The 56,571-nt window shown below is 70.3% G+C and carries 51 protein-coding genes (2 of these 51 cut by a window edge); 19 read left to right on the forward strand and 32 right to left on the reverse strand.

The features are described from left to right. The 5 genes from ACTWQF_RS05180 to ACTWQF_RS05200 form a co-directional block, all read right to left on the reverse strand. Window positions 1–616, reverse strand: the 5' end (the start) of a protein-coding gene (locus tag ACTWQF_RS05180; protein WP_443277586.1) for a geranylgeranyl reductase family protein. 680 nt of this gene lie to the left of the window's left edge; 616 of the gene's 1,296 nt are visible here — the first part of the coding sequence; it begins with the start codon at window positions 614–616; the stop codon falls past the left edge of the window. A 148-nt stretch (window positions 617–764) separates the two neighbouring features. Continuing rightward, on the reverse strand, window positions 765–3,278 hold the full coding sequence (locus tag ACTWQF_RS05185; RefSeq protein ID WP_443277393.1) for a hypothetical protein: 2,514 nt from the start codon (window positions 3,276–3,278) through the stop codon (window positions 765–767). A 260-nt stretch (window positions 3,279–3,538) separates the two neighbouring features. Then, complete coding sequence (locus ACTWQF_RS05190) at window positions 3,539–4,255, reverse strand: demethylmenaquinone methyltransferase (RefSeq protein ID WP_443277395.1); 717 nt, start codon at window positions 4,253–4,255, stop codon at window positions 3,539–3,541. A 23-nt stretch (window positions 4,256–4,278) separates the two neighbouring features. Beyond that, complete coding sequence (mqnC, locus tag ACTWQF_RS05195; RefSeq protein WP_443277397.1) at window positions 4,279–5,484, reverse strand: cyclic dehypoxanthinyl futalosine synthase; 1,206 nt, start codon at window positions 5,482–5,484, stop codon at window positions 4,279–4,281. A 166-nt stretch (window positions 5,485–5,650) separates the two neighbouring features. After that, a complete protein-coding gene (locus ACTWQF_RS05200) occupies window positions 5,651–6,502 on the reverse strand; it encodes a menaquinone biosynthetic enzyme MqnA/MqnD family protein (protein ID WP_443277587.1) in 852 nt (283 codons plus the stop codon). A gap of 261 nt (window positions 6,503–6,763) precedes the next feature. Between ACTWQF_RS05200 and ACTWQF_RS05205 the strand changes: the two genes are divergently transcribed. Then, window positions 6,764–6,967, forward strand: a complete 204-nt coding sequence (locus tag ACTWQF_RS05205; protein WP_019354156.1) for a cold-shock protein — start codon at window positions 6,764–6,766, stop codon at window positions 6,965–6,967. Window positions 6,968–7,154: 187 nt separating this feature from the next. Here ACTWQF_RS05205 and ACTWQF_RS05210 read toward each other — a convergent pair whose 3' ends face one another. From ACTWQF_RS05210 to ACTWQF_RS05230, 5 genes are all read right to left on the reverse strand, one after another. After that, on the reverse strand, window positions 7,155–7,649 hold the full coding sequence (locus ACTWQF_RS05210; protein WP_443277400.1) for a ribose-5-phosphate isomerase: 495 nt from the start codon (window positions 7,647–7,649) through the stop codon (window positions 7,155–7,157). Window positions 7,650–7,685: 36 nt separating this feature from the next. Continuing rightward, window positions 7,686–9,428 carry a dihydroxyacetone kinase family protein gene (locus ACTWQF_RS05215; RefSeq protein ID WP_443277402.1) on the reverse strand — a complete coding sequence of 581 codons (1,743 nt, stop codon included), beginning with the start codon at window positions 9,426–9,428 and terminating at the stop codon, window positions 7,686–7,688. A 64-nt stretch (window positions 9,429–9,492) separates the two neighbouring features. After that, window positions 9,493–10,956 (reverse strand): FGGY family carbohydrate kinase, encoded by a 1,464-nt coding sequence (locus tag ACTWQF_RS05220; RefSeq protein WP_443277403.1) that lies wholly within the window; start codon window positions 10,954–10,956, stop codon window positions 9,493–9,495. After that, entirely contained in the window at window positions 10,953–12,032 is a 1,080-nt protein-coding gene (locus tag ACTWQF_RS05225) for a 2-hydroxyacid dehydrogenase (protein ID WP_443277405.1), read from the reverse strand. Before ACTWQF_RS05225 ends, ACTWQF_RS05220 begins: the two co-directional genes overlap by 4 nt. Further along, window positions 12,032–12,736 (reverse strand): HAD family hydrolase, encoded by a 705-nt coding sequence (locus ACTWQF_RS05230; protein WP_443277406.1) that lies wholly within the window; start codon window positions 12,734–12,736, stop codon window positions 12,032–12,034. The genes ACTWQF_RS05225 and ACTWQF_RS05230 overlap by 1 nt, the downstream gene beginning before the upstream one ends. A 148-nt stretch (window positions 12,737–12,884) precedes the next feature. Here ACTWQF_RS05230 and ACTWQF_RS05235 point away from each other — a divergent pair, with 148 nt between their 5' ends. Together ACTWQF_RS05235 and ACTWQF_RS05240 are read left to right on the forward strand one after the other, a co-directional pair. Then, the gene (locus ACTWQF_RS05235; protein ID WP_443277408.1) at window positions 12,885–13,670 is read left to right on the forward strand and encodes a DeoR/GlpR family DNA-binding transcription regulator; all 786 of its coding nucleotides are present in this window, start codon (window positions 12,885–12,887) and stop codon (window positions 13,668–13,670) included. Window positions 13,671–13,926: 256 nt separating this feature from the next. Beyond that, window positions 13,927–15,249, forward strand: coding sequence for an MFS transporter (locus ACTWQF_RS05240; protein ID WP_443277409.1), 1,323 nt, complete (start codon window positions 13,927–13,929; stop codon window positions 15,247–15,249). 103 nt (window positions 15,250–15,352) lie between these two features. On the opposite strand, the gene ACTWQF_RS05245 is transcribed toward ACTWQF_RS05240, so the two are convergent. Next, the gene (locus tag ACTWQF_RS05245; RefSeq protein WP_443277410.1) at window positions 15,353–15,766 is read right to left on the reverse strand and encodes a DUF3224 domain-containing protein; all 414 of its coding nucleotides are present in this window, start codon (window positions 15,764–15,766) and stop codon (window positions 15,353–15,355) included. Window positions 15,767–15,909: 143 nt separating this feature from the next. Between ACTWQF_RS05245 and ACTWQF_RS05250 the strand changes: the two genes are divergently transcribed. The 7 genes from ACTWQF_RS05250 to ACTWQF_RS05280 all read left to right on the forward strand — a co-directional run bounded on the left by ACTWQF_RS05250 (window position 15,910) and on the right by ACTWQF_RS05280 (window position 23,062). Further along, the gene (locus tag ACTWQF_RS05250) at window positions 15,910–17,007 is read left to right on the forward strand and encodes a helix-turn-helix transcriptional regulator (RefSeq protein ID WP_443277412.1); all 1,098 of its coding nucleotides are present in this window, start codon (window positions 15,910–15,912) and stop codon (window positions 17,005–17,007) included. 154 nt (window positions 17,008–17,161) lie between these two features. Beyond that, complete coding sequence (locus ACTWQF_RS05255; protein ID WP_443277414.1) at window positions 17,162–18,394, forward strand: MFS transporter; 1,233 nt, start codon at window positions 17,162–17,164, stop codon at window positions 18,392–18,394. A 127-nt stretch (window positions 18,395–18,521) separates the two neighbouring features. After that, a complete protein-coding gene (locus ACTWQF_RS05260; protein ID WP_443277415.1) occupies window positions 18,522–19,457 on the forward strand; it encodes a TetR family transcriptional regulator C-terminal domain-containing protein in 936 nt (311 codons plus the stop codon). A 61-nt stretch (window positions 19,458–19,518) separates the two neighbouring features. Next, on the forward strand, window positions 19,519–20,412 hold the full coding sequence (locus tag ACTWQF_RS05265; RefSeq protein WP_443277417.1) for a 3-keto-5-aminohexanoate cleavage protein: 894 nt from the start codon (window positions 19,519–19,521) through the stop codon (window positions 20,410–20,412). 43 nt (window positions 20,413–20,455) lie between these two features. Then, complete coding sequence (locus ACTWQF_RS05270; RefSeq protein ID WP_443277418.1) at window positions 20,456–21,442, forward strand: 3-hydroxyacyl-CoA dehydrogenase NAD-binding domain-containing protein; 987 nt, start codon at window positions 20,456–20,458, stop codon at window positions 21,440–21,442. After that, window positions 21,439–21,882, forward strand: coding sequence for a thioesterase family protein (locus tag ACTWQF_RS05275; RefSeq protein WP_443277420.1), 444 nt, complete (start codon window positions 21,439–21,441; stop codon window positions 21,880–21,882). Before ACTWQF_RS05270 ends, ACTWQF_RS05275 begins: the two co-directional genes overlap by 4 nt. 223 nt (window positions 21,883–22,105) lie before the next feature. Then, the gene (locus tag ACTWQF_RS05280) at window positions 22,106–23,062 is read left to right on the forward strand and encodes a TauD/TfdA dioxygenase family protein (protein ID WP_443277422.1); all 957 of its coding nucleotides are present in this window, start codon (window positions 22,106–22,108) and stop codon (window positions 23,060–23,062) included. 78 nt (window positions 23,063–23,140) lie between these two features. Here the strand turns inward: ACTWQF_RS05280 and ACTWQF_RS05285 are convergent, their stop codons facing one another. The 4 genes from ACTWQF_RS05285 to ACTWQF_RS05300 form a co-directional block, all read right to left on the reverse strand. Further along, window positions 23,141–24,130, reverse strand: coding sequence for a zinc-binding dehydrogenase (locus ACTWQF_RS05285; RefSeq protein ID WP_443277423.1), 990 nt, complete (start codon window positions 24,128–24,130; stop codon window positions 23,141–23,143). Between the two features lie 154 nt (window positions 24,131–24,284). Next, entirely contained in the window at window positions 24,285–25,175 is an 891-nt protein-coding gene (locus tag ACTWQF_RS05290) for a hypothetical protein (protein WP_443277425.1), read from the reverse strand. Window positions 25,176–25,285: 110 nt separating this feature from the next. Next, a complete protein-coding gene (locus tag ACTWQF_RS05295) occupies window positions 25,286–27,133 on the reverse strand; it encodes an AMP-dependent synthetase/ligase (protein WP_443277588.1) in 1,848 nt (615 codons plus the stop codon). A gap of 162 nt (window positions 27,134–27,295) precedes the next feature. Further along, complete coding sequence (locus ACTWQF_RS05300) at window positions 27,296–27,943, reverse strand: TetR/AcrR family transcriptional regulator (protein WP_443277589.1); 648 nt, start codon at window positions 27,941–27,943, stop codon at window positions 27,296–27,298. 353 nt (window positions 27,944–28,296) lie between these two features. Here ACTWQF_RS05300 and ACTWQF_RS05305 point away from each other — a divergent pair, with 353 nt between their 5' ends. After that, on the forward strand, window positions 28,297–29,535 hold the full coding sequence (locus ACTWQF_RS05305) for an RNA-guided endonuclease InsQ/TnpB family protein (RefSeq protein ID WP_443277427.1): 1,239 nt from the start codon (window positions 28,297–28,299) through the stop codon (window positions 29,533–29,535). A 16-nt stretch (window positions 29,536–29,551) separates the two neighbouring features. Here the strand turns inward: ACTWQF_RS05305 and ACTWQF_RS05310 are convergent, their stop codons facing one another. The 6 genes from ACTWQF_RS05310 to ACTWQF_RS05335 form a co-directional block, all read right to left on the reverse strand. Beyond that, window positions 29,552–30,919, reverse strand: coding sequence for a dicarboxylate/amino acid:cation symporter (locus ACTWQF_RS05310; protein ID WP_443277429.1), 1,368 nt, complete (start codon window positions 30,917–30,919; stop codon window positions 29,552–29,554). Window positions 30,920–31,293: 374 nt separating this feature from the next. Continuing rightward, complete coding sequence (locus tag ACTWQF_RS05315) at window positions 31,294–31,605, reverse strand: DUF4229 domain-containing protein (RefSeq protein WP_443277431.1); 312 nt, start codon at window positions 31,603–31,605, stop codon at window positions 31,294–31,296. Between the two features lie 206 nt (window positions 31,606–31,811). Further along, complete coding sequence (locus ACTWQF_RS05320) at window positions 31,812–32,507, reverse strand: UdgX family uracil-DNA binding protein (protein WP_443277433.1); 696 nt, start codon at window positions 32,505–32,507, stop codon at window positions 31,812–31,814. A 50-nt stretch (window positions 32,508–32,557) separates the two neighbouring features. Then, entirely contained in the window at window positions 32,558–33,556 is a 999-nt protein-coding gene (locus ACTWQF_RS05325; RefSeq protein ID WP_443277435.1) for a radical SAM protein, read from the reverse strand. Window positions 33,557–33,610: 54 nt separating this feature from the next. Continuing rightward, a complete protein-coding gene (locus tag ACTWQF_RS05330) occupies window positions 33,611–34,063 on the reverse strand; it encodes an Lrp/AsnC family transcriptional regulator (protein ID WP_243084147.1) in 453 nt (150 codons plus the stop codon). Window positions 34,064–34,105: 42 nt separating this feature from the next. Continuing rightward, on the reverse strand, window positions 34,106–34,792 hold the full coding sequence (locus tag ACTWQF_RS05335) for a UbiX family flavin prenyltransferase (protein WP_443277591.1): 687 nt from the start codon (window positions 34,790–34,792) through the stop codon (window positions 34,106–34,108). A 136-nt stretch (window positions 34,793–34,928) separates the two neighbouring features. On the opposite strand from ACTWQF_RS05335, the gene ACTWQF_RS05340 reads away from it, so the two are divergent. Both ACTWQF_RS05340 and ACTWQF_RS05345 read left to right on the forward strand, forming a co-directional pair. Next, the gene (locus tag ACTWQF_RS05340; RefSeq protein WP_443277437.1) at window positions 34,929–36,143 is read left to right on the forward strand and encodes a hypothetical protein; all 1,215 of its coding nucleotides are present in this window, start codon (window positions 34,929–34,931) and stop codon (window positions 36,141–36,143) included. Window positions 36,144–36,351: 208 nt separating this feature from the next. Continuing rightward, complete coding sequence (locus tag ACTWQF_RS05345; RefSeq protein ID WP_443277439.1) at window positions 36,352–36,957, forward strand: rhomboid family intramembrane serine protease; 606 nt, start codon at window positions 36,352–36,354, stop codon at window positions 36,955–36,957. A gap of 36 nt (window positions 36,958–36,993) precedes the next feature. Here the strand turns inward: ACTWQF_RS05345 and mqnP are convergent, their stop codons facing one another. Then, on the reverse strand, window positions 36,994–37,917 hold the full coding sequence (mqnP, locus tag ACTWQF_RS05350) for a menaquinone biosynthesis prenyltransferase MqnP (protein ID WP_443277441.1): 924 nt from the start codon (window positions 37,915–37,917) through the stop codon (window positions 36,994–36,996). A 112-nt stretch (window positions 37,918–38,029) separates the two neighbouring features. Continuing rightward, window positions 38,030–39,481, reverse strand: a complete 1,452-nt coding sequence (locus ACTWQF_RS05355) for a menaquinone biosynthesis decarboxylase (protein WP_443277443.1) — start codon at window positions 39,479–39,481, stop codon at window positions 38,030–38,032. 143 nt (window positions 39,482–39,624) lie between these two features. Between ACTWQF_RS05355 and ACTWQF_RS05360 the strand changes: the two genes are divergently transcribed. Then, on the forward strand, window positions 39,625–40,104 hold the full coding sequence (locus ACTWQF_RS05360) for a PLDc N-terminal domain-containing protein (protein WP_443277445.1): 480 nt from the start codon (window positions 39,625–39,627) through the stop codon (window positions 40,102–40,104). A 192-nt stretch (window positions 40,105–40,296) separates the two neighbouring features. Here ACTWQF_RS05360 and ACTWQF_RS05365 read toward each other — a convergent pair whose 3' ends face one another. The 7 genes from ACTWQF_RS05365 to hemL all read right to left on the reverse strand — a co-directional run bounded on the left by ACTWQF_RS05365 (window position 40,297) and on the right by hemL (window position 47,414). Then, window positions 40,297–40,887: a hypothetical protein gene (locus ACTWQF_RS05365; RefSeq protein WP_443277447.1), complete on the reverse strand. Its 591-nt coding sequence runs from the start codon at window positions 40,885–40,887 to the stop codon at window positions 40,297–40,299. A gap of 60 nt (window positions 40,888–40,947) precedes the next feature. After that, entirely contained in the window at window positions 40,948–42,066 is a 1,119-nt protein-coding gene (gene ccsB, locus ACTWQF_RS05370; protein WP_443277449.1) for a c-type cytochrome biogenesis protein CcsB, read from the reverse strand. After that, window positions 42,063–43,826: a cytochrome c biogenesis protein ResB gene (gene resB / locus ACTWQF_RS05375; RefSeq protein ID WP_443277450.1), complete on the reverse strand. Its 1,764-nt coding sequence runs from the start codon at window positions 43,824–43,826 to the stop codon at window positions 42,063–42,065. The genes ccsB and resB overlap by 4 nt, the downstream gene beginning before the upstream one ends. 3 nt (window positions 43,827–43,829) lie before the next feature. Then, the gene (locus ACTWQF_RS05380) at window positions 43,830–44,642 is read right to left on the reverse strand and encodes a cytochrome c biogenesis CcdA family protein (protein ID WP_443277452.1); all 813 of its coding nucleotides are present in this window, start codon (window positions 44,640–44,642) and stop codon (window positions 43,830–43,832) included. 7 nt (window positions 44,643–44,649) lie between these two features. Continuing rightward, a complete protein-coding gene (locus tag ACTWQF_RS05385; RefSeq protein WP_443277453.1) occupies window positions 44,650–45,252 on the reverse strand; it encodes a TlpA family protein disulfide reductase in 603 nt (200 codons plus the stop codon). 90 nt (window positions 45,253–45,342) lie between these two features. Then, complete coding sequence (locus ACTWQF_RS05390) at window positions 45,343–45,999, reverse strand: histidine phosphatase family protein (RefSeq protein WP_443277592.1); 657 nt, start codon at window positions 45,997–45,999, stop codon at window positions 45,343–45,345. 86 nt (window positions 46,000–46,085) lie between these two features. Beyond that, window positions 46,086–47,414, reverse strand: coding sequence for a glutamate-1-semialdehyde 2,1-aminomutase (gene hemL, locus ACTWQF_RS05395; RefSeq protein WP_443277455.1), 1,329 nt, complete (start codon window positions 47,412–47,414; stop codon window positions 46,086–46,088). A 136-nt stretch (window positions 47,415–47,550) separates the two neighbouring features. Here hemL and ACTWQF_RS05400 point away from each other — a divergent pair, with 136 nt between their 5' ends. Further along, the gene (locus tag ACTWQF_RS05400; protein ID WP_443277457.1) at window positions 47,551–48,294 is read left to right on the forward strand and encodes a hypothetical protein; all 744 of its coding nucleotides are present in this window, start codon (window positions 47,551–47,553) and stop codon (window positions 48,292–48,294) included. Window positions 48,295–48,330: 36 nt separating this feature from the next. Beyond that, a complete protein-coding gene (locus tag ACTWQF_RS05405) occupies window positions 48,331–49,266 on the forward strand; it encodes a DUF389 domain-containing protein (RefSeq protein WP_443277459.1) in 936 nt (311 codons plus the stop codon). A gap of 131 nt (window positions 49,267–49,397) precedes the next feature. On the opposite strand, the gene ACTWQF_RS05410 is transcribed toward ACTWQF_RS05405, so the two are convergent. Next, window positions 49,398–51,176, reverse strand: a complete 1,779-nt coding sequence (locus tag ACTWQF_RS05410) for a BCCT family transporter (RefSeq protein ID WP_443277460.1) — start codon at window positions 51,174–51,176, stop codon at window positions 49,398–49,400. A gap of 502 nt (window positions 51,177–51,678) precedes the next feature. On the opposite strand from ACTWQF_RS05410, the gene ACTWQF_RS05415 reads away from it, so the two are divergent. The 3 genes from ACTWQF_RS05415 to ACTWQF_RS05425 all read left to right on the forward strand — a co-directional run bounded on the left by ACTWQF_RS05415 (window position 51,679) and on the right by ACTWQF_RS05425 (window position 55,098). Continuing rightward, the gene (locus tag ACTWQF_RS05415) at window positions 51,679–52,593 is read left to right on the forward strand and encodes a hypothetical protein (protein ID WP_443277462.1); all 915 of its coding nucleotides are present in this window, start codon (window positions 51,679–51,681) and stop codon (window positions 52,591–52,593) included. A 193-nt stretch (window positions 52,594–52,786) separates the two neighbouring features. After that, complete coding sequence (locus ACTWQF_RS05420) at window positions 52,787–53,503, forward strand: DUF3558 domain-containing protein (RefSeq protein ID WP_443277464.1); 717 nt, start codon at window positions 52,787–52,789, stop codon at window positions 53,501–53,503. Window positions 53,504–53,655: 152 nt separating this feature from the next. Then, window positions 53,656–55,098, forward strand: a complete 1,443-nt coding sequence (locus ACTWQF_RS05425; protein ID WP_443277466.1) for a DUF2637 domain-containing protein — start codon at window positions 53,656–53,658, stop codon at window positions 55,096–55,098. Window positions 55,099–55,110: 12 nt separating this feature from the next. Here the strand turns inward: ACTWQF_RS05425 and lysS are convergent, their stop codons facing one another. Continuing rightward, window positions 55,111–56,571: the 3' portion of a lysine--tRNA ligase gene (gene lysS / locus ACTWQF_RS05430; RefSeq protein ID WP_443277467.1), read on the reverse strand. Its footprint extends 279 nt past the window's final position; only the last 1,461 of its 1,740 coding nucleotides appear in the window; its start codon lies beyond the right edge, outside the window — the gene reads right to left on this strand; its stop codon occupies window positions 55,111–55,113.

A 56,571-nucleotide genomic window follows, 5' to 3' on the forward strand; every position in this document is an offset into this window, starting at 1 on the left:
GCCGGGGCGAGGTGAAGTACGTACGGACCGCGACGCCCATCGGGCGGTCCTCACGGCGGTGCAGGCCCATCTTCAGGGAGAGCCGGGTGGAGTTGCCGTCCGCGGCCACCACGATCGGCGCGTGGAAGGTGACCGGGGTCTTCTCCTCGCCCAGCTTGGCGTGCACGCCGGTGAGCCGGCCGGTCCTGTCGTCCAGGATCGGGTCCGTCACGTTGCAGCGCTCGTGCAGCCGGGCGCCGGCCTTCTGCGCCTGGCGGGCGAGCTGTTCGTCGAAGTCGTCGCGCTTGCGGACGAGCCCGTAGTCCGGGTAGCTGGCCAGCTCCGGCCACGGCAGCTGGAGACGGTGGCCGCCGCCGATGATGCGCAGCCCCTTGTTACGCAGCCAGCCCGCCTCTTCGGAGATGTCGATGCCCATGGCCACCAGTTGCTTGGTGGCGCGCGGAGTGAGGCCGTCGCCGCACACCTTCTCGCGCGGGAACGCCGTCTTCTCCAGCAGCAGCACGTCGAGGCCGCTGCGGGCCAGATGGTACGCAGTCGTGGAGCCCGCGGGCCCGGCGCCGACGACGATCACATCGGCGACCCGCTCAGAAGCGGCTGCCTCCGGCTGGGGCTGCACCTCGGACTCGGAGTGCGCCTTCGGTTGGGGGTCGGCCACGAGGACTCCCGCATGCTGGCTGGTTCGGCTGACCTCGCCAGTCTATGCGGGAGCCGGGACCGCGCCGCGTTCCGGCCCCTCCCCCGCCGTCCGTCAGCCCTGCGGTCCGTCAGGTGCCGTTCTCGTCCCAGGTGCGCAGCGCGGTGCTGAAGACCTGTTCCCGGTCCGGATCCCACTCGTCGTAGCGGCTCTCGGCGTAGAGGCTGTACTCCGTACCGTCCTCGCCGACGTACGCCTGGTCGATGGCGTGGATGGTGCGGCCCGATTCGTCCGAGGTGTAGACGAACTCCCAGCGGGCGCCCGGCCGTCCCCGGAAGGTGTTCTCCGTCAGTTCGAGGCGCCGGTAGCCGTCCCGCTTGCGGGCGCCCTCCTCCAGGTTTCGGAAGTTGTCGTACGACGACTGGCCCGCGTTCTCGATGATGCCGACACGCAGATAGTCGCCCCCGGTGGGAGCCTCGTAGTCGACCTGGGTGCCCTTCGCCCGGCGCTGCCAGCCCTCCATCACCCCGACGGAGAAGCCCTTGGGGTCGTCCACCGTGGTGAAGCCGTCGGGCAGCTCGGTGGTCTCCGGGGTGCCGGGGGAGCCGCCCGACTGCGCGTCCGGATCGGAGTCGTCGGAGCTGTCGGAGCTGTCGGACGGTGCGGGTCTCGGCCCTTCGGGGCTCTCGTCGGCGGGCTCCTTCTCCTTCTCCTTTGTGGACGCCTTGGCGGGCTCTTTGGCTGCGGGCTTGCTGTCGTCCTTGCCGTCGTCGCCCGCAAGATAGAAGGCACCCCCGGCCCCTGCGCCGCCCACCAGGAACGCGGCGAGGATGAGGCCCGCCCACATGAGGCCACGCCTGCGCTGCGGAGGCGCCACCGGGCCGCCGCCCCCGCCCGGGCCCTGGATGTCGGGGCCGGGTGCGGGGTCGGTTGCGGGGTACGCGGCGCCGGGACGGTCGGCCTGCGCGGGTGGCGCGGCGGGAGGGGGCGACACCGGCGGAGCGGCCGGTATGCCGTGGGCGCCCGCACCGTGCGGGCCGGTGCCGTGCGGGCCGGTGCCGTAAGCGCCCGCACCCAGGCCCGTACCGCCGAGGCCGGTCCCGCCGGGGCCGCCCTTGCCGAACTGGGCACGCAGGAAGGGGACCAGCAGCGTGCCGCCGTAGGACCACAGCAGCGCGAACAGCAGCAGCTCCGCGATACCGGCCCCGATCTCACCGTGGGCGTAGAAGCGGTCGCCGGACCCGAGTTCGCTGCCGTAATCGCTTCCGTAGTCGTCTTCGTAGTTGCCGCCGTAGTCGTCTCCGAGGCCGCCCCCGCTGCCGTCACCGATGTCGGCGGTCGGGTCGCGGAACCCGGCGTCGAAGCTCGCCCCGGCCAGCGCGGCGACCAGCAGCAGCGCGAGGACGAAGAACCCGGCGGCGAGCAGTTGTTCGCGGCGGTCGACGCTGCGCCGCGCCACCAGCGTGCCCAGCAGCAGCGCGCACGCCAGCCCGCCGGCCAGCGCGCCGACGACCGCCCAGCCGCCATTGACGAGGTCGCTCAACTCCCCGTAGCCGAACGACTCGCGCCCCGCGTCCCACTGGCTGATGTCCCACTTCACGTCGATGGGCGCGCCCCAGGACAGCGCGAGGCCGAACGTGCCGACGTTGGGCAGCAGCGCCACCAGCCCCCATACGTCACCGGCGTTGACGTCGTCCTCGGTCGCCAGCAGGACGACGAACATCACCACGGAGGCCAGCGCGATCACAGCCGCCAGTGCGAGCCCCGCCGTCCGCAGCGCGCCCATCACAGCGCGCGGGCCGGGGCGCGCGGCCAGCCAGGCGTCGGTCCCGCCCCGGGTCAGCACGAGCGCCGCGACGAAGGTGGAGAGCAGGAACGCCCACAGCAGGGTGAGGCCGGGCGAGGACTCCAACTCCAGTCCCTCGTACGAGGGAGAGGCGTACAGCCCCAGCGCGAGCCCCCCGAGTCCGCACACTGCGCCGATCCGCAGCGCGGCCTCGAATCCGGCAGAGGGTGTCGCCGGTGCCAGTCTGCGCCGCTCGAAACGGGCCGCGACGACGAGTGCGCCGATCCACAAGGCAGTCGCGAGCAGCGGCAGTCCGGAGACCTCCGCGTCGCCCGCCACGCGCGCACCCTGGGTCTGGAAATCGGGATCGGCCGAGACGCCGAATCCGCCGCCGATGCCCTGGAGCAGTGCGGCAAGTGCGACCCGCATCCGGGTGCCCCAGCCGATGTCCAGGTCGTCGATGTCCTCGTTGGACCAGATGCCGAGCAGGCAGGCCGCCAGGAACAGCAACCCCAACGGCCAGCCGGCGACGCGCAGTGCGCCGAGCCAGTCGCCCTTGAGGGTCCGCGCCAGGAACATCCCGACCGGGCTGGGCCGGGCGGGCTGGGGAGGGGCGGGCGGAGGCGGCGCGTAGCCGGGCTGCGCAGGCTGCGCGGTCTGGGTCGGTACGTACGCGGGCGGGGCCGCGGGCTCGGGCGGGGCGGCGGGCGGGGGCGGACCCGCCGGTGCGGGCGGGGCCGCAAGCTCGGGCGAGTCCGCAGGCTCGGGCGGGGCCGCCGGTGCGGGCGGGGCCGCGGGCTCGGGCGGGGCCGCGGGCTCGGGCGGGGCCGCAGGTGCCGTGGGGGCGCCGCAGGACATGCAGAAGCGGGCCTCGGCGGGGGAATCGGCACCACATTGCGGGCACGGCGACGATGACGGCGGCGGCGGGGACGACATGGCGCTCCGATGCGGTTGCGTTCGGCGTTCGGGGAGGGGAGAAGCGGCACACAGGGGAACCGCGTGTGTGCGTACGGTACGTGGGGGACGGGTTACATCGTTCCGCCGAACGCCCCTTGGGGGAAGGAGATTTATCCAAGCGCAACCGGACTTGGCCAACTACTCCTCGAATTGACGCTGCGTCAGTCAGTCGGACCCGTCGGACCCGTCGGACGGAAGCCGCGGTGCAGGGCGACGATGCCGCCCGTCAGATTGCGCCAGGCCACCCGGGTCCAGCCCGCGTCCTGGAGACGGGCCGCCAATTGCGGCTGGTTCGGCCACTCGCGGATGGACTCCGCGAGATAGACGTAGGCATCCGGGCTGCTGCTGACCCGCCGGGCGAGTGGCGGCAGCGCGCGCATCAGGTACTCCGTGTAGACGGTGCGGAACGGCGCCCACGTCGGATGGCTGAACTCGCAGATCAGCACGCGCCCACCGGGCTTGGTGACCCGCCGCATCTCGGCGAGCGCCGTATCCACCGCGCTGACGTTGCGCAGCCCGAAAGAGATGGTCACCGCGTCGAACGTGCCGTCGGCGAAGGGGAGTCGGGTCGCGTCACCCGCGGTGAGCGGCATCCAGGGGTGGCGCTGCTTGCCCTCACGCAGCATGCCGAGCGAGAAGTCGCACGGCACCGTGAAGGCCCCGGCCTCCACGAAGGGCAGCGACGAAGTGGCGGTACCCGCCGCGAGGTCGAGCACCCGCTCGCCCGGGCGCGCGTCCACGGCGTCGGCGACCGCCCGCCGCCACAGCCGGGCCTGGCCGAGCGAGAGCACATCGTTGGTGAGGTCGTACTTGGCCGCCACGTCGTCGAACATGGCCGCGACCTCGTGCGGCTTCTTGTCCAGGGATGCCCGCGTCACGTCTTGTGTTGTCCGTCCGGTCGTCAGTTCGCGTCGATGAGGGCGAGTTCGGGGTGGGCACTTCCACCCTCGATGGCAGTGGAGGAGAGGTGCGAGACGACCTTGTCGTCCACGGGGTCGTTCGCCGGGTCGTCGTGCACCACCAAGTGCTCGTACGTCGTGGCACGCTGCGCCGGAACACGGCCCGCCTTGCGGATGAGGTCGATCAGCTCCATCCGGTTGGAGCGGTGCTTGGCGCCCGCCGAGGAGACGACGTTCTCCTCCAGCATCACCGAGCCGAGGTCGTCGGCGCCGTAGTGCAGCGAGAGCTGTCCGACGTCCTTGCCGGTGGTCAGCCAGGAGCCCTGGATGTGGGCGACGTTGTCGAGGAAGATCCGCGCGATGGCGATCATCCGCAGGTACTCGAAGACGGTCGCCTGCGTCTGCCCCTTCAGGTGGTTGTTCTCCGGCTGGTAGGTGTACGGGATGAAGGCGCGGAAGCCGCCGGTGCGGTCCTGCACATCACGGATCATCCGCAGGTGCTCGATGCGCTCGGCGTTGGTCTCGCCCGTGCCCATCAGCATGGTGGAGGTGGACTCCACACCGAGGTTGTGGGCGATCTCCATGATCTCCAGCCACCGCTCGCCCGACTCCTTGAGCGGGGCGATGGCCTTACGGGGCCGCTCGGGCAGCAGCTCGGCGCCGGCGCCCGCGAAGGAGTCGAGACCTGCCGCGTGAATGCGCTCGATCGCCTCCTTCGGCGACACTCCGGAGATCCGCGCCATGTGCTCGACCTCGCTGGCGCCCAGCGAGTGGATGACCAGCTGCGGGAACGCCTTCTTGATGGCGGCGAAGTGCTCCTCGTAGTACTCCACCCCGAAGTCCGGGTGGTGGCCGCCCTGGAACATGATCTGGGTGCCGCCCAGCTCCACCGTCTCCGCGCAGCGGCGCAGGATGTCGTCCAGGTCCCGGATCCACACCTTGTCGCTCTTGGGCGAGGCGTAGAAGGCGCAGAACTTGCAGGCCGTCACGCACGAGTTGGTGTAGTTGATGTTGCGCTCGATGATGTACGTGGCGATGTGCTCGGTCCCGGCGTACCGGCGGCGGCGCGCCTTGTCGGCAGCGGCGCCCAGCGCGTGCAGGGGCGCGTAGCGGTAGAGGTCGAGCGCCTCTTCGGGAGTGACGCGCCCTCCGGTGGCGGCGCGGTCGAGGGCGGAGAGCAGGTCGGCTTCCGACACGTGCGCTGTCACCGTGGCGTCCCTCCAAAGGTCGCACTTCGCACATTCACTGCATTTCAAACGTTCGCTGAATCTCGCCGCTTACCACAGCACAACGGCGCCGGACCAGCCTACGCCAGGGGCATTCGGCCGATCTTCTGGAGTGTCCCCGAGGGTCGCCCGAGTGCCCCCGGGGGGCTCAGGTGCGGGGCTCTGGGCTGAGCATCTCCACCCGGACGTCGGGCGGGAAACCGGTTGTCGCGCCGGTACGGCGGGCGAACTCGGCGACGCCCTCCAGTTGCCGTTCGCCGAACCGGAAGTCCAGGGTGGTGAAGTACCGCTCCAGCACCTTCGGCTCGAAGATCTCGTAGCGCGCGGCGTGCTCGGCCACCTGGTCGACCTGCTCCATGGCCAGGTCGCGGGAGGCCAGGAACGCCCGGTGCGTCTCGTGCACGGTCTCGGGAGCCTGCCGCAGGAAGTCGCGGCGTACGGCCCAGACGGCGAAGACGAACGGCAGCCCCGTCCACTCCTTCCACAGCCGCCCCAGATCGTGCACCTGGAGGTCCTCCTCGGGCAGCTGCCGCAGATAGGCGCGCAGCCCCACGTCACCGATGACGACGGCGGCGTCCGCCTCCTTCATCATCCGCTCCAGATCGGGCGGGCAGCTGTAGTAGTCCGGCTGGACGCCGTAGCGCTCCGTGAGCAGCAGCTCGGCGAGGCGTACGGAGGTTCGCGAGGTCGAGCCGAGGGCCACCCGGGCGCCATCCAGCTGATCGAGGGGGACGCGGGAGACGATCTCGCACGACATGACGTCGCCGTCGCAGCCCACCGCGATGTCCGGGAGGGCCACCAGGTCGTCCGCGTTGCGCAGGAACTCCACCAGGGTGACGGGCCCCATGTCGAGCCGCCCGTCGATGATCATCTCGCTGAGCTTCTCGGGGGTGTCCCTGGTCAGGTCCAGGTCCAGCAGGGTGTGGGTGTGGACCAGGCCCCAGTACAGCGGCAGACAGTTGAGGAACTGGATGTGCGCGACGCGGGGGCGGGTGCGCACATGCCTCGGTTTCGCAGTCACTCTCCGGAGATTACGCCCCGGTCTGTGCCCCGCCACGCGGGGTCCTCCGGGAGGGCTGTGGGACATGATCCGCAGCTCTTCCACCCCCGGCCCCACCATGCTAGGCTCAGAGCCAAGTTGCAGTTTGGTTTCCCTTGCAGTACAGAGCCTGCGGAGCATGTGACCGCGGGCTCTCGTCGTTTTCAGGCTTCTTTGTGGGTTCTGGGAGCAGGGACACCCTTATAGGCCCAAGGAGGGCTTATGGCTACCGGAACCGTTAAGTGGTTCAACGCCGAAAAGGGCTTCGGTTTCATCGCCCAGGACGGCGGCGGTCCCGATGTCTTCGTCCACTACTCCGCGATCAACGCATCCGGTTTCCGCTCTCTCGAGGAGAACCAGATGGTGTCGTTCGATGTCACGCAGGGCCCCAAGGGTCCGCAGGCGGAGAATGTCACCGCGCAGTAGTCCCTGACTCTGCAGTATCCAAGGAGCCCCCGCTTCGGCGGGGGCTCCTGCCTTTTCCGGGGGCGCCGTTCGGCGCGCCTTTTCCCCGGTGCTGTTTCCCGGCGCCTTTCACGTTGCAGTTTCCCGGCCCGTTCCGCGCTGCCGTTTCCCGGCCCGTTCCCCGGTGCCGCTTCCGGCCCGGCGGGGGTCAGCAGTTGTGCTCGTAGCCCGTTATCGCGGCGACCTTGGCCGCCGAGGCGGAGCCCTCGTCAAAATGCTGGTCCAGCCACTCGTCCAGCAGGGTGCGGGCCAACTCCAGGCCGATGACGCGCTGGCCGAAGCAGAGGACCTGAGCGTTGTTGCTGAGTACTGAGCGCTGCACGGAGTAGCTGTCGTGTGCGGTGACGGCGCGGATGCCGGGGACCTTGTTCGCGCTGATGGCGACGCCCAGACCGGTGCCGCAGATCAGCAGCGCGCGGTCGGCCTCGCCGTCGGCGACGCGGCGGGCGGCCTCGACGGCTACGTGCGGATAGGCCCGGTCCTTGTCGGCCCCTCCGCTGTCGACGCCGACATCGGTGACCTCCGCGACCCGGGCGTCGCGGACCAGGTCCTTCTTGAGGGCTTCCTTGTAGTCGAGACCCGCGTCGTCGCAGCCCACGACGATACGGAAGGGCTGCCGGGGCCCTGCGGGGGTGCTGCTCATGGTGCGTTCCTCCTGGTGGCGGGGGGGGAGAAGAGGTCAGGCCACGGCGCTTACGGTGTCCGCCACCGTGCCCAGGACCAGCGCCAGCGAGGTGGCGCCCGGGTCCGGGGTGCCGATGCTGCGTTCGGCGAGCGGCCGGGCGCGGCCCAGCTTGGGGCGCAGCTCCGCGGTGGCCTCTGCGGCGGTACGGGCCACATCGGCCGCGTCGGCCAGCGCCCGCGCCGGTGCGCTGCCCGCCGCCAGCCGTTCTCCGAAAGCGGTCACGAACGGGGCGAGTGCGTCGACCAGGGTCTTGTCGCCGGGCTCCGCCTTGCCGAGCGCGGTGACGGCCTCCAGCGCGGCCCGTGCGCCGGCCGCCAGTTCCGCGGGCACAGGGGCGCGGTCGGCGGGGAGCGCGGAGCCGAACGCGCGCAGTGCTGCGCCCCACAGCGCTCCGGAGGTGCCCCCTGCCTCTGCCGCCCAGGCGTCTCCGGCAGCACCGAGCAGCGCGGCCGGCGCAGCGCCCCTGACCTGCGCCTTCTCGGCGGCGGCCAGCGCCGCGTCCACGCCTTTGCACATGCCGCGCCCGTGGTCCCCGTCCCCGGCGACGGCGTCGAGCCGGCCGAGTGTCTCTTCCTGCTCGTGGAGGAGGGTGTGGGCGGCCTGGAAGGCGCGTACGACGGTGGCCCCGGTGGCGACCGCCTCGCCAGTGGCGGGAACGTCACTGGTCTGAGCGGTGACGGCGGTGACCGTACGGGGCGCGGCCACCGTCCCGCTCGCGGACGGATCTTGCGGGGCGACCTCGCCCCGGCGGAAGGCCGGGGTGTCGGCGGGGGCGAGCCAGAGCCGTTCCAGCTCGTCGTCCAGCCAGGTGACGGTCAGCGAGCAGCCCGCCATGTCCAGCGAGGTGACCAGCTCGCCCACCTCGGGGCGTACCAGCTCCAGTCCCGCCTCGTCGAGCAGCCGTGCCACGGATGCCCACAGAACGTACAACTCCTCGTACTTGGTGGCGCCCAGGCCGTTGAGGAGGACCGCCACCCGGCGGCTGTCCGCGGCCTCCTCGGGCCGCTCGGCCAGCAGCCCCTCCACCAGGGTGCGGGCCAGGTCCTCGGCGGTCGTCAGCTCGGTCTCGCTCACGCCCGGCTCGCCGTGGATGCCCAGGCCGAGGCCCAGCTTGCCCTCCGGCACGGTGAACAGCGGCTCCCGCTGACCGGGCAGTGTGCACCCAGCGAAGGCCACGCCGAGCGAGCGGGTCCGGGCGTTGGTGTGCTCCGCGATCCGGATCACCGCGTCCAGGTCGGCACCCTCCTCGGCGGCGGCGGAGGCCGTCTTGTAGACGGTGAAGCCGCCCGCGATACCGCGCCGCCGGGCCGCCTCCGCGGTGGGGGCGCTGGCGATGTCGTCGGTGACGGCGAAGCAGCGGGCCGGTATGCCGTCGGCGGTCAGCCGCTGGGCTGCCTGGCCGAAGTTCATGACGTCGCCCGCGTAGTTGCCGAACATGAACAGCACGCCTGCCCCCGTTTCGGCTTCCGCCGCCACGGAGTACGCCTGCGCGGCGGACGGGGAGGTGAAGACGTTGCCGATGACCGAGCCGTCGGCGAACCCCTTGCCGACCACGCCGCAGAACGCGGGGTAGTGGCCGGAACCGCCGCCGGTCAGCACCGCGACCTTCGCGATGCCGGGGCGGTGGGCTCTGACAACGCCGCCGGGGACTGCGCGGACGTGTTCGGGGTGGGCCGCGGTGAAGCCTTGGACCATGTCCTCGGCGAAGCGGGCAGGGTCGTTGAATACGCGGGTCATATGGGACTCCAGCAGTGGGTTTTGCCGGGACCGGACGGAGTCCGGGGAAGGGACCGGGACGGGGTCACCAGGTCTGGCGGGCTCTTTCCAAGGTGTCGAGGTAGCGGTGGTAGCCGTCTTCGTAGAAGGCGACCGCCGCATCGTCGGCGCGGGCGACACGGCCCCCTTCCAAGGAGCCCCCGACAGCTGAGTCGGCAGAGTCAGCGCCCAGCGCGCGCCAGGCGACCCGTGCGGCGCCGCGGATGCCCACGGCGTCCTCCCGCACATGGACATCCCGGCCGAGTACGCCGGCGAAGATGCGCCCCCATTCGCCGGAGCGCGCTCCCCCGCCGCAGGCGGTGATAGCCCCGGCGACGCCGAGGGTCTCCAGGCAGTGCCGTGCCGAGTAGGCGACGGCTTCGCACAGGGCACGCACCAGGTCGGCGCGGCCGGTCAGGGGCGAGAGCCCGTCGAGCCGGCCGCGGGCGCGGGCGTCCACGAAGGGGGCCCGCTCGCCGCTGGTGGACAGGAACGGCAGGGCCGTCACCCCGGCGGCGCCGTATGGGGACTGCGCCAGCAGCGCGTCCAGTTCCTCGATGCGTACGCCGAGCATGCCCAGCAGCCAGTCCAGCCCGGCCGTGCCGATCATGGCGGGCATGACCCGCAGATACCGGTCCTCGTACGGGGTGGCCAGGATCATGCCGGCCGCCTCGTCCCCCGCACCCGGCGCGGGGTCGTCGCTCAGCACCTGGCAGGCCAGCGTCGTACCGATGATGAGGTTGCCCTCGCCGACCTGCTCCAGGCCCGAGCCGAAGCCGCACGCCGGGATGTCGAAGGGACCGGCGCTGACGGGCAGGCCGACGGGCAGCCCAAGCTCCGCGGCGACCTTGGGCAGCAGTCCGAACAAGGCACCGGGCGGTGCGGGTTCGGCCAGCAGTCCGCGCCACCGGCCCAGCCCGCACAGCTGAAGTGCCTCGTCGTCGTACGTACGCCGGGCCACGTCCAGGAACGGCACCGATGCGTCTGAGGCGTCCACCGTGCGCTCTCCGGTGAAGCGCTGGGCGATGGCGTCGACGCAGTACCCGGCCACATCGGCCGCGGCCAGCCGCTCGGGCTCGTGTTCGGCCAGGTGGGCGAGGAGGGGTCCGGCGGCGCCCGGGAACATACCGGCTCCGGTGCGCCGGTAGACCTGACGGGCCGTGCCGTCGGCGGCCCACTTGTCCAGGACGGGGGCCGCGCGGCCGTCCATCCAGGACAGCGCCCGGCCCACCGGACGGCCGTCGGCGTCCCGCAGCCACAGGCCGTCGCCCTGGCCGGTCAGTGCGAGGGCCTCGATGGGCTCGTTCGGGTCGAGTTGTGCGGCATCGGCGACGGCGGCCCGTACGACGGTGACGACGGTGCCGATGACCTCGTCCATGTCCTGCTCGACGCGGTTGCCCGGCAACGTGTACAGCGTGCTGCGGGCCTCGTGCGCCGGGCTGGTGCGCCCGTCGCGCGCGATGAGCTGGGCCTTGGTGACCGAGGTGCCGACATCGACCCCGACGATCATGACTGCTGCCCTCCCCCGGCGGTCCCCGTGGTCCCGAACACCTCCGGGTTGACCACGAACTCGGGGCGCTCACCGCGCAGATGGGCGGCTGCCTGGGCCGCCGTGATGGCCGCGGCGCGGTCGGCGGTCTGCCGGGTTGCGCCCGCCAGGTGCGGGGTGGTGATGACGTGGGGAGCGCGGTGCAGCGGCCAGTCCGCGGGCGGCGGCTCGACGTCGTACACATCCAGCGCCAGCGCGCCCAGATGGCCGGACTCCAGCATCGCCGGCAGCGGGCCGTAGTCCATCAGTTCGCCGCGCGCCGAGTTGACGAGCACCGCGCCCTTGGGGAGCAGCTTGAGGTTGTCGGCGTTCAGCATGTGCCGGGTCTCGGGCGTGACGCGGGCGTGCAGGCTGACGACCGCGCTGCGGCGCAGCAGCTCCTCCAGCGCCACCAGCTCCACGCCGTCCGCCGCGGCCTTGACCGGGTCGGCGTACGGGTCGGCGACCAGCACCCTGGAGCCGAAGGCACGCAGCACCCGCGCGACGATCGCGCCGATGGCGCCGTATCCGACGAGTCCGACGGTGGTGCCGTCCAGCTCGATGCCCGCGTTCTCGATGGCGTAGTAATCGCCCCGCCAGGTGCCCTTCTTCAGTTCCGCGTCGGAGGCCGGGATACGGCGCAGCGCGGCGAGCATCAGCCCGAGGGCGAACTCGGCGGCGGCAGCCGCGTTGCGGCCGGGGGTGAAGGTGACGGGGATGCCGGCGCGGGTGGCGGCCGGCACGTCGACGTTGACCGGGCCGCCGCGGGCCACCGCGATCAGCTTCAGGTTCGGGGCCTCGCGGATGACGCGGTCGGTGAACGGCGCCATCTGGATCAGCGCCACCTCCGCGTCGCCGAGCGCTTCGAGCAGCTCGTCCTCGGTGCCGCTGGCCTCCTTGACGTTGCCGACGGGGCCGAAGGGGGTGTGCGGCCAGGGGGTGGTCTGGGTACGGAAGTCCAGCGCGATGCCGGGGGCCGCTTCCTTGAGCGCGTCGACGAAGAGCTGGGGGGCGATGAAGTGGTCGCCCGAGGCCAGCACCTTGATCGGGTCCGGCATTACCGGTCACCTTCCTTGAGCTGGGAGCTTTCCGCGAGCTGCGGGCTTTCCGCGAGCCGGGAGAGCAGGTAGCGGCGTACGTCGTCGTGGTCCGCCGCGCGGTGTGCGGCGCCCGCCAGCGCGTCGGCGGCCGGCGGGTAGCCGGGGTTGGGGATGGCGACGACCGTCATCCCGGCCGCCGCGGCGGCGCGCAGCCCGTTGCTGGAATCCTCCACCGCCAGGCAGTCGGCCGCGGGGACGCCGAGCTTGTCGGCGGCCGCGAGGTAGACGTCCGGGCTGGGCTTGCCACGCGGGACCTCGGCGCTGGAGACGGTGGCCTTGAAGTGGTGGTCGACTCCATGGTGCGCGAGGACGGCGTCGATCACGCGGCGCGGCGCGGACGAGGCGAGCGCGATGGGCCCGCGTGCGGCGGCGTCGGTGATCATCTCCAGGGCGCCCGGCAGCAGTTCGATCTCACCGTCCTCCAGCGCCTTGATCATGCCGTCCACGACGGTGCGCTCCGTATCGGCGGCGCTGTCGCCGGCCCCGGCGAACTCGGTGAGGAAGGCGGCCCACTCCGGGGCGCTCATGCCCTGGCAGCTCTTGGTCTGCTCGGGTCCCCACTGCTTGCCGCGCTCGGCGGCGAACGCGGTCCACAGCCGCTCCCAGAGATGCTCGCTCTCGACGAGCACTCCGTCCATGTCAAACACCACTGCATCGGCCACGGCCGGAACTCCTCACCTTCGGCTCCCTGCAAATTAACACCGCATCTGTTATCTGTCACTTGTGGGTTGATACGCACACCAGGAACAATGTGAGACTTCCAGTGATCCGGGGACCGGAAGAGACCGTCCGGGGTGCAGGATGGTCCGTATGACCGCCCATTCAGCAGCGCGCGCCTCGCGCCAGAAGCGTCAGCAGCAGATCGTCGACCATGTGCTGGCCAAGGGCGACGCCTCGGTGGCGGAGCTGACGGAACTGACCGGCGTCAGCGTGATGACGGTGCACCGGGACATCGCCGAGCTCGCCGACCGCGGCATCCTGCGCAAGTACCACGGCGGTGTCTCGGCCCAGCCCTCCACCGTCTTCGAGTCCAGCTCCGACTTCCGGCTGCACGCGCACACCGGCGAGAAGGACGCACTGGCCGGCGCCGCGCTGGAGTTCGTGACGCCGGGAATGTCGCTGATGCTGGACGACTCGACCACGGCGCTGGCCTTCGCGAAGCTGCTGCCGCAGGTGGGGCCGCTGACCGTGGTGACCAACTACCGGCTGATCACCGAGGAGCTGCGGCCCGTGGAAGACGTACGGCTCATCGGGATCGGCGGCGAGTACTCGCGCACCCACGACTCATGGATCGGGCTCTCCGCACTGGAGATGATCAAGAGTTTCTCGGTGGACCTGACCGTCGTCTCCACCTCCGCCATCACCGGCACCATGACCTATCACCAGGAACAGGAGATCGTCGCCCTCAAGCGCGCGATGCGGGAGGCGGGCTCGGTGAGCGTGCTGCTGATGGACCACAGCAAGGTCGGCCGCAGCGCGCTGCACCGGCTGGATCCGGTACGCGCCTTCGACCATGTGGTGCTCAGCGGGCCGGTGGACGAAGGGCTGGTGGCGGAGATGCGGAAGCTGACGGATGTGCGGGTGGTCTCCGCGTAAGGGTTGTCCGGCGGGTCTTGGCTCGCCCTCTCGGCTGTGCTGGGCAGGGGGCTGCCCCTTCCTGGCGCTTGCAGGCTGCGGGTTCGTTGTGGTCGCTCGCGCAGTTCCCCGCGCCCCTTCGGGGCGCGCCCCCTTTCACGTGCTGTTAGGCCGCAACAGGCTTGACCGTTATTTTTAACAGAGCTCTTGATATTTCTCGCAGGCGGGCTGAGTATCTGCGGTGCACCAACTGGTTACCTCAGAGCGGAGGCCCCCGATGACGGATTCAGCGACCCGACCTGCCGAGAGAGGGCTACTCGATCGCATAGGGCTGCCGAAACCCCTGGTCCTCGGGTATATCGGCGTACTGCTGTTCATGATCGGCGACGGTGTCGAGAGCGGTTTCATCTCGCCGTACATGGCCGACCACGGAGCAGGCACCGATGTGAAGGCCGGCTACGTCATCACCGCGTACGGCGTCACCGTGATGCTGGCCTCCTGGTTCTCCGGCGCGCTCTCCGAGGTGTGGGGCCCGCGCAAGGTGATGTGGGTGGGCCTGGCGATCTGGGCGGTCTTCGACGCGCTCTACCTGGTCTTCGCGCTCGGCACCGAGAACTACCCGATGATGCTGATCCTCTACGGCATCCGCGGCTTCGGCTATCCGCTCTTCGCCTTCGGCTTCCTCGTCTGGATCACCGGCACAGCTCCGAAAGCCCGGCTGGGCACCGCCGTGGGCTGGTTCTACTTCGCCTTCACCGGCGGCCTGCCCACCCTCGGTTCCCTGTGGTCCAGCTTCACCATCCCCGCCATCGGTGAACTGGGCACCCTGTGGAGCGCGCTCGCCCTCATCCTGGCCGGTGGCGCCATCGCACTGGTCGGCGCCAAGCGGCGGGAGGGCGGCGACCGGCTGGCTGAGCCCGGCGTCACCACGGGCGAGTCCCTCTTCAACAGCGTCTCGATCATCTGGACGCACCCCAGGGTGCTGGTCGGCTGCCTGGTACGGATCATCAACACGGCGCCCGAGTTCGGCATGCTCGTCTACCTGCCGCGGATCTTCTCCGACGATGTCGGCTTCGGCACCGACAAGTGGCTCCAGCTGCTGGCGATCATCTACGGCACCAACATCTTCTTCAACCTGATCTTCGGGGCCGTCTCCGACAAGATCGGCTGGCGGACCACCATCGCCACCTTCGGCGCCCTCGGCTGTGCGATCAGCGTGACGGTGCTGTACTTCGTGCCGACCTGGCTCGGCCCCGACTACTACTGGGTCGCCGTGCTCGCCGGCATGCTGTACGGCGCCACGCTGGCCGGCTTCGTCCCCATCTCGGCGCTGATCCCGAGCATGGCCCCGGACAACAAGGGCGGCGCGATGGCTCTCCTCAACCTCGGTGCGGGCGGCGCCGCCTTCGTGGGGCCTGCCATCGCGTCCATCTTCCTCCCGCTCGTGGGCGCGGGTGGCGTGACCATCGTCTTCCTGGCTCTGTACCTGGTCGCCATGGTGCTGACCTTCTTCCTCAAGATGCCGGAGGAGCAGGGCGGTTCCGGTTCCCCTGGCGTCACGTCGCCTTCCGGCAAGAGCTCCGCCCCTTCGCCCGCCTAGCTCTCTCACGGCAGCGCCTCTTCTCGCGGAACACCCCCTTCTCGCCGTCGCAGCGAGAAGGGGGTTTCCGTGTGAGGGGTTCGGCGGGGAGGGCAGCGGGGCCTCAGCCCTGGAGCTCGTAGGAGAAGGTCACCTTCACCTCCTGCTCCCCCTGGCGGACCTCGTACCCTCCCGTTCCGGTCAGACCGGCGAGCTCCCCCGTACCCGAGCCCGGTACCACCTCGAACGAGCAGCGGATGACGCCCTCCTCGTCGAAGGTGCCGTTCTGTTGGATGACGAACGTGCCCTCCCGGCCCTCGACGGAGCCGGTCAGCAGCTCCATCCCGCAGAAGGACCCGCGGGTCTCGGCGACGTACGCCAGTACGTACTGGCATGCGGTGCCCTCCGCCTCGATGCCCCCGCTGTAGTTGTTGACGACGGCGGCGTGCGCGAGGCGGGGGCTGCGGTCGGCATCGGTGACGTTCTTCTCGTCCCAGGAGGAGAAGGTGAAGACGGCGGTGGTGGACTGCTGGGCCATGTCGGTGCCTTTCGCTCTGCTTGCTGCTCGACTTGCTGCTCGACTTGCTGCTCGACTTGCTGCTCGACGGCGTACGGGCATCCTTCCGGCCGTACCTGACACCTTCTGTCAGGTACGGCGGACCAGGGCGCGACAATGACGGCATGCGCGCCGACCGGCTCCTCTCGCTGCTCCTCCTGCTGCAGAACCGCGGCCGGATGACGGCGCCCGAACTCGCCGCCGAGCTGGGCATCTCCGTCCGCACCGTCTACCGCGACATCGAGGCGCTCAGCGGCTCCGGCGTCCCCGTCTACGCCGACCGCGGCCCGGCGGGCGGCTACCGCCTCATGGCCGGGTACCGCACCCGGCTGACCGGTCTGACCGACTCCGAGGCAGGCTCCCTCTTCCTGTCCGGGCTCCCGGGCCCGGCCCAGGAACTGGGGCTCGGTGCCGTGCTGACCACCGCACAGCTGAAGGTGCGCGCCGCGCTCCCGGCCCCGCTCGCCGAGCACAGCCGGCGCATCCAGGACCGGTTCCACCTGGACGCGCCGGGCTGGTTCCGCGACGCCGACCCGGTGCCGTACCTGCCGCGGGTCGCCCACGCGGTGTGGGAGCAGCGTGTGCTGCAGGTGCGCTACCGGCGCTGGCGCGGCGAGGTGCGGCGCGAACTGCGCCCGCTGGGCATCGTCCTCAAGGGCGGCATCTGGTATGCGGTGGCGGTGTCCGCCGCCCCGGACAGCGACGCCGCAGGCAGGGAGGACGCCGTACACGGGGAGGCGGGCGTACGCGGGGACTCAGGTGTACGCGGGGACGCGGGCGTGCGCGGGGATGCGGATGTCGCACGTCCGGGCGAGGGCGCCGTCCGTACCTTCCGGATCTCGCGGCTGGTGGAGGTCAGCACCGGTGAGGGGACCTTCGAGCGGCCCGCGGGTTTCGATCTGGCGGCGTACTGGGAGGCTTCGGCGCGGCGTCTGGAGGCAATGTTGCGCCAGGACGTGGCTCGGATCCGGCTCTCGCCGAGCGGCCGGCGGCTGCTCCCGGCGAAGTTCGGCACGTCGGGCGAGCGGGCGCTGGAGAGTGCGGGGCCGGCGGACGCGGCCGGGTGGGTCGAGGTGGAGCTGGCCGTCGAGTCGCAGCCGGTCGCCGTCTCCGACCTGCTCAGCCTGGGCGCGGAGGCCGAGGTCGTGGGGCCGCCCGCACTACGGGAGGCCATGATCGACGCCGTCCATGCACTTTCGGCCCGCTACCCGGCAGCGCACTGACCCCGTCCCTCCCGAGTTCTGGCAGGGGCACCGTGGGACACAACGAGGGGTTGTGGCTTCCTGGCTGGTCGGTTGTTTGATCTCGCCATCCGCTACTCGCTTTGATGCCGGTGGTCACCAGTGGTTGTTCAGTTCGGCGAGAGATGCGTTGGGGATGCCAGGCAGACGGGCGCTGGGCAGGCGGTTCGGGTGGTTGTGGGCGTCGTATGCCGTCAGCGCGTACGGCACATCGCTCGGGTTCGGTGCGTTTTCCTTGATCGCGGTCCTCGCGCTGCACTCCGGGCCGGCCCAGGTGGCGGCGCTGGCTGCCACGGGGCGGGCGGTGGGAGCAGTGGTGGCGGTACCGCTCGGTCCATGGGTGGAGTTCCGCCGCAAGCGGCCTGTCATGGTGGCTATGGACCTGACCCGGTTCGCGGCGTTGATGAGCGTCCCCGCCGCGTTCGCGCTCGGCCGGCTCAGCTTCGCCCAACTCCTCGTCGTCTCCGTCGTCGTCGCGGCGGCCAACATCGCCTTCAACGCGGCCGGAGGCGTGTATCTGAAGGCGCTCGTGCCGCCGCAGGACCTGCTCGTCGCGAACGGCCGGTTCGAGTCCACGACATGGAGCGCGACGATGGTCGGACCACCGCTCGGGGGAGTCGCGATCGGGATGTTCGGCCCGGTGACGACCATGATGGCCGATGCGGTCAGCTACCTGCTCTCAGCCCTGGGCATCCGGGCCATCGGCGGGGGCGAACCGCGCCCCGCGCGGACCGGTGCACCGCGGCTTCGCGCAGGTGATCTGCTCGAAGGCTGGCGCTACATCCTCAGCCGGCCCGCACTGCGCCCGCTGCTCTTCAACTCGATCGTGGTGAACGGCCTGATCATGGCCTCCGAGCCGCTGCTCGCCGTACTCCTGCTGGGCCGCCTCGGGTTCACACCCTGGCAGTACGGTCTGATGTTCGCGGCCCCCTGCATCGGTGGCCTCGTAGGCTCACGCATCGCGCGCCGGCTCGTGACACGGTTCGGGCAGCGCAAGGTGATGCTCACCGCCGGGGCACTGCGGGCATACTGGCCAGTCGGTTTGGCGTTCGTGCAACCCGGCGTCTCCGGGATCGTGCTCGTCATCGCCGTCCAGCTCGGTCTGGTGACCTGCTGTGGCGTGTTCAACCCGGTACTGGCCACCTACCGGCTCGAGCACACCGACCCCGACCGGGTCGCCCGCACCCTGACCGCCTGGTCGGTCAGCAGCAGCATTGCCATCGCGGCCCTGACCGCAGCGTGGGGCTTGCTCGCCGCCATCACCGGCCCCCGCACCGCGATCGCGATCGCCGGAGTCCTCCTGCTGGTCACCCCGCTGCTGCTCCCGCGCCGAGCGGCACTGAGATGCGCCGAGGTGTTGCGCCCCTGACTGATGCATCAGTCAGGGGCGCAATGACGCCCCAAGCACCCACTTGTATCTGAGCAAATGCGGACCAATCAGCTACCGTCATCACCTACTCATTGCGTTTATCTCAACGCCCTCGTACGGTGGCCCCATGCCGAACACAGCGGGCGACAGGATTCAGGACGGCGTGGGCGAGATCGCCGAGCGCGTCCGTAAGGTCGTCGAGGCCGCCGGATGCAGCCAGCGGGAGTTCGCCCGGCGCATCGTGATGGACCCCTCGAAGCTCTCCCGCTCGCTCAGCGGCACCCGCCGCTTCACGGTCGCCGAACTGGCCCGGATCGCCGACGCGGGACAGGTCGACGCGGGGTGGCTGCTCGGTTCCGGCAGCACGGTGCCCGCCGGGCCGGGCCCGGAGGACGCCGAGCACCCGGATGCCGCACCGTCGTCGGTGGCGGAGTCCCGGGCGGCCGTACTCCCCGCCGCGGGGCGTCCGTTGCAGATCGTGCAGGAGACGGTGCGGCTGATCGCCGAGCACGGATTCCACTCCGTACGGGTGGCCGACATCGCCGCCGCGTGCGACACCAGTACCGCCGCCATCCACTACCACTTCCCCGGCCGCGCCGAGCTGCTGGAGGCTGCCGTGCGCTGGTGCATGGACGAGGACACCGCCACCCGCGCGGCGCGGATCGCCGCGGCCGGTGCAGCCGAGGACGCCGTGGCCGAGCTGGGTGAGCTCCTCGCACTGCAGACACCGCGGACCGAGCAGCAGCGACGGCAGTGGCTGGTGTGGCTCGATCTGTGGGCCGAAGCCGCGCGCTCGACCGCCATCGGGCAACTGCACGTCGAGTACTACCGGCAATGGCGCACCACCGTCGCCGACGTCATCCGGCGCGGTATCGCACAGGGCGTCTTCCGCGAGGTCGACCCCGAGTTCAGCGCACTGCGGCTGACCGCGCTCGTCGACGGACTGGCCTCCCAAGTGCTGGCCAGCGCCGCCGGAGCGGAGGACGGGACCAGTCCCGACAACATGTACGCGGCGCTGCTCGCGTATGTGCGGACCGAATTGCTCTCGACGGCCGCGGACTGAGCCTCGGCCGCCCTTTCTTCTCCCCGCCGGCACCTCGCCGTTCCTACTTGGAGGGATCGCCATGCCCCTGAACGAGAACGTCATCATCACCTGCGCCCTCACCGGCGCGGGCGACACCGTCGGGCGCAGTCCGTATGTGCCCGTGACCCCCGAGCAGATAGCCGCCTCGGCTGTCGAGGCGGCGGAGGCGGGCGCGGCCGTCGTCCATATCCATGTGCGCGACCCGGAGACCGGCGCACCCTCGCGGGGCCCGAAGCTGTACCGCGAGGTCGTCGAGCGGATCAAGGAGACGGGCACGGACGTCGTCATCAATCTGACCGCCGGTATGGGCGGTGACCTGGTGCTCGACGCCGATCAGCCGCTGGAGAAGGGCGCGTTGGAGGGTACGGATCTGGTCGGCGGCCTCGACCGGCTGCCGCACGTGGAGGATCTGCTGCCCGACATCTGCACCCTGGACTGCGGTTCGCTCAATTTCGGCGACCAGCTGTATGTCTCCACCACGGAGATGCTGCGGAAGGGGGCTCGGCGGATCCAGGAACTCGGCGTCAAGCCGGAGTTGGAGATCTTCGACACCGGCCAGCTGTGGTTCGCCAAGCAGCTGCTGGAGGAGGGGCTGCTGGATCAGCCGACGCTTTTCCAGCTGTGCATGGGTATTCCGTGGGGTGCTCCGGCCGATCCCGGTGTGCTTCAGTCGATGGTCAACTTTCTGCCGCCGGGTGCGCAGTGGGCGTCGTTCGCGTTGGGGCGGATGCAGATGCCGTGGGTGGCGCAGTCGATTCTGCTCGGTGGGAATGTGCGGGTCGGGCTGGAGGACAACCTGTATCTGAGTCGGGGAGTCAAGGCCACGAATGGGCAGCTCGTCGAGAGGGCGGTCCAGATTGTTGAGGCCCTCGGAGTGTCGGTGGCCTCGCCCGATGAAGCCCGAGCCCGTCTTGGGCTCAAGCCCCGAACGTGACGGTGGCCGCGCCCCCACAAGCGAACCGAAGGAGACCCTCACAATGACTGTCCCTCCCAGCGAAGTAACCCGCATAACGTGCATCGGCGCCGGGGTCATAGGTGGTGGCTGGGTCGCCCATTTCCTGGCGCGCGGTTATGACGTAACCGCGTGGGACCCCGCACCGGGGGCCCCGGAAAAGCTGCGGCGACTGGTGGACGCGGCGTGGCCCGCGCTTACTCAACTCGGCCTGGCAAAAGATGCCTCACCGGATAGGCTCCAATTCGCCGCCTCCCTCGAAGCGGCTTGCGCGCAGGCGCAGTTCGTCCAGGAGAGTGCCCCGGAAAAGCTGGAGCTCAAAAAGGATCTGCTGGCTCAGCTGGACGCGGCGACGCCGGAGGGCGTCGTCATCGCGTCGTCCACGTCGGGGTATCCGATGACCGACATGCAGACGGAAGCGGCAAACCCGGGCCGGCTCCTGGTGGGCCACCCGTTCAACCCGCCGTACCTGATCCCTCTCGTTGAGGTGGCCGGAGGCGAACGCACCGAGCGCGGGGCCGTCGAATGGGCGTCGCGATTCTACGAGGCGGCGGGCAAATCGGTGATCACCATGAACCGGGAACTGCCCGGCTTCATCGCCAACCGCCTTCAAGAGGCACTGTGGCGCGAGGCCCTGCACATGGTCGCCAACGGCGAGGCCACGGTGAAGGAGATCGACGACTCGATCACCGAGGGGCCGGGGCTGCGGTGGGCGTTCATGGGGCCCTGCCTGACGTTCGCACTGGCGGGCGGCGAAGGCGGAATGGGCCACATGCTCGACCACTTCGGCCCGTCCCTCAAATCGCCGTGGACTCGGCTGGAGGCACCCGAGCTGGACTCGGCGTTGCGGGACGCGATGGTGGCCGGCTGCGAGGAGGCCGCCGCCGGACGCAGCATCGCGGACCTGGTCGCCGAGCGGGACCAGGGCGTCATCGACGTACTGCGGGCCACCGGCCGACTGCCTGGCGCAACGGCGAACGCGGAGCCGAAAGTGAAGGAGGCCGGCCAATGACGCGACTGCCCCTGTTCCAGCAGACGGTCCGCGCCGAATGGATCGACTACAACGGCCATATGAGCGAGGCGTTCTACGTCCTCGTCTTCGGCCACGCGACCGACGCGATGATGGACGCGGTGGGCCTGGGCCCGAAGTACCGGGAGAGCACGGGCTGCTCGTTGTACACCGTCGAGGCGCATGTGCGGTATGTGAGCGAGGTGGCGGAGGGGGCACCGCTCGCGGTGCGTACGCGCATCCTCGGTGTGGCCGGGAAGAAGCTGCGCTTCGCGCACGAGATGTACGTCGAGGACCGTACGGTCGCCACGAGTGAGCTGTTCGCGCTGCATGTGGGCGCCGAGGGCAGCGTGGCGTTCCCGGAGCCGGTGCGGGAACAACTGGCCGCGCTCGTCGAGGAGCCTCCCGCATGGGCGGGTCGCGCCATCGCTCCCCTGGGCTGACCTGCACGATGTTGACGTTTCAGAGCGCGAATCCCACAATGAGCGGCATGGTCGCGCACTCCACTTCCCCGCTCGGACGCCACGGCGTCCCGTGGCGGCGTGGGTGCGAGCGATCCGGTCTCTAGGTGTGACTCCGGCTCCCTGGGAGGGAGCCATGGAGCCGCCGTGCGTCGGCACGGTCGGCAGACATCCACCGCCCACCGGATCCGCTGGAGGACCCTTCATGAGCATCACTGCCCCAGACGCCCCTGACACCACTGCCGCTCCTGCTCCCCTTCGTGACGCCCGCGTCCCGGAGGGCGGCCTGTACGAAGGGGTGCGCATTCTGCGGCCGTTCCCCGAGAACTGGGAGGAGCGGCCCTACGAGCTGATCGAGGTCGTGCCGCAGACCCGCGTCATCGGCGCGGAGATCCGGGGTGCCGATCTGTCCCGGCCGCTGAGCCCCGCGCTGCGGGAGGAGCTGAACCGGGCACTGCTGGAGTGGAAGGTGCTCTTCTTCCGGGGCGCGAACCTCGCTCCCGAGCAGCAGGCCGCGTTCGCGCGGCACTGGGGCGAGCTGGAGACCAATCCGCTGCTGGCGCGCGGATCCAGCGACGAGATCGTCCGCTTCGAGAAGGGTGCCGCGACCCGGCCCACGTACGAGAACGTATGGCACACCGATGTCACCTTCCGTGAGCGGCCCGCCATGGGTGCCGTGCTGCAGCTGCGCGAGGTGCCGCCGCTGGGGGGACACACCATGTGGGCGGACATGGCGGCTGCGTACGACAATCTGCCGTCGCAGGTGCGGGAGCGGATCGACGGGGCGACGGCGGTGCACGACTTCATCCCCGGGTTTGCGCGCTTCACCTCGGCGGAGCGGCTGGCCGAACTGCAGGAGGAGTTCCCGCCGGTCGAGCACCCGGTGGTGCGTACCCACCCGGAGACAGGCCGCAGGATGCTGTTCGTGAACACCTCGTTCACCACCCACATCGTGGGCATGGAGCGCGAGGAGAGTGACCGGCTGCTGGCCGAGCTGGTCCGGCAGGCGCATGTGCCCGAGTATCAGGTGCGGTTCGCCTGGCAGCCCGGTGACATCGCGTTCTGGGACAACCGGGCCACCCAGCACTACGCCCTGTTCGACTACGCGCCGCACCGGCGGGTGGCCGAGCGGGTGGCCATCGTGGGTGACCGCCCCTTCTGACCGCCCCTTCTGACCCTCTCGGCCGCCTCGTCCGCCCCTTCCCCCCCGTGGGGGCGGGCGAGGCTTTCTTCCGGGTCCTCAGGCCACCGTCAGCAGCGTTTTGCCCAGCACTTCGCGGGCCTCGATCGCGGAGTGTGCCTTGGCGGCGTCCTCCAGCGGGAAGGTCTGGCCGATCACCGGGCGCAGCCGTCCTGCCGCGGCCTCGAACAGGGCGCGGTCCAGCAGCGGCTTGGCCTCGGCCGGGGAGAACTGGGCCTGCTCGATGCCGGCCAGGGTCACCTCGCGCGCGGCAGCTGCCCCGGCGTCGAGCTCCGCGAAGCCGCCGGAGGGGGCGCCGTGCGCGGAGAACCGTGCCCCGCGTGCGGTCAGATCGAACGCGGCACGGCCGATGGCGCCCCCCACGCCGTCGAACACCACATGGATGCCGGGCTCGCCGACCGTCCTGCGTACCTGTTCGGCCCAGTCGGGCCGGGTGTAGTCGACGGCGGCGTCGGCGCCCAGCTCCTCGCGGGCGAGCGCCAGTTTCCGCTCGCCGCGGGCTGCCGCGACCACATGTGCGCCGGCGGCTTTCGCCAACTGCACCAGCAGCGCGCCGAGTCCGCCGGCCGCCGCGAGGACGAGCACCCAGGCGCCGGGCCGCAGCGTGCCCGCGCTGACGGCGTTGTCGAAGAGCCGTACGGCGGTGGGGCCGTCGTGCACCAGCGCCGTCGCCTCGCGGAGGTCCAGCCCTTCGGGTACGACGCTGACCGTCTCGATCTCGGCGAGCGCACGCTGCGCGTAACCGCCCTGGGCGGGCGAGGTGGTCTTGGCGACGACCCCTCTGCCCTGCCAGGCGGCGGCCACGTCCGCGCCCAGCCGGTCGATCCGCCCGCCTACCGCGCCGCCGGGGACGTACGGCAGCGACGGCGCGAAGAAGGCCCCGTCGCGGCGGATCTGGGTCTCCAGGAAGATGACGTCGGCGTACGCCACCTCGGTGACGGCCTGTCCCGGGCCGGGGACGGGATCGGGCAGTTCGACGAGTTCGAGAACGTCCGGCTCGCCGAACCGCCGCACCTGAATTCCGCGCATCCCGACCACTCTCCTTGTGCTGACGAGGGATAGGAGAGCAGTCTTCAACTTCAACAGAGGTTGAAGTCAAAGAGAGGTTCAAGCCAACTGAGCGTCGGCCGCACCGGTCCGGTCAGCGCAGACCGACCGGTCAGTCGGTGAACGTGCGCACCGGTCAGTCGGCGGGCGTGCGCACCTCGTCGCGGATGTCGCTGACGCGGTCCGCCCACGCCTCCAGGTCCACGTCCTTCGGGGGGACCGAGTAGGTGTCGGCGCTGTCCTTGGCGACGTAGGCGGCGGTGCCCGGGTCGCTCCAGGCGCAGACGGGGATCGTCAGCTTCCGGCCGGCCTGCGACTTGACCAGCACCTCGCAGGTCAGCGGGTCGCCACCGGCGGGGGTTATGTCGCGGCGCTTGACGGCCACATCCATGGCCGGGCCGGACTCCATGCCGTTCATCATCTGGTTCTTGGAGAACTCGGGGTTGCCGTAGTCCTCGCCGGAGGCCGCGCCGTAGAGGAGCCGGGAGGTGTCGGAGGAGTTGGAGTAGGAACCCAGATGGGCTTCCTCGTCCGGGTTGGGGGAGTCGACCGAGTCGCTGAGGTCCTTACGCAGCCGGTACTTGCCGCCGTCCAGCGTCTTGGGGAACTTCAGCTCGTAGGTGGTCTTCGACTCGCTCGGGCTCGGCGTCGGCTCGTCCTCGCTCGGCTCGTCGGAGGGCAACTCGGACTGCTCCGCCTTGGCCTTGCCGTCGGCGGAGTCGTTCTTGTCGCCGTCACCGCCCGAGACGGCCAGCAGCGTGCCCGCGACCGCGACCGCGACCACCAGGACGGCCGCCACGACGATGCCGACGACCTTGTTGTTGCTGCTCCGGTTCGGCGGCGGGGGCGGCGGGCTGCCGTACGGGCCGGGAAATCCCGGCTGGCCGAACCCACCGTTCGGCGGCTGGCCGAAACCGCCGCCCTGCCCCTGCGGCTGGCCGAAACCACCCGCGGACGGCGGACCGAAGCCACCGCCGCCCGGAGGCTGACCTGGGGGCTGGTTCGGCGGCTGCGGGGGTGTCGTCATCGGGTGTCCCTCCCGGCGAGGGAGGCGTACCCCGTCCCCCGGCCGTGCTGTACCTGGCACTGTTGTCACGGTACCGCCGTTTGGCCAAGGGATTACTCTCGGGATACCTCTCAGCGCGCGTAGAGCTGGTCGATCTCCGCGGCGAAGTCCCGCACGATCGCTCCCCGGCGCAGCTTCATCGACGGCGTGAGATGACCGTCCTCCTCCGTGAAGTCACCCGGCAGCACGGCGAACTTGCGGATCGACTCGGCCCGCGACACCAGCGAATTGGCCTCGTCCACGGCCTGCTGGAGGTTGTACAGCAGGTCCCCGTCGACGAGCAGCTCGTCCATGCTCAGATGCTCCTTCTTGTGCATCCGCTGCCAGTGCGCGAGCCCGTCCGGCTCCAGCGTCACCAGCGCCGAGACGAACGGCCGGTTGTCGCCGATCACCAGGCACTGGCTGACCAGCGGATGCGCGCGCAGCCAGTCCTCCAGCGGCGCGGGCGCCAGGTTCTTGCCCGCGGAGGTGATGATGACGTCCTTCTTCCGCCCGGTGATGCTCAGATACCCCTCCGAGTCGAGCGCGCCCAGGTCCCCGGTGGGCATCCAGCCCTCGGCGTCGCGGTGCGGGATCACGCTCTCCGTACGGGCGTCCCAGTAGCCGCCGAAGACGTGGTCGCCCTTGATGAGCACCTCACCGTCGTCCGCGATCCGCAGCGCCGTGCCCGGCACCGGCCAGCCGACCGTGCCCAGCCGGGGCTTGAGCGGCGGCGTGGTGGTCGTCGCGGCCGTCGTCTCGGTGAGGCCGTACCCCTCGTAGACCGTGACGCCCGCGCCCTCGAAGAACGCCGCGAGCCGGTGCCCCAGCGGGGAGCCACCGCAGATCACATACCGGCAGCGACCGCCCAGCGCGGCCCGGATCCGCCGGTAGATGAGCGCGTCGTACAGGCCGCGGGCCGCGCGCAGCCCGAACCCGGGCCCGCTGCCGAAGCCGTGCTCCTGGGCCTCGACGGCCTCCCCGTAGCGCTGGGCGATCCGCGCCCCCCGGTCGAAGGACGAGGCCCGCCCCATCTTCTCGGCCGTCGCCCGGCCGGTGTTGTAGATCTTCTCCAGCACATACGGGATGCCCAGCAGGAACGTCGGCGCGAAGCCCGCCAGATCGGGGAGCAGGTCCTCGGTCTTGATGCTCGGCGCGTGCCCGAGCCGCACCCTCGCCCGCAGACAGCCGACGGCCACCATCCTGCCGAACACATGGGACAGCGGCAGGAACAGCAGCGTCGAGGCCGGCTCGGAGTTCTCCGCTCTGAAGACCGGGTGCAGCAGCTCGATCGCGTTGTCGACCTCCGCGAAGAAGTTGCCGTGTGTGAGGACGCAGCCCTTGGGCGGACCCGTGGTGCCCGAGGTGTAGATGAGCGTCGCGATGGTCTGCGGGCCCAGCTGTGCGCGGCGCTCGGTGACCAGCGCGTCCGGTATCCCGCGGCCCGCGTCCACCACATGACCCACGGCGCCCGAACTGAACTGCCACAGATGTTCCAGCGCGGGCAGGTTGCCGCGCTCGGCGCTGAGCATCCGGGTCTGCTCGACGTCCTCCACGAAACAGGCCCGCGCCCGGGAGTCCCGCAGGATGTGCCGGGCCTGCGACGCCGACGACGTCGGGTAGACCGGCACCGTGATCAGACCCGCCGCCCAGGCGGCGAAGTCCGTGAGAGTCCACTCGTAGGTCGTGCGGGCCATGATGGCCAGCCGGTCCCCCGGCCGCAGACCCAGCGCGATCAGGCCCTTGGCCATCGCCTGCACCTCGGCGGCGAAGTCGCGGGCCGCCATGTCCCACCAGGCGCCGTCCCTGCCCTTGCGGCTGAAGGCAGGCTCGTCCGGGGCCTCGGCGGCGTTGGTGAAGGGGATGTCGGCGAGGGAGCCGCTGGTCACTGTCGGCGCCAGCGGCGGGACGGAGACCTCGCGAACCCTGCCGCCCTCCATCTTCTTGTGCGGCTCGACCAGTTGCACCGGTAGCTCCGTCCTCGGCCAAACTCCTGACGTGACAGTAACCTTACCGACAGGTAAATTTACGGGATCAGGAGAGGGCCCGGGAATACCCGGTGACCACCTTCATAGAACGCACACACCCGGAGCACGCGTGTGTCAGCCGCGTTGTTCGGCACCCCGCAGAGCCCAGCGCCGGCCCTTCATCAGGTTCTCCAGGCCCGCCCAGCAGAAGTTCATCAGCGTCGCCGCCGTCTCCTTCGCGGCCGGGGCTTCGGGGTGCTCCGGGTTACGGGAGTTGGCCCACTCGGCGAGCGACTCGGCGGCGCCGACCAGCGCGTGGGCGAGCCCCGAGACTTCGCGTTCGGCCAGCTCGCTGTCGCAGCCGGCGTCCCGCGCCGCCTGCCCCAGCAGCGCCGTCACGATAGTGACGACCTCGACCCGCATGGCGGCGACCTCGCGGGCGAAGGGCTCACCCTGGGTACGGGCGCGGTAGAGCACCGCGACACCGTCCGGGCGGGCCGCGGTATGTGCGAAGAACGCCGTCAGGCCGTTCCACAACTGCTGATCGGCGGTCAACTCCCGCTCCCGCGTACCCTCCCGCACGGCTGCGACCAGCGCTCCGACCTCGCGCCGCACGCAGGCCATGAACAGATCTTCCTTGGACTTGAGGTACAGATAGACCAGCGGTTTGGAGACCCCCGCCGCCTCCGCTATGTCGTCCATGGAGGCGGCCTGGTACCCCTGTCGTGCGAACGCGGCGACCGCGGCGTCCAGCATCTGCCGCTCCCTCACCTCGCGCGGCATGCGCTTCTGCCCCACGCCTTCAATCCCTTCAGCCCCGTATGCCCCGTGAACCCCCCTCACCGGTCGGCCACGCCGACTCGTGCAGCGCACCGTTCCCCCACCAACTCCGGCTCCACGAAAGGGTACGCGCCCCTGGCCATGAGGCCCGGGGCGCACCTCGACGGAGCGAAGACTTCGGCCTGTTCTTGAAAGGACCTCAGTCGTTCACGCCCGGGGGCAAGCGCGTCCTGAGGTGGTCGGTGGGAAGCACGGCGGCGGCACCCGGCGTGAGCGAGGGGACAGCCTCGCAGGAAGCCGAGGGCATTCCCCATGTTCGAATGCGGACGACCTGAGGGTCGGATAGCGTCGCGGATGTGAAGCTGGTGATGCAGGTGAAGCTACTGCCGACGCCCAAGCAAGCGGCGGCACTTAGGGCAACCCTGCGCGCATGCAACGAGGCCGCTACCTGGGTCGGCCAGGTAGCGTTCGAAAACGATATGAAGAAGAACTTCGCGCTGCGCAGGCTCACCTACGATGAGGTGAAGACGCGATGGGGTCTGGGGGCACAGGCTGCCCAGCACGTGATCAAGAAGACGTGTGACGCATACGCCGTCCTCAAGGCCAACCTTGAGGCCGGAAACCTTGGCAGGCCTGGCTCAAAGCGGTACCGGAAGGCGACGGACAAGCCGATCGCCTTCCGTCCGGAGGGTGCCCAGCCCTATGACGACCGGATGCTTTCCTGGCAGACCCCCGAGCGGCGGGTGTCCATCTGGACAGTGACGGGTCGGATGAAGGACGTGGCGTTCACCGCAAGCCCTGAGCAGTTGACCACCTTGGCGCGGTACCGCAGGGGCGAGTCCGACCTCGTCTGCCGGGACGGCATGTGGTTTCTGCTGGCCACCTGCGAGGTCCCCGAGGCGCCACTGAACATTGGCCCGGTGGACGTCCTCGGCATCGACATGGGCATCGTCAACATCGCCACTACCAGCGACGGCGAGTTCCTGGCCGGGCGCGAGCTCAACCGCAGTCGGGTGCGTGAGCGGCAGCTGCGCACCAAGCTGCAGAAGAAGAACACCCCGTCTGCCAAACGTCGCCTGAAGAAGCGCAGGCACAAGGAGGCGCGGCGGGCACGGGACATCAACCACAAGATCGCGAAACATGTGGTGGCCGAGGCAGAACGCACCGGTCGCGGAATCGCCCTGGAAAACCTGAGGGGCATTCGCGAGCGGGTACGGCTTCGCAAGCCCCAACGGGCCACCCACTCCAGCTGGTCGTTTGCCCAGCTGGGGGCGTTCATCGCGTACAAGGCCCGCCGGGCGGGGGTGCCGGTGGTGTACGTCGATCCGGCGTACACCTCGCGAACCTGCGCCGAGTGCGGACACGTCGACAAGGCGAACCGGGTCACGCAACCCTGGTTCGCGTGCCGGTCCTGCGGCTTCGCCGCTCATGCGGACTGGAACGCCTCCCGCAACATCCGCGCCCGTGCACGGGAGTTGTGGCGACGCGGGGCCGAGTCAACGGCCCCTGCCCCGCCACCGCGTCAGCGGGGCGGGGCTGGACGCAAACGCAGCAGCACCGCCAGTGATGCCCGTTGTGCAAGCCCGGCGCCCTAGCGCCGGGTGGTTGACGTCAGCTTGTTGCGACCGGTTCCCGGGTGCCCGCGACGCGGGGCCCGGCGGGGGTGTCGTCGGCCTCCTCTACGGAGAAGCTGCGCGCGGTGGCGAACGCCTCGCGGTCGAGGATCTTCTCCTTGGCCGAAACGAGCACCGGGATCACTGCCTGGCCCGCGACGTTGGTGGCCGTCCGCATCATGTCCAGGATGGGGTCGATGGCCAGCAGCAGCCCGACGCCCTCCAGCGGGAGGCCCAGCGTGGAGAGGGTGAGCGTCAGCATCACGGTGGCGCCGGTGAGGCCCGCGGTGGCGGCCGAACCGATGACCGAGACGAAGACGATCAGCAGGTACTCCTTGATGCCCATGTCGACGTGGAAGAACTCACCCACGAAGATCGCCGCGATCGCCGGGTAGATGGAGGCGCAGCCGTCCATCTTCGTCGTCGAGCCGAAGGGCACCGCGAAGGCCGCGTACTCCTTGGGCACGCCGAGCCGCTCGGTGACCTTCTGGGTCAGCGGCATGGTGCCCACCGAGGAGCGCGAGACGAAGGCCAGCTGGATGGCGGGCCAGGCGCCCCTGAAGAACTGCAGCGGGTTGACCTTGGCGACGGTGGCGAGCAGCAGCGGGTAGACGCCGAAGAGAATCAGCGCGCAGCCGATGTAGATGTCCGCGGTGAAGGTCGCGTAGCTGCCGATCAGGTCCCAGCCGTAGTCCTTGATGGCGGTGCCGATCAGACCGATGGTGCCGATCGGGGCCAGCCGGATGATCCACCACAGCGCCTTCTGGAGCAGCGCGAGCACGGACTCGCCCAGCTTCAGGATGGGTTCGGCCTTCTCGCCCAGCTTGAGCGCGGCGATACCGACGACGACCGCCATGAAGACGATCTGCAGCACCTGGAGTTCGGTGAACGGCGTGATGATGTCGGTCGGGATGATCCCGGTGAGGAAGTCCAGCCAGGAGCCCTGGGTGTCCGGCTTGGCGGCGTCCTTGGCGGACAGCCCTGTGCCGGAGCCCGGGTTGGTGAGCAGGCCGATGACCAGCCCGATCGCCACCGCGATCAGCGAGGTCGCCATGAACCACAGCAGGGTGCGGGTGGCGAGCCGCGCCGCGTTGTGCACGTTGCGCAGGTTGGTGATGGAGATGGTGATCGCAAAGAACACCAGCGGCGCGACGGCCAGCTTCAGCAGCTGGACGAAGATCTCGCCGATCTTGGTGAGGGTGGTGCCGAGCCAGGCCACGTCCCAGTTGCGCGCGGCCCAGCCGAGAACCACGCCGAGTACGAGACCGAGCAGGATCTGCGCCCAGAACGGCACCTTGGGTATACGGGACCGCTTTTCGGGCGCGGCGGTGTCGGCAGCGGTGGCCGACGAGAACGACGAAGACACGGACAGACTCCGGGGGCGTCAGGAAGCGGACTGTTGGGGAAGGGCGTCGCGAGCAGGAGATCGCGGAGCGATGCGCCGCAAGGGTTTGCGTCGCGGGCGATGCGGTCGCGCCGGAGGGTAGTCCGGCCGCGCTGTCAGCGACAGGTCGCCGACATACAGCGGCAGAGATCGACATGCAGCCGCGCCACGAGCGCCAGGCCGCGTCGGCACTGAAGCGCGTCGGAAGTGGTGGCTGCGTTCGTCATGGCCGTCACGCTAACACTCCGTCTTTGGCTTACCCAAAGCTTGCCTTTGGGGGACAGTTACGGAAAAGCTCAACGCCCCGCCCGGGAAAGCTCATTCCCGACGGGGCGCCGACGACGGTGTGACGAGGGTTACGTCGCCCTGGGCTGCGCGTCCTGGGTCTCGTCCTCCTGGCTCTGGTTCGCCGCCAGCCGCTTCTTGGCCTTGCCCACGCCCTCCGCGACCTGCTCCGCCATGGCCTCCCGCTGCCTGCGCAGCAGCACATAGCTGAGCGGCGCCGAGATGACGAGCGCGACGAGCACCACCCAGACCGGGTTCGACTTGCCGACCCCGGCGGGGAACAGGCCGAAGTGGGTCAGCAGTCCGACGACGACGAGGCAGCCGACGAAGATGCCGATCCGCATGGTGGTGTAGCGGAGCGTCGCGTGCGAGGTGCTGCTCACGTGGGTTCTCCATGCATTTGGGCGTTTCGCGGTTCCTCACCAGTCAAGCACAGCCCCAGAAGCGATCTTCGCCACCCCAGGGCTTGCCCGGCGGGACGCGCCCCGTAAGGGGCGCGGGGAACTGCGCGACAAGCCTGGGGGTACCTCCCTGCTCGAAGAGCTTGGGGGAGCACCCGCAGACGGCAAGCCTCGGACAGGGGCACCCCCTAATCCAGCTCCCGCGCAGCCACCCGCAGATCGGCCAGGAACCCGCCATAGACCTCGGCACGATCATCGTCCCCGGCCCGCAGGATCGCCGAGGGATGAATGGTAGGCACAACCCGCTCAGCCCGCCCATGCACCTCACGCTCCGTACACAAACCCCGCTCCTTGGTGACCCGGAACGACGAACCGAAGAGCGCCTTGCCCGCAGTCGCGCCGAGCACCACCAGCACCTCGGGCTCCGTCAGCGCCAGCTCGGCCGCGAGCCACGGTCCGCAGGCCGTCATCTCTCGCAGCGTCGGCGGCTTGTGGATACGCCGCTTCCCGCGCCCTTCCTCGTACGCCCACTTGAAGTGTTTGACGGCGTTGGTGACGTAGGTCTGCGCCGGGTCGATGCCGGCCTCGTCCAGCGCCCGGTCGAGCATCCGGCCCGCCGGACCGACGAACGGTTCCCCGCGCCGGTCCTCCTGGTCGCCCGGCTGCTCCCCGACGAGGAAGACCCTGGCATGCGCGTCGCCGGTACCGAAGACGGTCTGCGTCGCGTTCTCGTGCAGCGGACAGCCCCGGCAGCCGGCCGCCGCCTGCCGCAGCGCCTTCAGCCCCGTGTTGCCGCTCGCCCGCCGCTCGGGCTCGGGGAGGAAGGGCGTCGCGTCGTACGCGTCCTCGGGCCGGTCGCCGTCTGTCGCTTTCTTCGCTGCCATACGGCTCGCGGTACCCCCGGGGCCGGGGGTTCTCACCGCCGGAACGCGGCCTACACCCGCATGGGCTGGGGCGCCTCGCGGCGCTGCGGGTCGGGGCCCTCGTAGCTGCGCAGCACGCCGTGGCGGGCGTCGCGCTCGACCGGGCGAAAGCCGGTGTCCCGGATCAGGTCCAGCAGGTCCTCGCGGGTGAGCGCATCGGCGTCCTGCGCCGTCTCGCTCTCGCTGTTCACGACCTGGCCGGCCATCTCGTCCGCGCCATGCTGGAGCACCAGCTGCGCCGTCTGCACACTGTGCAGCGCCCAGTCGACCGCCACGTGCGGCACGTTGTCGAACAGCAGCCGTGCGACGGCGAAGGTCTTCAACACCTCGGCGCCGGTCGCGCCCCGCGGCCCGTCCTGGAGCAGCGGCACGAAGACGTGGAATCCGCCGGTCTCGTCCTGGAGTTCGCGCAGCCGCAGCACCTGCTCCACGTACGCCGCACGGTCAGCGGCGTCCTCCGCGCTCCCGTAGCGCATCGTGCACATGGTGGTGAGGCCCTTGTGGTGTGCGAGCCGGTGCACTCGCGCCTGGTCCTCCCAGGGCAGCTCGGCGTCCGAGTCACCCTCGATCGACAGCGAGGTCACACCAGCGTCCACCAGCTCGTCCAGGACGTCCTCCACCCCGGCGTCGGCCGTGCGGACCGTCAGCGCGACGCCCTCGGGCAGCGCGTCCCGCAGGGCACGCACCGCGCTGACGAGGTCGCGCCACGACCCGCCGCCGGGGGCCGGCCGCAGCTCGGTGACGCCGTCGGCAGCCCACCGGGTGGCACGCTCGACCGCCTCCGCGACGTCCGTCACCTCCAGCGACCGGTGGACGGCGAAGTACGCGACATCGCCGTTGTGCCGCGTCCGCGTGTGGTGGGCGAGGCCGCCGAGCCAGGCCAGGTCGTCGCAGTCGTACAGGGCGATGCCGTCCTCGCGGGTCAGCCGCTCACCGGAGCGGACCTTCCGCTCGATGTCCGCCGCGTCCATTCCTCGCGCCACCTGCCTGCCTCGGTCCGTCTTCGTCATGATTCGCGCGCCCGCCCGACACTACGCCAGGCCCCGGGTGCTGCTGGGCAGCGCCTATTCCTCGGGCAGCTCCCCGACCCTGTTCTCCCACTTGGTCGACAGCACGATCGTCGTGCGCGTCCGCGAGACGCCCTTGGTGCCCGACAGCCGGCGGATGGTGCGCTCCAGCCCGTCCACATCACCGGCGCGGACCTTGAGCATGTACGAGTCGTCACCGGCGATGAACCAGCAGTCCTCGACCTCCTGGAGGTCGCGCAGCCGGGTGGCCACCTCCTCGTGGTCGGTGGCGTCGGAGAGCTGGATGCCGATCAGCGCCGTCACCCCTAGGCCGAGGGAGGGGGCGTCGACGGTCGCGCGGTACCCGGTGATCACCCCGGCGGCCTCCAGCCGGTTGATCCGGTCGGTGACACTGGGGCCCGACAGCCCCACCAGCCGCCCGAGTTCGGCGTAGGACGCTCTGCCGTTCTCGCGCAGCGCCTGGATGAGCTGCCTGTCCACCGCGTCCATGGATGCCGCTGCCTCCTGTACGTAGAAGTCCGGGGAACGAATCTAAGGCATGGGCCCCGTACTGCCCCGACCAGTTCCCCCCGCCCACCGCCCGAGGTCCCCTTCCCACCGCCGGTACAGCTTGTGCGGCACCCCGGCCGCGTCCAGCACCCGTCCGGCCACGAAGTCCACCAGGTCCTGAATGTGCCGGGCGCCCGCGTAGAACGCCGGGGACGCGGGCAGCACCACGGCGCCCGCCTCGTCCAGCGTCACCAGGTGGCGCAGCGTCTGGCCGTTCAGCGGGGTCTCCCGTACAGCGACGACGAGGGGGCGGCGCTCCTTCAGCGTCACGCTCGCCGTCCGTTGCAGCAGATCCTTGGAGAGCCCCAGTGCCACCCCGGCGACGCACGCCGTGCTCGCCGGGACCACCAGCATCCCCCGTACCGGATACGAGCCGGAGGACGGCCCCGCCGCCAGATCGCCCGGGGACCAGTGCCGCACCCGGGCCGGGTCGGTGTCGAACGCGTCCGGGCTGCCGTCGGCGCCGCGGGCCAGCCAGCGGCGCAGGTCCTCCTCCGCGTGGGCGTCGCGGAAGGGATGACCGGTCTCGTCCAGGATCGTCAGCCGGGAGGCGCGGCTGACGATGAGGTCGACGTCCTCGCCCGCTGCCAGCAGTGCCCGGATGACCGCCGCCGCGTACGGGGTCCCCGAGGCGCCGGAGACGCCCACGACCCAGGGGGTGCGTGCCATGTCGCTCACGCCCCCGACCCTACGTCCTGGTACGCCCTCCCCCGGGCGGGGAGGGGTGCCCCTTACCCCATCCCGCAGGGTGCGGGTGCGAGATCCGCGGGCTCGCGCCGGGGCGGAAGCGCGTAGCCTCAAGGGCATGCGTGTCACCCGCCTTTACCACGTCAACAGCCGACGGCACGTCAGTCACGTACGGCACACAGGACAGGCCGCCGCGGCAGCGGCGTGCGCGACCGTGCTGGCCGTCACCGTCACCGGCTGCTCCATGGCCGAGAAGGTGACCACAGGGCTCAAGGTGAAGCACGCCTTCGAAAAGCTGGGCGAGCAGCCTTCCGCCTCCGTGCTGGTGTCGGTCGACGGCAGCAGGGCGGACGCCGAGCAGTTTCTGCGCGCCGCCGGTGGCGACGACGCCGGTTCGGTCCGGCACGCGGCCCGGCTCCTCACCCGCGGCGAACTCACCTTCGCCGTCGGCTCCGACCGCGAGGAGACCCCTCTCAAGGAGCTGAGCCGCTCCGAACGCCTCCGGTTCGCGACGGCCGTCAACTTCGGCGGAAAGGACGTGCTGGCCGCCAAGTCGGTCGAGGAGAAGCTGTACGTCCGGATGAACCTGCGCTCCCTCGTCGCGCAGACCGGCGGCTCCAAGGCGGACCGGCAGCGCGCCCGCACCATCGTCTCCCTGGCCAAGGACCTGCCGACGACGCTCGGTTCGGCCAAGGACGCCCTCAAGGGCAGGTGGGTCGAGATCGACCCGGAGTCGTTCGACGACTTCGCGCGCGCCGCACAGGAGATCACCGCGGAGGAGAACAAGAGCGAAAAGCACGGGGAGCAGCGGGGCGGGTCCCAGCAGCACGCCGCGGAGGGCTCCGAGCAGAGCGACGAGACGAGCAAGCGGCTGAGCCGCGCGACAGCCGCGGGCCGCGCCCTCAACGGGGAGTCCGAGCGGGAGTTCCTGGAGGGACTGGAGAAGACCCTCGGCAAGTACGCCCGGTTCCACAAGGCGGGCGAGTACGGCGGCGCCGAGCACGTGACGGTCTCCATGCCCGCACGCCGGGCGGCCCCCGATCTGTCGCGGGCCCTGGAGGCGCTGGGCGCCCGGCTGGACCCGACGACGGTGCCCGACAGGACCGTCAGCGCCGACCTCCAGATCCGGCGCGGCCAGCTGACGGGGCTCACCGTCGGCCTGGACCAGTTCCTCAGCGGCAAGCAGGCCGAAAAGGTGCACCTCCCCCTGCGGCTGGACTTCGGCGGCGGTGACGCCGTCTCGGTGCAGGCCCCCGACGGGGCCCGCGAGGTGAAGCCGCAGGACCTGCTGGCCGCGGTGATGTACGGAGCCCTGGGCACGGGCGACATCTAGAACTTGTCGATCTCGGGTACCCGGCATGGGGGCCGCGCCCCGAAGGGGCGCGGGGAACTGCGCGACCAGCCACGACAAACCCGCAGTCCGCACACTCCGCCCAGGGGCACCCCCTGCCCGGCACATCGGGAACCCTCAGCACACCTTTCGCCGTTATAGAACGTGACGGGGTACGTCCTGCGGGGGGACGCCCCGCGAGGGAGGCAGCATGGCGAACGGCTCAGGCGGCTCGGGCGGCGCCAAGGCGATGGCGGCCGGGAAGCTCATCGTCGGCTGGGTGGCGCTGCTGTGGGTGCTGGAGGCGGTGGACCAGGCGTCGGGCAACGCCCTGGACACCTTCGGCATACAGCCCCGCCGCACCGGTGAACTGGTCGATGTGATCCCCAGCGCCTTCATGCACTTCGGCTTCGAGCATCTGATAGCCAACACGCTGCCCCTGCTGATCCTCGGCTTCCTGGCGGCGCTGCGCGGGGTGGGGCGCTTCCTCGCCGTCGCCGCGATCATCGTCGCGGTCAGCGGCCTCGGTGTCTGGCTGATCGCCCCGGCGAACAGCAACACCGCCGGTGCCTCCGGACTGATCTTCGGCCTCTTCGGCTATCTGCTGGCCCGCGGCTTCGTGGACCGCCGGATCACCGATGTCGCCCTGGGCACGGTCGTCGCCGTCTTCTACGGCTCCATCCTGTGGGGCGTCCTGCCCACCGAGTCCGGCGTCTCCTGGCAGGGCCACCTCTTCGGCCTGATAGGCGGCGTCCTCGCCGCCCGCCTCACCGCCGAGCCCCGCGCCCTGACCGAGGGCAAGCCGGCCTGGCACTGACAGCCGCCGCCGGCCCGTTGCGCGGCGGCGGGCTGCTCAGACGCCGAACCCTCGCACCACCAGGTCGAGCAGGGCGCACCCGAACAGGGCGATGCCGATGAAGCTGTTGACCTGGAAGAAGGCGCGGTTGAGGCGGGACAGATCGTGGGGGCGGACGATGGTGTGCTCGTAGACGAAGGCAGCCGCGACGATCAGCAGCCCCAGCCAGAAGAAGGCGCCGGCGTGGGTGAGCAGACCGAAGGCGACCAGCAGTGCCACCGTGATCAGGTGCGCAACGCGGGTGGCGTACAGGGCCGCGGCGGTGCCGAAGCGGGCGGGTACTGACCTGACGCCGTTGGCGCGGTCGGCCGTCACGTCCTGGCAGGCGTAGATCAGGTCGAAGCCGCCGATCCAGATGCCCACGGCCAGACCGAGGACGACGGCGTGCCACGACCAGGCGCCGGTGACGGCGATCCACGCACCGGTGGGCCCGATGGCCTGCGCGAGCCCCAGGATGGCGTGCGGGTAGGTGGTGAAGCGCTTCCCGTACGGATAGACCACCATCGGGAGGATGGCGAGCGGCGCCAGAGCCAGGCACAGCGGATTGAGCAGCGCTGCGGCGCCCAGGAAGACCACGAGGGCGACCACGGCCCCTGTCCAGGCCGTACGGACGGACACCGCGCCGGTGACCAGCTCCCGCTCCGCGGTGCGCGGGTTCCGGGCGTCGATCTCGCGGTCGATGATCCGGTTGGCGGCCATGGCGAACGTCCGCATTCCCACCATGGCGACGGTCACCAGGAACAGCTGCCACCAGTGGACGCTGCGGCTGTCGCGGAACATCGCCGTGAGCGCTGCGATGTAGGCGAACGGCAGCGCGAAGACCGAGTGCTCGATGACGACGAGGCGGAGGAAAGCCCGCACCCGGCCGATATCCGCACCCGGGCCGGGCCCGAGCACCCCCTCAGCTGTGCTGCCGCTCACTGCATATCTCCGTTCGCTTCTCCGCTCCCGCGGCAGCCTGCGGAGATCGTCGTCGTCTGCAGCGCGGCAGCCGCAGTAACTCCCCCAGCCTCCGGCCGGTGGTACCCCCAGCTCACAGGCCATACTCCTTCCAGCGGCGGCTCACCAGGTCGGCCACCCGCGGATCCGACTCGATCATCTCCGGCCAGCCGCCGTCGCGCGTGTAGCCCTCCTCGGGCAGCTTCCGGGTGGCGTCGATGCCTGCCTTGCCGCCCCAGAACTGCTGGTAGGAGGCGTGGTCGAGATGGTCGACGGGACCCTCGACCACCGTGAGGTCGCGCGCGTAGTCGACGTTGCCCAGCGCCCGCCAGGAGACCTCGTGCAGGTTCCGCACGTCACAGTCCTTGTCCACGACGACGATGAGCTTGGTCAGCGACATCATGTGCGCGCCCCAGATGGCGTGCATGACCTTCTGCGCGTGCTTGGGGTACCGCTTGTCGATGGCGACGATCGCGCAGTTGTGGAAGCCGCCCGACTCGGGCAGGTGGTAGTCGACGATGTCCGGCACGATGATCTTCAGCAGCGGCAGGAAGAACCGTTCGGTGGCCCGGCCCAGCGGCCCGTCCTCGGTCGGCGGGCGGCCCACCACGATGGACTGGAGCAGCGGTCGCTTCCGCGTCGTGACGCAGTCGATGGTCAGCGCGGGGAAGGGCTCCTGCGGCGTGTAGAAGCCGGTGTGGTCGCCGAACGGGCCCTCCGGCCGCATCTCGCCCGGCTCCAGCCACCCTTCCAGTACGACCTCGGCGGCGGCGGGCACCTGGAGCGGGACGGTCCTGCAGTCCACCATCTCCACCCGCTTGCCCTGCAGGAAGCCCGCCAGCAGATATTCGTCGATGTCCGCGGGGAGCGGCGCGGTGGAGGCGTAGGTGACGGCGGGCGGGCAGCCGAAGGCGATGGCGACGGGCAGCTTCTCACCACGCCGCGCCGCGACCTGGTAGTGGTTGCGGCTGTCCTTGTGGATCTGCCAGTGCATCCCGATGGTGCGGCGGTCGTGCCGCTGAAGCCGGTAGAGGCCCAGGTTCCGTACGCCGGTGTCGGGGTCCTTGGTGTGGGTGAGGCCCAGATTGAAGAACGAGCCGCCGTCCTCGGGCCAGGTGAACAGCGCGGGCAGCCGGTCCAGGTCGACCTCGTCACCCTGCTGGACGACTTCGTGGACGGGCGCGTCCTTGACCTTCTTCGGCGGTACGTGCGCCATCGCACCGAGCTTCCCGAACGCCTCCCGGAAGCCCACGAAGCCCTGCGGCAGCTCCGGCTTGAGCAGGCCGCCGATCTTCTCGCTGATCTCGTCGTACGAGGACAGGCCGAGCGCCTTGAGGAGGCGGCGGTCGGTGCCGTAGACGTTCATGGCCAGCGGCATGTCCGAGCCTTTGACGTTCTCGAACAGCAGCGCGGGGCCGCCCGCCTTGTTCACCCGGTCGACGAGCTCCCCGACCTCGAGGTGCGGATCGACCTCGGCCTTGACCCGGACGAGGTCGCGGTCACGCTCCAGGGCTCGCAGGAGCGAGCGGAGATCGTCGTATGCCATACGCCTCAGTATCCTCCCTGATGTCCGCGCCCTGAGCGCCGGGGGTTTGGCTCGGGCCATTACGCTGACTCCGTGGGGTTCCGCGCGCCGGGCCCCCACCCCGCATCCGTCCGGCGGCATCTCGCACCCAGGGGGCGTTCCGCGTGATCATCAGGCTCCTGCCCTTTCTCCTGATCCTCGCCCTGTGGATCTACGCCTTCATCGACTGCCTGAACACCCCGGAGAACGAGGTGCGCAAGCTGCCGAAGGTGTTGTGGGTCATCATCATCCTGCTGTTCGGGCAGGTCCTGCTGGGCCCCATCGCCTGGTTCGTGGTGGGCCGTCCCCGCCGGAACGCGCCCTATGGCGCGGTACGCGCCAACGAGCGCCGCTGGGTTGCCCCGGATGACAACCCGGACTTCCTCAAGTCGCTGGGCCAGTCCCCTGCGGAGCCTCCTGCGGAGCCCTCCGCGGGAGGGAGCGAGCCGCCGAAGAACGCGGAGCCGCAGGATGATGCGGAGCCGCGCAATGCGGAGCCGCCGAAGGACGCGGAGCCCCCTCTCGCAGAGCCCCCTCGCGCAGAGCCCTCTCACGCTGACCGCCCGGACGAGGAGCTGCGCAACCGCCGGGACCGCGACGAGTAATCTCGTTGCGAACTTGATCTCGCTGAGAACTTTTCTCGCCGCAGCGGCGTTCAGCCACGATGGCGAGAGTCCGGCGGAATTGTCGACGGGCTCAGGCCGTCGCCCATGTCGCCGGACACTGTCTCGCCGTGGCGTATCGCCGTTGCGGCGAGAAGGGGGAAGCGGCGAGAGAGGCAAGCCGCGAGAAAGGCGTCAGCGGCGAGAGGTGCTGTACTCCGCACGCAGCGCGGTGAACCGATCCGGGGTCCAGGTGGACCAGTCCGTCGGGTGGCCCCGCAATTCCTCGGCGAGCAGTTCGAAGTGCTGGTGCCAGCCCGCGAGGACGTCGAGCACCCACTCCGTGTCACCCGTGAAGTCGTTGCGGAAGCGGACGCGGGTGCAGTCGTCGTCGAGGGAGCCCCGCAAGGTGAAGCCGAAGGAGCCGCGCCCGTCGACCGTGTACTCGGCGAGCCGCCGGCGCGACCAGGCGGTGATCCGCCCGGGCGCGGCGAAGCCCTCAGCGGAGACGGGGCCGCCCTCGTCGAGGGAGCCCGCAGGGCCGCGGTTCAGCCAGCGCAGCGTCACCGCTCCGCCGGGGCCCGGCTCGAACGGGTCGGCGGCGGCCAGCCAGCCCCGCAGCCCCGCGGGGGTGGCGACCGCCGCCCAGACGCTCTCCAGTGGATGCGGGTACGACAGCTCGAAGCCGACCGTGTGCGCCGCACCGTCCGCGCTGCTGCGCGCGGTCCCGTACGGGATGTCGTAGGGCAGGGAGGCCACGGTCCCAGGCCGGCTTTCGGTGCTCATAGCTCCGCCTTGCCTTCGTCCGGCACGCCGGAGAGAGCGGGCCCCCTCGGGATGGGCCCCTCAGACTCCCGCGTACGAGTGCTTGCCGTTGAAGAAGATGTTGACGCCGTAGTAGTTGAACAGGAAGCAGGCGAAGGCGAGCAGTGCGAGGTATGCCGCCTTACGGCCCTTCCAGCCCGCTGTGGCACGCGCGTGCAGGTAGCAAGCGTAGGCGACCCAGGTGATGAACGACCAGACCTCCTTCGGGTCCCAGCCCCAGTAGCGGCCCCAGGCGTCGCCCGCCCAGATGGCGCCCGCGACGATGGTGAAGGTCCAGAAAGGGAAGACGGTCGCGTTGATCCGGTAGGCGAACTTGTCCAGCGAGTTCGCCGAGGGCAGCCGCTCCATGATCGAGGAGAGCACGTTCCCGGGCTTGTCACCGCGCAGCAGCTTCGTCTCGTACGCGTCCCGGAACAGGTAGAGCAGGGAGCCGACGAAGCCGAGGTAGAGCAGCGCGCCGCAGATGATGGCGAGCGAGACGTGGATCCACAGCCAGTACGAGTGGAGCGCCGGGACGAGCTGGTCGCTGTCGGTGTACAGCACGGTGACGGCCAGGCCCAGGTCCAGCAGGACGGTGGTGACCAGCGGCAGCCCGATCCAGCGGACGTTCTTCTTCGCCGCCAGGAAGCCCAGGTAGGCGCCGACGGCGACCATCGAGAAGGCCGTCGAGAACTCGTACATGTTGCCCCAGGGGGCGCGCTGCACGGACAGCGAACGGGTCAGCACCCCGCCGGAGTGCAGCAGGAAGGACAGTACGGTGAGCGAGACCGCGATCCGCCCGTACATATCGCCCTGCTCGTCGCCGGCCGCGGCCCCGGGGCCGTCGGGCAGATCGCCGCGGCGACCGCTGCTGGAGCGGGTGACGATCTTCGGCGGTGCGGGCTTCTCCAGCACCGCCGTGCCGCCGCCCTCCTCCTTGGTCCGCACGGAGACGCCGGACTCCTGGGCCGGGACGGCCCCTTCCGCCGCGGGCTTCTTCGTCAGCGCGGCAGCTGTACGGGCCACCTTGCTGCGGGAGCCGAACGTCCACTCGGCGATGTACGCGAAGAAGGCCAGCACATAGACGGCCATCGCCGAATAGATCAGATAGTTGCTGATCTGGGCGAGCTGCTCGTTGGGTTCGGCTGCGAGGAGGTTCACTTGCCTGCTCCTTCGGGGGCTTCAGCAGGATCGGCGGTGTCCGGGGATGCGACGGGGGCCGCGTCTTGCATGTCGGTGGCCAAGAAGGCGAGTTCGTCGGGCAGGCGGGCCGACTCGCTGCGGCCGAGCCCGGCCAGCTCGACGACCGTACGCCCGTCGTCCGCCGCGTAGGCCCGCACCCACACCCTGCGGCGCTGGATGAACAGCGAGCCCGCGAGCCCCGCGATGGCGGTGAGGGCACCGCCCAGTGCCCAGTCGTTGCCGACCTGGTGGGAGACCTGGAAGTTCGCCCACTGCTTGACGCCGTCGAACTTGAGGCTGCCGGCCCCGTTCGGGAGGGTCATGGTGTCGCCGGGGGTGAGCTTCTTGGCGAAGGGGCTGCCGTCCTTGTCCTTGAACTTGGTCATGTTCTCGGTGTCCAGCTGGTACACGTTCTGGGCCGGCCCGCCGTCGACGCCCAGGTTGCCGTGGTAGGCGGTCAGGAACATCGCCGGGTTCTTCAGGCTGGGCGACTGGGAGAACATGGTGCCGCTGTGCGGCTCGAAGTCGGGGACGAAGAAGCCCTGGAAGCCGAGCTGGTCCTTGCGGCCCTTGGCGTCCAGGTAGTCGGTGACCTTCACCACGCCGCTGGAGGTCTGGTTGTTGTCCTGCTGGAGGAAGGGCACCGGGCCGCGGTAGGCGATGTTGCCCTTGCCGTCCTTGACGGTGACCGCGGGGGCGTAGCCGTTGGCGATCAGGTAGACCTTGGAGGAGCCGATCTGCAGCGGGTGGTTCACCTTGATCGAGGTGCTCTTCTCCTTGCCGCTCGCGCCCTCGGTGTAGGCGACGTCGGCGCGGTAGTCGCGTGCGGTGCCCTTGTTGGGGCCGCTCTCCTCGTAGGTGGCGTGGAACTTCTTCAGCCGGAAGCCGAAGGGGTCGAGCATGTCGGCGCTGAAGAGCGAGCCGGACCGGAAGTCGTCGTACTGCGTCAGGACGTTGGAGAACCCGTCGCCCTGCACGATCAGTTTGCGGCCCTCCGACTTGAACAGCTGCCCGGAGGCGAAGGCCAGCAGCAGCACGATCAGCGCGATGTGGAAGAGCAGATTGCCCACCTCGCGCAGATAGCCCTTCTCGGAGGCGACGGCATCCGAACGGCTTGTGCCGTCGCCGTCCTGGTGCGTACGGAACCGCCTGCGCTTCAGCAGCGAGCGAGCGGCGTCGAGCACCTGCTCCGGCTCGGCGTCGGTGCGCCAGGTCGCGTAGACCGGCATCCGGTCCAGCCGGCGCGGGGCGCGCGGCGGCCGGGAGCGCAGCTGGCCGATGAACTGCCAGGTACGCGGCACGATGCAGCCGACCAGCGAGATGAACAGCAGGATGTAGATCGCCGAGAACCAGACCGACGTATAGACGTCGAAGAGCTGGAGCTTGTCGTAGAGCGGCGAGAGGGTGGTGTGCTCCTCGCGGAACCGCTCGACCTTGAGGGCGTCGACGGGTGTCTGCGGGATGACCGAGCCGGGGATGGCACCCAGCGACAGCAGGAAGAGCAGGATCAGCGCCACCCGCATCGAGGTGAGCTGCCGCCAGAACCAGCGCAGCCAGCCCAGCGGACCGAGCGAGGGAACGTTCAGCTTCTCCTCGCTGGGAGCCGTGGAGAGCTGGGCCGTGGCCTCACGCTCGCCCGCGGCCTCGGTCGCGTTACCGGCGCCGTCGGGCCCGGTCGCGTCACCGGCCTCGTCGGCTGCCGCCTCGGCGGTGCCCTTGCCGGTACCGGTCGTGCTCATGGATCAGATCCCCACCGTGAAGTCGGACGACCAGACCGTGATCTCGTAGACGATCCGGTCCCAGATGCCTGTGACGAGCAGCACGCCGACCGCGACGAGCATCCCGCCGCCGATCCGCATGACCCACGCGTAGTGCTGCTTCACCCAGCCGAAGGCGCCCAGCGCCCGCCGGAAGGCGATCGCGGCGACGACGAACGGCACCCCCAGGCCCAGGCAGTAGGCCACCGTCAGCAGTGCGCCCCGCCCCGCGCTCGCCTGGTTCGAGGAGAGCGTGAGAACAGCGGCGAGCGTGGGCCCGATGCACGGCGTCCAGCCGATGCCGAAGAGCACGCCGAGCATCGGCGCGCCGGCCAGCCCTATCGCGGGTCGTTTGTGGATACGCAGCTCGCGCTGGGTGAAGCGGGTCAGCGGTCCCAGCGCCCCCATGAAGGCGAGCCCGAGCAGGATCGTCAGGCCGCCCATCACCCGGGAGATGAGGGCGCGGTTCTCCTGGAGGGTGGAGCCGAAACCGCCGAAGAGGGCGCCGCCGGAGACGAACACGGCGGTGAAGCCGAGTACGAACAGTCCCGCGCCCAGGAACATCCGACCCCGCCGCGCCTCGGCCAGGTCGGTGCCGCTGACGCCGGTGACGTAGGAGAGGTAGCCGGGTACCAGCGGCAGCACGCACGGCGAGAAGAACGAGACCAGTCCGCCGAGCAGCGCGATGGGCAGCGCGAGCAGCAGGGCACCGTTGAGGACGGTGCCGTTCATCCCCGTTGCCGCCAGGGAGGACGTCGCCTGTGACGTCGCCAGGGAGGTCGCCGCGAGGGAGGTCATGGGGCGGTCACTTCGCGTCGGTCAGAGGGTCGAGCGCCGAGCGCAGCTCCTTCTCGTTCAGTTCCTTCAGGGCCCGCACCGCGACCTTGCCGTCCTTGTCCAGGATCAGGGTGGAGGGGATGGCCTGCGGGGAGAGGGTGTTCTTGGGGAACTTGAGGATGAGCTTGCCGCTGGGGTCGTAGAAGCTCGGGTAGTCGATCTCGTAGTTCCGCTCGAACGCCTTGGCGTTGGCCTTGTCCAGATCACGGGTGTTGATGCCGAGGAACTGGACGTCCTTGCCCTTGGTGTCCCGGGCGACCTTGGCGAGGTTGGGGGCTTCGGCGCGGCAGGGGCTGCACCACGAGCCCCAGACGTTCAGCACGACGACCTTGCCCTTGTAGTCGGAGAGCTTCAGCTTCTTCCCGTCGACCGAGGGACCTGACAGATCAGGCACCGAGGTGCGGTCGCCCTTGGAGACCTTGGTGATCTCGCCCGTACCCTTCACGAACTTGGTGTCGCCGGAGGACGAGCCGGTCTGCTCGCCGCCGCATGCGGACAGCAGCAGTGCGCCGGCGGCGACCCCGGCGGCCAGCAGGGTGGTGCGGCGGCGGGAGGCGCGGGTCTGGCTCATGTGAAAAGTTTCGCATGCCCCCTTTGAGGGATCTTCCGCGCCCCCTCCCCCATGCCCGTGCGAGGGCTGCGCCCTGCAATAAAGCGGGCGTCAGGCCCCTGCCCCGCGGTTTCGGGCGCCGCTGCCCTTCGGGCGCTTGGCGCCCGCACGCAGATGCGCCGGCACCAGATCGCGGGCCGGTTCGGAGTAGCCGACGGAGACGATGCGGTCGCCGAGAAAGGTGAAGCTCGTCAGCGAGGCGAGCGTGCACTGGCGGCTCCGCGGGTCGTGCCACAGCCTGCGGCGCTCGACGAAGCTGCGCAGGATCCAGATGGGCAGCTGGTGGCTGACGCAGACGGCCTCGTGCCCGAACGCCGCGTCCTTGGCGCTCTCGATCGCGCCCCGCATCCGTACGACCTGCTCGATGTACGGCTCGCCCCAGGACGGCCGGAAGGGGTTGCGCAGATGACGCCAGTTCTCCGGCCTGCGCAGGGCGCCGTCGCCGACGCCGAAGGTCTTGCCCTGGAAGACGTTCCCCGCCTCGATCAGCCGCTCGTCGGTATCGACGTCCAGGCCGTGCAGCTTGGCGATCGGCGCCGCGGTCTCCTGCGCGCGCTCCAGCGGGGAAGCGACGACGTGAGTGATGTCACGCCGCTCCAGGTGCTCGGCGACCCGGTCGGCCATCCGGCCGCCGAGCTCGGAGAGGTGATATCCGGCCAGCCGTCCGTAGAGGATGCCCTCGGGGTTCTCGACCTCGCCGTGCCGCATCACATGGACGACGGTGACGGTCTTGTCGTCCGCGCGGGCCCCGGCCCCGGCCTCGGGCGCCACTCCGTCGATGTCGATGTTCCCGCTCACGCCGGCACCGCCTCGGCGGCGGCACGGGCCGCGGCGGGCAGTGCCTCGGCGATGCGCTCGATGGCGCGCTCGTCGTGCGCTGCGGAGACGAACCACGCCTCGAAGCCGGAGGGCGGCAGATAGACGCCCTGGGAGAGCATCGAGTGGAAGAACGCGGTGAAGCGGAAGGACTCCTGCTGCTTGGCCGCCGCGTAGTCGGTGACCCCCGCGTCGCCGAAGTCCCCGAAGAACACGGAGAACATGCTGCCCGCCGTCTGCACCGTGTGCGCCACGCCCTCCTTGTTCAGCGCCTCGGTGGCCAGCTGCCGCACCTGCCGGGCCGCGGCGTCCACCACCGCGTGCGCGGCGAAGTCGTCGGCGGCCAGCAGCCGCAGCTGGGCCAGCCCGGCGGCGGTGGCGACCGGGTTCCCGGACAGGGTGCCCGCCTGGTAGACGGGGCCCGCGGGCGCGAGGTGGTCCATGACGTCCTTGCGGCCGCCGAACGCCGCCGCCGGGAAGCCGCCGCCCATGACCTTGCCGAAGGTCATCAGATCGGGGATCACCCCGTCGATGCCGTACCAGCCGCGCGCGCTCGCGCGGAAGCCTGTCATCACCTCGTCGGAGATGAAGAGCGCGCCGTCCGCCCGGCACAGGTCCTTCAGCCCCTGGTTGAAGCCGTCGCGCGGCGGGACGATGCCCATGTTGCCCGGCGACGCCTCGGTGATCACACAGGCGATCTCGCGGGGGTGCGCCGCGAACGCCGCACGGACTGCGTCCAGATCGTTATACGGCAGCACGATGGTGTCGCCCGCCTGCGCCCCGGTGACCCCCGGGGTGTCCGGCAGACCCAGCGTGGCGACCCCGGATCCGGCCGCGGCGAGCAGCGCGTCCACGTGCCCGTGGTAGCACCCGGCGAACTTGACGACCTTGGAACGGCCGGTGAAACCGCGCGCCAGACGGATCGCCGACATGGTCGCCTCGGTGCCGGAGGAGACGAGTCGTACCTGCTCAACGGGGTCGATACGGCGCACGATCTCCTCGGCGAGCGCCACCTCGTCCTCGACGGGCGTACCGAAGGAGGTGCCGCGCTCGACGGCCTTGCGCACGGCATCCGTCACCTCGGGGTGCGCATGGCCGAGGATCATCGGCCCCCAGGAGCAGACCAGGTCGACGTACTCCCTGCCGTCCGCGTCCGTGAGGTAGGGACCGGAACCGGACACCATGAACCGGGGCGTACCGCCCACGCCGCGGAAGGCGCGGACCGGAGAGTTCACGCCTCCTGGCGTCACGGCGGCGGCGCGGTCGAAGAGCGACTGCGATACTGGGGCGCTGTACGAGTAAGTCACGAAAGCCATGGTGTCAGAGCCCCGTGCGCGGGGGCCTGGGGGCGTTTCACAGTCCGCGGGACGGGGAGGTCTCTGACACGATGATCGGGCCGCACGGGGACGGCTGTGCGGCCCGGATGAGCAGTCGGGTGGTGACATGCATCGCGGTGGCGGACTGGGAGAGGGGCCCGGCCCCTCGGAGACTGGCCCGAAGCGAGCCCAGGGGCGCCACAGGCGCACTGCGGCCGAGAGCGGAACCACGGCGGGGAGCGGCGCGAACAGCGGCACGGCCGACGGGGGAACGGCAGGCGGCGGTGCCGCGTCCGAGAGCGGGACGGCCGGCAGCACCACGAGCGGCGGCGCGACGAGCGGCGGCACCACGCGCGGCAGCGGCCTCGTGCGGGGCGGCGGCCTCGCGGGCATCGGTAGCACGGCGAAGACCAGGAGCGGCAGGGGTGGCGGCCGAGTGGGGGTGACCTACAAGTACTTCGGGGCACCGGACGGTGCCACGGCCGCGCGCGTCCCCATCTCGATGCGCCCCGAGGAGCTGGGCGGGGACGAGCTGGGCCAGGGCATGTTCACCAAGATCAAGCCCGAGACGATGGCGGCGATGGTGCTGACGGGGATCGAGGGGATACCGCTGCACCGCGTTCCGCCGCTCGAACTCGTCGTCCTGCACCCGGACTACGCGGTGGTGAAGCTTCCGATGACGGTCGTGGACCCGCTGCGCGGCATCGGTGAGGAGACGGTGGGCGCCGCGGCCTTCATCTGGTCCACGGTTCCCGACCGCTCCGGCCCGCAGGACGCCTTCAACGTCTACCAACTCCTGCACCGCTGGCAGGACTTCTCCGACCGCCTCCACGAAGCGGGCCATCAGGCGTACTGCCTGGTCTGGCCGTAGCACTGCACAGCGCGTCACAGCGCTACGCTGCGCGCCATGCTGCACCTGCGGATCATCGTTCCTCAAGGCCGTACCACCGAGGTCACATCCCTCTTGGAGAAGACCGTGGGCACCACCCATCTCGTGGTGCTGGAGGGCGCGGCCCGCGACCCGGTCGGCGACCTCGTCATGTGCGACGTCGCCCGCGAGGCGGGGGACGAACTCCTGCGTGAGCTGCGCGAGATGAGGCTGCCCGAGCACGGCGCCATTTCCGTGGAGGACATCGATCTGTCCCTCTCGGCCCGCGCCGATCTCGCCGAGGAGCTGGCGCCGGGCGAGGGCGTGGACGCGGTGCTGTGGGAGTCGCTGAGCGAGGCCACGCACGAGGAGTCGCGGCTGACGCTCACCTACCTCACGTTCCTGACCGTCGCGACGATGCTCGCGGCGTGCGGCGTGCTGATCGACAGCGCCATCTTGATCGTCGGCGCGATGGTCGTCGGGCCGGAGTTCGGCCCGCTGGCGGGCGTGTGCACGGGCCTCGTACGGCGGGCGCCACGACTGCTGTGGCGGTCCCTGACGGCCCTGCTGGTGGGCTTCCCGGTGGCGATGCTGCTGACGGGGGGCTTCAGCGTGGTGCTGGACGCGCTCGGCATCTTCTCGTACGAGAAATTCTCCAACCCGCATCCGATGACGGCCTTCATCTGGAAGCCGGACCCGATGTCGTTCGTCGTGGCGCTCCTCGCGGGGGTCGCCGGGATCGTCTCGCTGACCTCTTCGAAGTCCGGCGCCCTCGTCGGGGTCGCCATCTCGGTCACGACCGTGCCGGCCGCGGCCAACGCGGCGGTGGCGCTCAGCTACGGCAACCTGGAGGAGACGGGCGGCTCGTTCCTCCAGCTGTTGGTGAACCTCGCCGGAATCGTGCTGGCGGGGACGCTCACCCTGCTGGGCCAGAAGCTGTTCTGGGCGCACAAGCGCCGCGTTCGCACGAGCTGAGACGGCGGATTTCCGCACAACGTACGACGGCCCCACACCGTACGACGGCCCCACGACATACGACGGGCGTCCCGCCACCTGCTGTGCGGTGGCGGGACGCCCGTCGTACATGGTCCGGGCGGACCCGAGGGTCAGGGCCTGCTGCTGCCCAACTCTCCGCCGTCCGAGCCGCCGGAGTCGTCCGCCGCCACCACGGCGTCGGCGCAGGCCTGGGCGACCTCCGCGTCCAGCACCTCGGCCTCCAGCTTCGGCGCGTCGGGATCGACCGGGCCGATCTGGAACTCGAACTCGCCGCCGTACTGCTCGTGGGCCGCGACGACCGCGCTGCCCACGGCCTCCTCGCCCCGCTCGGTGCGGATGATCAGCGGGTCCCGGCGCAGGTCTCGGGTGAGCGCGATGCACAGCCCGATCATCACGACCGTGAACGGCACCGCCACCAGGATGGTGAGGTTCTTCAGCCCCTCCAGGGCTTCGTCACCACCACCGCCGATCATCAGCATGACCGCGCCGACGCCACCCGTGAGGACACCCCAGACGACGACGACGCCCCGGCTGGGCTCCAGCGTGCCCTTCTGCGAGAGCGTGCCCATCACGATCGAGGCGGCGTCAGCTCCGGAGACGAAGAAGATGCCGACCAGGATCATCACGATGAGGCCGGTGACGCTGGCGATCGGGTAGTGGTCGAGCACGTTGAACAGCTGGGCCTCCGCGGTGTCGCCCAGCTTCGCGCCGTCGGACGCCAGCTTCATGGAGGTACCGCCGAAGATCGAGAACCAGATGAGGCTCACGACGCTGGGGACCAGGATCACACCGCCGACGAACTGACGGATGGTGCGGCCCCGGCTGATGCGGGCGATGAACATGCCGACGAACGGCGTCCAGGAGATCCACCACGCCCAGTAGAAGACCGTCCAGCCCGAGAGCCACTCCGCGACGCCCTTGCCGCTGCTGGAGTCGGTGCGGCCGATCATCTGGGGCAGGTCCCCCAGGAAGCTGCCGACCGAGGTCGGCACCATGTTGAGCATCAGGATCGTCGGGCCGGCCACGAACAGGAACAGCACCAGGAGCCCGGCCAGCACCATGTTGATGTTGGACAGCCACTGGACGCCCTTCTCCACCCCGGAGACGGCCGAGAACACGAAGGCCACCGTCAGCACGGCGATGATGCTGACCAGCACACCGGTGCCGACCTTGTTCGCCCAGCCGGCCTGCTCCATACCGCTGCCGATCTGGAGCGCGCCCAGGCCCAGCGAGGCGGCGGAGCCGAACAGCGTCGCGAAGATCGCCAGGATGTCGATGACCTTGCCGATGCCGCCGTTGGCCGCCTTCTCACCGATGAGCGGGGTGAAGACCGCGCTGATCGTCTGTCGCCGCCCCCGGCGGAAGCAGCTGTAGGCGATGGCCAGTCCCACGACCGCGTAGATCGCCCACGGGTGCAGCGTCCAGTGGAAGAGCGTGGTGGCCAGCGAGGTCTCCATGCGGGCCGCATCGTTGCCCGGGTTGGTTCCGGGCGGCGGGGCGCCGAAGTGGCTCAGCGGCTCGCTCACTCCGTAGAACATCAGCCCGATGCCCATGCCCGCGCTGAACATCATCGCGATCCAGGAGACCGTCTTGAACTCCGGCTCCTCCCCCTCCTTGCCGAGGGTGATCTTGCCGTAACGGCTGAAGGCCAGCCACAGCGAGAAGATCACGAAGCCGCTGGCGGCGAGCACGAAGGCCCAGCCTCCGTTGTGCATCGTCCAGCTCAGCATCTCGGACGAGACGTCCGCCAGGGAGTCCGTCGCGACCGCGCCCCATATGACGAAGGCGAGCGTGAGGAGCGCCGTGACGCCGAACACGAGCCGGTCGGTCTGCGGACCCCGGGTCAGTCCCCCGCTGGAGGCTGGTGCCTCCTCTGTCTCAGGTTTCACGTTTGTCTATTGCCCTTCCTCCGGTGGACGTGCGGCCCACTCACTCACGCAGCATTTCCGACATGGATTCGGGGGGCCGCTACCCGGCTTGCAGCAAAGTAATCCGGCCGAAAGACACTCCTCGGAGCTCGATTCCTTCGCTCAACTACACCCTGCTTCAGGCACGTTGACCGCCCCACAGGCGTGATCGCCACAGCGAGTGACCAGCAGAACGCGGTAAGCCTAGGGCCACCTCCGACCCGTGGCGCCCCCCTGGACGAGAACAGCAACGGTCGTTGTAGATCCGGTACATGACACGGGCGGGCCGGGACAGGGGAGAGCCGAATAAGAGGCGAAAGGGAAAAGCCTGACTTTGTGCACCATAGAGGCCGGGTAACCGGACGTTCCGGCGGCGGGTGCGATAGACATGTGCCGTCGCCCCGTCGGCGGAACGCTTCCCGGGCGTATTCCGACCGGACGACCCGGACGACCCGGACGACGACCCCGAACGAGGAGGCCAGCCGTGCCGCGGAGGGCAAAGAGGTATGCGAAGCGCGGGGCACTCGCCTCGTACGCGACCAACGCCACGCTGGCCCTCGCGCTGACCGGAGCACTCACCGGAGCCCTCGCCGCCTGCACCGGCTCCGCGGGCACCGGCGACGACGAGGACGGCAAACCGGGCAGCGCCTCCGCCTCCGCCTCGGCCCCGGCGCCCGGCAAGTACGACAGCCTCCCCGAACCGTGCGGCACGGTCGGCGTCGGCCAGCTCCGCGAGATGCTCCCCGGCGCCGCCGCGGCCGAGGACGACGACACCGCGGCGCCCAGTGCCGGCGCCGGCCCGTACGAGGGCGAGTCGAGCGTCACCTACGACACCGACCGGCGCGTGGGGTGCCGCTGGAAGAGCGCCACCACGCTCAGCACCCGCCATCTGTCCGTCGACTTCGAGCGGGTGGTCTCCTACGACCCGGCCGTCAGCGACGACGAGCAGGCCGAGCGGCTGTACAACAAGAAGGCCCGCAAGGCGGGCATCGCCCCCGCCCCCGGCGGATCCGGCTCCGCCTCCGGCAAGTCGACGGGGAAGACACCCGACGGAGATACCTCCCCCACCGACAAAAAGGGCAGTTCGGGTGATCGGGACGGCTCCGATGGTTCGGAAGACGACACCGAGGACAGCCCCTCCCCCACCCCGGACGAGGATCTGGCCCCCCGCTCCCTGGACGACGTCGGTGACGCCGCCTACATCGACGACGAACTGCACACCGCGGACTCCGGCCTGCACCGGGACATCACCCTGGTCTTCCGTACGGCCAACGTGATCGCCACCGTCGAGTACGACCAGTGGGTGACCGACAAACACCGCATCCCGGACAGCGATGAACTCCAGGAGAAGGCGCGCGAGCTCGCCGGGCAGCTCGCCGGGCGCTTCGAGGAGGACTGACCCAGGACCTGACCCGAGGACCTGACCCGAGGAGCGGTCCCGCACTGTGGCAAGTCCCACCTGTGGGCAGTCCCACGCTGTGGAAGGTGCCACGAAACGCCCACACCACCCCAGGCGCCGCGTACCGTTCCGTCAGCACCGCGGCCACTCCCGGCTCGGCACAACTGGTGAAGACCCCGGAAGCGAAGGAACCATGCACCGAAACGCCCCGCGCAACGCCCCTCGACGGAGCAAGACCGTCAGGAACACGCTCGCCTGTGCGGCAGTGGCGCTCCCCGTCCTGCTGGTCGCCGGCTGCTCCTCGGACTCGGACCAGGACAAGGAGTCCGACTCCCCCTCGGCCTCCGCGAGCAAGTCCCCCACCGTGGCGCCCGCGAAGTTCAAGGAGCTGCCCGACTCGTGCAAGAGTCTCGGCAAGAAGACCGTGAAGGACCTGGTTGCCGGCACGAAGAACGCCTCGGGCAAGCGCGTCGGCTCCGGTGACACCAACGACTCCAACAGCTGCCTGTGGAGCGGTCTGGACAAGTACGACTACCGGCAGCTCACGCTCTCCCTGAAGCGCTTCGACTCCGACCCGGCGATCGGCTCCGGCGACAAGCGCGCCGCGGACTACGTCAAGCTCCAGGCCGACGAGAAGACCAGCAACAAGGACAACAGGAACATCAAGGAGTCCGAGGTCTCCGGCATCGGCGACCAGGCGAGCTCCCTCGGGTACGAGACCAAGAAGACGGACACCAAGGGCAAAGCGGAGGAATACCGCGCCGAGCGCCTGATCGCCCGTACCGCCAACGTCGTGATCACCGTCGACTACGAGGGTGCCGGCTTCGAGAGCGCCAAGAAGCCCAGCGCCGACGAGATGAAGAAGAAGGCCGAGAAGGCGGCCAAGGAAGCGGTCACTCAGATCAAGTAACCGCCGCCACCCGCTGCCACCAGCGGCGCCGTACGCACCGGAGCCCGGCCCTCGCCCGAGGGCCGGGCTCCGCGCATGCCCGCACGGCAAAAAGTGCCGCACATTTGTGCCAGGCTGGGCCCGCCAGTTTCCGAGGGTGGGGGACAACTCCTGTGCAGGGCGTACAACTGACCCGAATACACCGCATACTCATCGCCGTTGTGGTCGCCGGCGCGCTGGTGATCGCGGCGATCGGCTTCGCGGGCTCCTACGCGGCGGTCCGCGAGCTGGCCGAACGGAAGGGCTTCGGCGCATTCGCCCCGTTCTTCCCCATCGGCGTGGACGCGGGCATCGTCGTACTGCTCGCCCTCGACCTGCTGCTGACCTGGATCCGCATCCCCTTCCCGCTGCTGCGCCAGACCGCCTGGCTGCTGACGGCCGCCACCATCGCCTTCAACGGCGCCGCCGCCTGGCCCGACCCCCTCGGCGTGGGCATGCACGCGGTGATCCCGGTGCTCTTCGTCGTCACCGTAGAGGCCGCCCGCCACGCCGCGGGACGGGTGGCGGACATCACCGCCGACAAACACATGGAAGGCGTACGCCTCTCCCGCTGGCTGCTGGCCTTCCCCTCCACCTTCCGGCTGTGGCGACGCATGAAGCTGTGGGAACTGCGCAACTACGACGACGTCATCCGCATGGAACAGGACCGCCTCGTCTACGAAACCAGACTGCGCGCCCAGTACGGCCGCTCCTGGCGCCGCAAAGCCCCCGTCGAGGCACTCATGCCCCTCAAGCTCACCCGCTACGGAGTACCGCTGCACCGGACGGCGCCACAGGCGACCACGCTGCCCGAGCCGGCGCCGATGCCCTTCGCGGAGCCGACCGCCGTTCCGGGCCATGAAGTGTCCGGTCGTGAAGTGTCCGGCCACGAGCTGGCCCCCCGCGAGAACCCGCCCGGCCCCGGTGCGGAACCGGCCCACGAGCACGTGCCGACCCCCGAGCAGGTGCCGGCCCCCGAACCGGTGACCGCGCCCGCACCGGAGACCGCACAGGCACCAGAACACGCGCAGGCGTCAGAGACCACGCAGGCGCCGGAGACCACGCAGGCACCGGAGACCGCCCCGGCGCCGGAACGCGTGCCCGAACCGGAGGCCGTACAGGCGCCGGAGCCCCCTCCCGCGCCCGCTGCCGAGCCCGCACCGCAGCCCGCCACCGAGTTCCCCGTGCCCGTGGCCCCCGGCCGCTACCGCACTCTGGCCAACCCGGCGCCGGTCCGCGAGCAGCAGGAGCTCTTCGTCGAACCCGGCCCCTTCCCGGCGGGCCCGGAGGCCGAACCGGAGGTGGCCGGACCGGAGTACGCGGAGGCGCCGGATCTCGGCGACGAGCCGATCGGCATCCCCGACGGAGTGCCGCGCGAGGAGTTCTACTTCTCGGCGTACCGTCAGTACGTCGCCTCTCACGGCGAGTTCCCGACGGCACGCCTCCTCTCCCGCACCCTGTACGAGGGCTTCGGGGTGACCTCGGCGGACGGCAGCCTGCTGAGCGAGACGTATCTGCGCGGCTATATGCGGGAGTTCAAGGACCGCTACAACACCGAGATGGGCCTCGCGGGCTGAAGCAGTCCGCGCTCAGGCGCCCAGCAGCTTGCGGACGCGGTCGGCGCCCACCGCCAGCAGCAGCGTGGGCAGCCGGGGGCCCGTCTCGCGGCCGACCAGCAGGCGGTACAGCAGGGCGAAGAACCCGCGCTGTGCCACCTTCAGCTCCGCGGTGGGCTTGGCGTCCGGCGCGAGACCGGCCCGCACCTTGGGCACGCCGTACACCAGCGAGGTCAGCCCCTCCAGCGACCAGTGCTCGTCCAGCCCGTCGAGCAGCAGCCGCAGCGACTCGCGCTGCTCCTCGTCCAGCGAGGCCAGCAACTCGGTGTCGGGGTCCTCGCGGACGCGGGTGCGCTGGTCGGCCGGGACCTGGGTGTTGATCCAGCGCTGTGCGCGGTCCAGCCGCGGGCGGACCTCGTCCAGGGAGTGCACCGGGTGCTCCGGGTCCAGCTCGCTGAGGATGCGCAGGGTCTGCTCCTCGTGGCCGCCGGTGATGTCGGTGACCGAGGCGAGCGTGCGGTACGGCAGCGGGCGCGGCGTGATCGGCAGCGGGCCCAGCGCGGTGGACGAGGCACGGGTGTGCGCGGCGATGTCGGCGGGCTGCGCCGAGCCGTCGGCGATCTTGCGGCCGAGCGCGTCCCACTCGTCGTAGGTGCGCTGGATCTCCTGGTCGAAGGCGACCTTGAACGCCTGGTTCGGCTTGCGCCGGGCGTACATCCAGCGCAGCAGCGGCGCCTCCATGATCTGGAGTGCGTCGGCGGGAGTGGGCACGCCGCCCTTGGAGGAGGACATCTTCGCCATCCCGCTGATGCCCACGAAGGCGTACATCGGGCCGATGGGCTGCTCGCCGCCGAAGATCTCCTTCACCAGCTGCCCGCCGACGACGAACGACGAGCCGGGCGACTGGTGGTCGACGCCGGACGGCTCGAAGACGACGCCCTCGTACGCCCAGCGCATCGGCCAGTCGACCTTCCACACCAGCTTGCCGTGGTGGAAGTCGCGCAGCACCACCGTCTCGCCGTGCCCGCACTGGCAGGTGTAGGACAGCTCGGTGGTCTCGTCGTCGTACGCCGTGACGGTGGTCAGGTCACGCCCGCAGGCGGTGCAGTAGGGCTTGTACGGGTAGTACGCGGAGCCCGCGCCGGCGCCCGAGCCGTCGTCCTCGGCGGCGGCGCCCGAGCCCTCGGCGGCCTGGACCTCGGCCTCGTCGGTGGGCTGCTGCTTCTGCTGCTTCTTGCCGCCCTTCGCGCCCTTCTCCAGCGTCCGGTAGCGGTCGAGCACGGCGTCGATACGGGCGCGCTCGCGCATCGCGAAGAGGATCTGGTCGCGGTAGACGCCCGAGGTGTACTGCTCGGTCTGGCTGATGCCCCGGTACTGCACGCCCAGCTCCAGCAGGGACGCCTCCATGGCGGCCTTGAAGTGCTCGGCCCAGCTGGCGTACGGGCTGCCGGTCGGCGCGGGCACGGCGGTCAGCGGGCGGCCGATGTGCTCGTT

The sequence above is a fragment of the Streptomyces sp. 8N114 genome (genome assembly GCF_052245835.1).
Classification (GTDB): Bacteria; Actinomycetota; Actinomycetes; order Streptomycetales; family Streptomycetaceae; genus Streptomyces.

Bases quoted from the DNA above. Each gene is read 5' to 3' on its own strand.
- ACTWQF_RS05185 (WP_443277393.1), bottom strand. From the start codon at position 3,278: ATGTCCTGCGGCGCCCCCACGGCACCTGCGGCCCCGCCCGAGCCCGCG.
- ACTWQF_RS05205 (WP_019354156.1), top strand. From the start codon at position 6,764: ATGGCTACCGGAACCGTTAAGTGGTTCAACGCCGAAAAGGGCTTCGGT.
- ACTWQF_RS05210 (WP_443277400.1), bottom strand. From the start codon at position 7,649: ATGAGCAGCACCCCCGCAGGGCCCCGGCAGCCCTTCCGTATCGTCGTG.
- ACTWQF_RS05215 (WP_443277402.1), bottom strand. From the start codon at position 9,428: ATGACCCGCGTATTCAACGACCCTGCCCGCTTCGCCGAGGACATGGTC.
- ACTWQF_RS05220 (WP_443277403.1), bottom strand. From the start codon at position 10,956: ATGATCGTCGGGGTCGATGTCGGCACCTCGGTCACCAAGGCCCAGCTC.
- ACTWQF_RS05225 (WP_443277405.1), bottom strand. From the start codon at position 12,032: ATGCCGGACCCGATCAAGGTGCTGGCCTCGGGCGACCACTTCATCGCC.
- ACTWQF_RS05235 (WP_443277408.1), top strand. From the start codon at position 12,885: ATGACCGCCCATTCAGCAGCGCGCGCCTCGCGCCAGAAGCGTCAGCAG.
- ACTWQF_RS05240 (WP_443277409.1), top strand. From the start codon at position 13,927: ATGACGGATTCAGCGACCCGACCTGCCGAGAGAGGGCTACTCGATCGC.
- ACTWQF_RS05245 (WP_443277410.1), bottom strand. From the start codon at position 15,766: ATGGCCCAGCAGTCCACCACCGCCGTCTTCACCTTCTCCTCCTGGGAC.
- ACTWQF_RS05250 (WP_443277412.1), top strand. From the start codon at position 15,910: ATGCGCGCCGACCGGCTCCTCTCGCTGCTCCTCCTGCTGCAGAACCGC.
- ACTWQF_RS05255 (WP_443277414.1), top strand. From the start codon at position 17,162: ATGCCAGGCAGACGGGCGCTGGGCAGGCGGTTCGGGTGGTTGTGGGCG.
- ACTWQF_RS05260 (WP_443277415.1), top strand. From the start codon at position 18,522: ATGCCGAACACAGCGGGCGACAGGATTCAGGACGGCGTGGGCGAGATC.
- ACTWQF_RS05265 (WP_443277417.1), top strand. From the start codon at position 19,519: ATGCCCCTGAACGAGAACGTCATCATCACCTGCGCCCTCACCGGCGCG.
- ACTWQF_RS05270 (WP_443277418.1), top strand. From the start codon at position 20,456: ATGACTGTCCCTCCCAGCGAAGTAACCCGCATAACGTGCATCGGCGCC.
- ACTWQF_RS05275 (WP_443277420.1), top strand. From the start codon at position 21,439: ATGACGCGACTGCCCCTGTTCCAGCAGACGGTCCGCGCCGAATGGATC.
- ACTWQF_RS05280 (WP_443277422.1), top strand. From the start codon at position 22,106: ATGAGCATCACTGCCCCAGACGCCCCTGACACCACTGCCGCTCCTGCT.
- ACTWQF_RS05285 (WP_443277423.1), bottom strand. From the start codon at position 24,130: ATGCGCGGAATTCAGGTGCGGCGGTTCGGCGAGCCGGACGTTCTCGAA.
- ACTWQF_RS05290 (WP_443277425.1), bottom strand. From the start codon at position 25,175: ATGACGACACCCCCGCAGCCGCCGAACCAGCCCCCAGGTCAGCCTCCG.
- ACTWQF_RS05295 (WP_443277588.1), bottom strand. From the start codon at position 27,133: ATGGAGGGCGGCAGGGTTCGCGAGGTCTCCGTCCCGCCGCTGGCGCCG.
- ACTWQF_RS05300 (WP_443277589.1), bottom strand. From the start codon at position 27,943: ATGCCGCGCGAGGTGAGGGAGCGGCAGATGCTGGACGCCGCGGTCGCC.
- ACTWQF_RS05320 (WP_443277433.1), bottom strand. From the start codon at position 32,507: ATGGCAGCGAAGAAAGCGACAGACGGCGACCGGCCCGAGGACGCGTAC.
- ACTWQF_RS05325 (WP_443277435.1), bottom strand. From the start codon at position 33,556: ATGACGAAGACGGACCGAGGCAGGCAGGTGGCGCGAGGAATGGACGCG.
- ACTWQF_RS05330 (WP_243084147.1), bottom strand. From the start codon at position 34,063: ATGGACGCGGTGGACAGGCAGCTCATCCAGGCGCTGCGCGAGAACGGC.
- ACTWQF_RS05335 (WP_443277591.1), bottom strand. From the start codon at position 34,792: ATGGCACGCACCCCCTGGGTCGTGGGCGTCTCCGGCGCCTCGGGGACC.
- ACTWQF_RS05340 (WP_443277437.1), top strand. From the start codon at position 34,929: ATGCGTGTCACCCGCCTTTACCACGTCAACAGCCGACGGCACGTCAGT.
- ACTWQF_RS05345 (WP_443277439.1), top strand. From the start codon at position 36,352: ATGGCGAACGGCTCAGGCGGCTCGGGCGGCGCCAAGGCGATGGCGGCC.
- ACTWQF_RS05355 (WP_443277443.1), bottom strand. From the start codon at position 39,481: ATGGCATACGACGATCTCCGCTCGCTCCTGCGAGCCCTGGAGCGTGAC.
- ACTWQF_RS05365 (WP_443277447.1), bottom strand. From the start codon at position 40,887: ATGAGCACCGAAAGCCGGCCTGGGACCGTGGCCTCCCTGCCCTACGAC.
- resB (WP_443277450.1), bottom strand. From the start codon at position 43,826: ATGAGCACGACCGGTACCGGCAAGGGCACCGCCGAGGCGGCAGCCGAC.
- ACTWQF_RS05380 (WP_443277452.1), bottom strand. From the start codon at position 44,642: ATGACCTCCCTCGCGGCGACCTCCCTGGCGACGTCACAGGCGACGTCC.
- ACTWQF_RS05385 (WP_443277453.1), bottom strand. From the start codon at position 45,252: ATGAGCCAGACCCGCGCCTCCCGCCGCCGCACCACCCTGCTGGCCGCC.
- ACTWQF_RS05390 (WP_443277592.1), bottom strand. From the start codon at position 45,999: ATGCGGCACGGCGAGGTCGAGAACCCCGAGGGCATCCTCTACGGACGG.
- ACTWQF_RS05400 (WP_443277457.1), top strand. From the start codon at position 47,551: ATGCATCGCGGTGGCGGACTGGGAGAGGGGCCCGGCCCCTCGGAGACT.
- ACTWQF_RS05405 (WP_443277459.1), top strand. From the start codon at position 48,331: ATGCTGCACCTGCGGATCATCGTTCCTCAAGGCCGTACCACCGAGGTC.
- ACTWQF_RS05420 (WP_443277464.1), top strand. From the start codon at position 52,787: ATGCACCGAAACGCCCCGCGCAACGCCCCTCGACGGAGCAAGACCGTC.